Annotated in this window: 52 protein-coding genes (2 of these 52 cut by a window edge); 25 read left to right on the top strand and 27 right to left on the bottom strand. The window is 37.5% G+C overall.

Features of this window, described 5'->3' with window-relative positions; all coding sequences use genetic code 11:
* The 6 genes from L1283_RS09350 to surE form a co-directional block, all read right to left on the bottom strand.
* Positions 1–666, bottom strand: the 5' portion of a protein-coding gene (locus L1283_RS09350; RefSeq protein WP_112375450.1) for a M20 metallopeptidase family protein. 525 nt of this gene lie to the left of the window's left edge; 666 of the gene's 1,191 nt are visible here — the first part of the coding sequence; its start codon is at positions 664–666; its stop codon lies beyond the left edge, outside the window.
* 13 nt (positions 667–679) lie between these two features.
* Positions 680–1,138: an SPOR domain-containing protein gene (locus tag L1283_RS09345; RefSeq protein ID WP_088159759.1), complete on the bottom strand. Its 459-nt coding sequence runs from the start codon at positions 1,136–1,138 to the stop codon at positions 680–682.
* Positions 1,139–1,158: 20 nt separating this feature from the next.
* Positions 1,159–4,446: a preprotein translocase subunit SecA gene (secA, locus tag L1283_RS09340; RefSeq protein WP_112375175.1), complete on the bottom strand. Its 3,288-nt coding sequence runs from the start codon at positions 4,444–4,446 to the stop codon at positions 1,159–1,161.
* 257 nt (positions 4,447–4,703) lie between these two features.
* Positions 4,704–5,573: a 1,4-dihydroxy-6-naphthoate synthase gene (locus tag L1283_RS09335; protein WP_429626065.1), complete on the bottom strand. Its 870-nt coding sequence runs from the start codon at positions 5,571–5,573 to the stop codon at positions 4,704–4,706.
* A 48-nt stretch (positions 5,574–5,621) separates the two neighbouring features.
* Positions 5,622–5,882 carry a hypothetical protein gene (locus L1283_RS09330; RefSeq protein WP_046672577.1) on the bottom strand — a complete coding sequence of 87 codons (261 nt, stop codon included), beginning with the start codon at positions 5,880–5,882 and terminating at the stop codon, positions 5,622–5,624.
* Entirely contained in the window at positions 5,872–6,672 is an 801-nt protein-coding gene (gene surE, locus L1283_RS09325; RefSeq protein ID WP_046672576.1) for a 5'/3'-nucleotidase SurE, read from the bottom strand. The genes L1283_RS09330 and surE overlap by 11 nt, the downstream gene beginning before the upstream one ends.
* Positions 6,673–7,235: 563 nt before the next feature.
* Here surE and kduI point away from each other — a divergent pair.
* The 3 genes from kduI to L1283_RS09310 are packed head-to-tail and all read left to right on the top strand — an operon-like array spanning position 7,236 to position 9,974.
* Entirely contained in the window at positions 7,236–8,081 is an 846-nt protein-coding gene (gene kduI / locus L1283_RS09320; RefSeq protein WP_429626064.1) for a 5-dehydro-4-deoxy-D-glucuronate isomerase, read from the top strand.
* Position 8,082: 1 nt separating this feature from the next.
* Positions 8,083–9,204 (top strand): DUF4861 family protein, encoded by a 1,122-nt coding sequence (locus L1283_RS09315; protein WP_115046087.1) that lies wholly within the window; start codon positions 8,083–8,085, stop codon positions 9,202–9,204.
* Between the two features lie 5 nt (positions 9,205–9,209).
* On the top strand, positions 9,210–9,974 hold the full coding sequence (locus tag L1283_RS09310; protein ID WP_172462444.1) for an SDR family oxidoreductase: 765 nt from the start codon (positions 9,210–9,212) through the stop codon (positions 9,972–9,974).
* Positions 9,975–10,000: 26 nt separating this feature from the next.
* On the opposite strand, the gene L1283_RS09305 is transcribed toward L1283_RS09310, so the two are convergent.
* The 9 genes from L1283_RS09305 to dnaN all read right to left on the bottom strand — a co-directional run bounded on the left by L1283_RS09305 (position 10,001) and on the right by dnaN (position 17,281).
* Positions 10,001–10,840, bottom strand: a complete 840-nt coding sequence (locus tag L1283_RS09305) for an SUMF1/EgtB/PvdO family nonheme iron enzyme (RefSeq protein ID WP_313672463.1) — start codon at positions 10,838–10,840, stop codon at positions 10,001–10,003.
* 60 nt (positions 10,841–10,900) lie between these two features.
* Positions 10,901–11,656, bottom strand: coding sequence for a hypothetical protein (locus L1283_RS09300; RefSeq protein ID WP_429626063.1), 756 nt, complete (start codon positions 11,654–11,656; stop codon positions 10,901–10,903).
* A 301-nt stretch (positions 11,657–11,957) separates the two neighbouring features.
* On the bottom strand, positions 11,958–12,533 hold the full coding sequence (gene nadD / locus L1283_RS09295; RefSeq protein WP_070562618.1) for a nicotinate (nicotinamide) nucleotide adenylyltransferase: 576 nt from the start codon (positions 12,531–12,533) through the stop codon (positions 11,958–11,960).
* 4 nt (positions 12,534–12,537) lie between these two features.
* On the bottom strand, positions 12,538–13,107 hold the full coding sequence (gene gmk, locus L1283_RS09290) for a guanylate kinase (RefSeq protein WP_070562620.1): 570 nt from the start codon (positions 13,105–13,107) through the stop codon (positions 12,538–12,540).
* A 2-nt stretch (positions 13,108–13,109) separates the two neighbouring features.
* Positions 13,110–13,985: a YicC/YloC family endoribonuclease gene (locus L1283_RS09285; protein ID WP_112375171.1), complete on the bottom strand. Its 876-nt coding sequence runs from the start codon at positions 13,983–13,985 to the stop codon at positions 13,110–13,112.
* Positions 13,986–14,068: 83 nt separating this feature from the next.
* The gene (locus L1283_RS09280) at positions 14,069–14,641 is read right to left on the bottom strand and encodes a CAP domain-containing protein (protein ID WP_429626062.1); all 573 of its coding nucleotides are present in this window, start codon (positions 14,639–14,641) and stop codon (positions 14,069–14,071) included.
* A gap of 167 nt (positions 14,642–14,808) precedes the next feature.
* Positions 14,809–15,456 (bottom strand): DedA family protein, encoded by a 648-nt coding sequence (locus L1283_RS09275; RefSeq protein ID WP_070562625.1) that lies wholly within the window; start codon positions 15,454–15,456, stop codon positions 14,809–14,811.
* Between the two features lie 27 nt (positions 15,457–15,483).
* Positions 15,484–16,146 carry a DedA family protein gene (locus L1283_RS09270; RefSeq protein ID WP_083295820.1) on the bottom strand — a complete coding sequence of 221 codons (663 nt, stop codon included), beginning with the start codon at positions 16,144–16,146 and terminating at the stop codon, positions 15,484–15,486.
* Positions 16,147–16,159: 13 nt separating this feature from the next.
* A complete protein-coding gene (gene dnaN, locus L1283_RS09265; RefSeq protein ID WP_046672565.1) occupies positions 16,160–17,281 on the bottom strand; it encodes a DNA polymerase III subunit beta in 1,122 nt (373 codons plus the stop codon).
* Positions 17,282–17,490: 209 nt separating this feature from the next.
* On the opposite strand from dnaN, the gene L1283_RS09260 reads away from it, so the two are divergent.
* The 7 genes from L1283_RS09260 to L1283_RS09230 all read left to right on the top strand — a co-directional run bounded on the left by L1283_RS09260 (position 17,491) and on the right by L1283_RS09230 (position 23,303).
* Positions 17,491–18,633, top strand: a complete 1,143-nt coding sequence (locus L1283_RS09260) for an ATP-binding protein (protein ID WP_070562628.1) — start codon at positions 17,491–17,493, stop codon at positions 18,631–18,633.
* Positions 18,634–18,643: 10 nt separating this feature from the next.
* Positions 18,644–20,017, top strand: a complete 1,374-nt coding sequence (locus L1283_RS09255; RefSeq protein ID WP_172462425.1) for a PSP1 domain-containing protein — start codon at positions 18,644–18,646, stop codon at positions 20,015–20,017.
* A 53-nt stretch (positions 20,018–20,070) separates the two neighbouring features.
* Positions 20,071–20,541: a gliding motility lipoprotein GldH gene (locus L1283_RS09250; RefSeq protein WP_070562634.1), complete on the top strand. Its 471-nt coding sequence runs from the start codon at positions 20,071–20,073 to the stop codon at positions 20,539–20,541.
* Positions 20,538–21,587 (top strand): tetraacyldisaccharide 4'-kinase, encoded by a 1,050-nt coding sequence (lpxK, locus tag L1283_RS09245; protein ID WP_070562637.1) that lies wholly within the window; start codon positions 20,538–20,540, stop codon positions 21,585–21,587. Before L1283_RS09250 ends, lpxK begins: the two co-directional genes overlap by 4 nt.
* A 161-nt stretch (positions 21,588–21,748) precedes the next feature.
* Positions 21,749–22,117: a hypothetical protein gene (locus L1283_RS09240; RefSeq protein ID WP_286803613.1), complete on the top strand. Its 369-nt coding sequence runs from the start codon at positions 21,749–21,751 to the stop codon at positions 22,115–22,117.
* Positions 22,118–22,463: 346 nt separating this feature from the next.
* Complete coding sequence (locus L1283_RS09235) at positions 22,464–22,847, top strand: hypothetical protein (protein WP_112375167.1); 384 nt, start codon at positions 22,464–22,466, stop codon at positions 22,845–22,847.
* 54 nt (positions 22,848–22,901) lie between these two features.
* Positions 22,902–23,303, top strand: coding sequence for a hypothetical protein (locus L1283_RS09230; RefSeq protein WP_070562646.1), 402 nt, complete (start codon positions 22,902–22,904; stop codon positions 23,301–23,303).
* A 149-nt stretch (positions 23,304–23,452) separates the two neighbouring features.
* Here the strand turns inward: L1283_RS09230 and dnaA are convergent, their stop codons facing one another.
* Both dnaA and dxs read right to left on the bottom strand, forming a co-directional pair.
* Positions 23,453–24,877, bottom strand: coding sequence for a chromosomal replication initiator protein DnaA (gene dnaA, locus L1283_RS09225; protein WP_046672557.1), 1,425 nt, complete (start codon positions 24,875–24,877; stop codon positions 23,453–23,455).
* A gap of 549 nt (positions 24,878–25,426) precedes the next feature.
* The gene (gene dxs / locus L1283_RS09220) at positions 25,427–27,355 is read right to left on the bottom strand and encodes a 1-deoxy-D-xylulose-5-phosphate synthase (protein ID WP_159333486.1); all 1,929 of its coding nucleotides are present in this window, start codon (positions 27,353–27,355) and stop codon (positions 25,427–25,429) included.
* A gap of 159 nt (positions 27,356–27,514) precedes the next feature.
* On the opposite strand from dxs, the gene L1283_RS09215 reads away from it, so the two are divergent.
* Positions 27,515–28,303 carry a segregation and condensation protein A gene (locus tag L1283_RS09215; protein ID WP_159333485.1) on the top strand — a complete coding sequence of 263 codons (789 nt, stop codon included), beginning with the start codon at positions 27,515–27,517 and terminating at the stop codon, positions 28,301–28,303.
* A 33-nt stretch (positions 28,304–28,336) separates the two neighbouring features.
* Here L1283_RS09215 and thiL read toward each other — a convergent pair whose 3' ends face one another.
* Together thiL and nadA are read right to left on the bottom strand one after the other, a co-directional pair.
* Entirely contained in the window at positions 28,337–29,389 is a 1,053-nt protein-coding gene (gene thiL, locus L1283_RS09210) for a thiamine-phosphate kinase (protein WP_286831863.1), read from the bottom strand.
* A 227-nt stretch (positions 29,390–29,616) separates the two neighbouring features.
* On the bottom strand, positions 29,617–30,612 hold the full coding sequence (nadA, locus tag L1283_RS09205) for a quinolinate synthase NadA (RefSeq protein ID WP_088163401.1): 996 nt from the start codon (positions 30,610–30,612) through the stop codon (positions 29,617–29,619).
* 3,154 nt (positions 30,613–33,766) lie between these two features.
* On the opposite strand from nadA, the gene nadB reads away from it, so the two are divergent.
* The gene (nadB, locus tag L1283_RS09200; protein ID WP_088163399.1) at positions 33,767–35,359 is read left to right on the top strand and encodes an L-aspartate oxidase; all 1,593 of its coding nucleotides are present in this window, start codon (positions 33,767–33,769) and stop codon (positions 35,357–35,359) included.
* A 5-nt stretch (positions 35,360–35,364) separates the two neighbouring features.
* The gene (locus tag L1283_RS09195; protein ID WP_429626061.1) at positions 35,365–35,871 is read left to right on the top strand and encodes a gamma carbonic anhydrase family protein; all 507 of its coding nucleotides are present in this window, start codon (positions 35,365–35,367) and stop codon (positions 35,869–35,871) included.
* Positions 35,872–35,920: 49 nt separating this feature from the next.
* Here the strand turns inward: L1283_RS09195 and L1283_RS09190 are convergent, their stop codons facing one another.
* The 4 genes from L1283_RS09190 to apaG form a co-directional block, all read right to left on the bottom strand.
* Positions 35,921–37,600 carry an Ig-like domain-containing protein gene (locus L1283_RS09190; protein WP_286848711.1) on the bottom strand — a complete coding sequence of 560 codons (1,680 nt, stop codon included), beginning with the start codon at positions 37,598–37,600 and terminating at the stop codon, positions 35,921–35,923.
* A 78-nt stretch (positions 37,601–37,678) separates the two neighbouring features.
* A complete protein-coding gene (mnmG, locus tag L1283_RS09185) occupies positions 37,679–39,538 on the bottom strand; it encodes a tRNA uridine-5-carboxymethylaminomethyl(34) synthesis enzyme MnmG (RefSeq protein WP_088163396.1) in 1,860 nt (619 codons plus the stop codon).
* Positions 39,539–39,631: 93 nt separating this feature from the next.
* Entirely contained in the window at positions 39,632–41,497 is a 1,866-nt protein-coding gene (locus tag L1283_RS09180) for an ABC-F family ATP-binding cassette domain-containing protein (RefSeq protein ID WP_429626060.1), read from the bottom strand.
* Between the two features lie 349 nt (positions 41,498–41,846).
* Positions 41,847–42,233: a Co2+/Mg2+ efflux protein ApaG gene (gene apaG / locus L1283_RS09175; protein ID WP_046673176.1), complete on the bottom strand. Its 387-nt coding sequence runs from the start codon at positions 42,231–42,233 to the stop codon at positions 41,847–41,849.
* A 149-nt stretch (positions 42,234–42,382) separates the two neighbouring features.
* Here apaG and L1283_RS09170 point away from each other — a divergent pair, with 149 nt between their 5' ends.
* The 10 genes from L1283_RS09170 to L1283_RS09125 all read left to right on the top strand — a co-directional run bounded on the left by L1283_RS09170 (position 42,383) and on the right by L1283_RS09125 (position 52,693).
* Positions 42,383–43,093 (top strand): SAM-dependent methyltransferase, encoded by a 711-nt coding sequence (locus L1283_RS09170; protein ID WP_088163394.1) that lies wholly within the window; start codon positions 42,383–42,385, stop codon positions 43,091–43,093.
* Between the two features lie 203 nt (positions 43,094–43,296).
* A complete protein-coding gene (locus tag L1283_RS09165; protein WP_088163393.1) occupies positions 43,297–44,052 on the top strand; it encodes an alpha/beta hydrolase in 756 nt (251 codons plus the stop codon).
* A gap of 22 nt (positions 44,053–44,074) precedes the next feature.
* Positions 44,075–44,560 (top strand): hypothetical protein, encoded by a 486-nt coding sequence (locus L1283_RS09160; RefSeq protein WP_153847935.1) that lies wholly within the window; start codon positions 44,075–44,077, stop codon positions 44,558–44,560.
* Entirely contained in the window at positions 44,550–45,650 is a 1,101-nt protein-coding gene (locus L1283_RS09155; protein ID WP_088163391.1) for a Nif3-like dinuclear metal center hexameric protein, read from the top strand. Before L1283_RS09160 ends, L1283_RS09155 begins: the two co-directional genes overlap by 11 nt.
* Positions 45,650–46,402, top strand: a complete 753-nt coding sequence (locus L1283_RS09150; protein WP_046673181.1) for a zinc ribbon domain-containing protein — start codon at positions 45,650–45,652, stop codon at positions 46,400–46,402. Before L1283_RS09155 ends, L1283_RS09150 begins: the two co-directional genes overlap by 1 nt.
* Positions 46,403–46,544: 142 nt before the next feature.
* Positions 46,545–49,862, top strand: coding sequence for a S41 family peptidase (locus L1283_RS09145; RefSeq protein WP_429626059.1), 3,318 nt, complete (start codon positions 46,545–46,547; stop codon positions 49,860–49,862).
* 241 nt (positions 49,863–50,103) lie between these two features.
* On the top strand, positions 50,104–51,027 hold the full coding sequence (locus L1283_RS09140) for a CPBP family intramembrane glutamic endopeptidase (RefSeq protein ID WP_145328259.1): 924 nt from the start codon (positions 50,104–50,106) through the stop codon (positions 51,025–51,027).
* A complete protein-coding gene (locus L1283_RS09135) occupies positions 51,002–51,217 on the top strand; it encodes a DUF2007 domain-containing protein (protein ID WP_083663420.1) in 216 nt (71 codons plus the stop codon). Before L1283_RS09140 ends, L1283_RS09135 begins: the two co-directional genes overlap by 26 nt.
* Positions 51,214–52,014 carry a phosphatidate cytidylyltransferase gene (locus L1283_RS09130; protein WP_145328260.1) on the top strand — a complete coding sequence of 267 codons (801 nt, stop codon included), beginning with the start codon at positions 51,214–51,216 and terminating at the stop codon, positions 52,012–52,014. Before L1283_RS09135 ends, L1283_RS09130 begins: the two co-directional genes overlap by 4 nt.
* A 7-nt stretch (positions 52,015–52,021) precedes the next feature.
* Positions 52,022–52,693, top strand: coding sequence for a DUF2461 domain-containing protein (locus L1283_RS09125; RefSeq protein ID WP_145328261.1), 672 nt, complete (start codon positions 52,022–52,024; stop codon positions 52,691–52,693).
* Here the strand turns inward: L1283_RS09125 and L1283_RS09120 are convergent, their stop codons facing one another.
* On the bottom strand, positions 52,694–53,890 hold the full coding sequence (locus tag L1283_RS09120; RefSeq protein WP_429626058.1) for an anhydro-N-acetylmuramic acid kinase: 1,197 nt from the start codon (positions 53,888–53,890) through the stop codon (positions 52,694–52,696).
* A 100-nt stretch (positions 53,891–53,990) separates the two neighbouring features.
* Between L1283_RS09120 and gcvH the strand changes: the two genes are divergently transcribed.
* Positions 53,991–54,371 (top strand): glycine cleavage system protein GcvH, encoded by a 381-nt coding sequence (gene gcvH, locus L1283_RS09115; protein WP_070562707.1) that lies wholly within the window; start codon positions 53,991–53,993, stop codon positions 54,369–54,371.
* A 59-nt stretch (positions 54,372–54,430) separates the two neighbouring features.
* Here the strand turns inward: gcvH and L1283_RS09110 are convergent, their stop codons facing one another.
* The 3 genes from L1283_RS09110 to mqnB all read right to left on the bottom strand — a co-directional run bounded on the left by L1283_RS09110 (position 54,431) and on the right by mqnB (position 57,048).
* Positions 54,431–55,186: a DUF6263 family protein gene (locus L1283_RS09110; RefSeq protein ID WP_070562709.1), complete on the bottom strand. Its 756-nt coding sequence runs from the start codon at positions 55,184–55,186 to the stop codon at positions 54,431–54,433.
* A gap of 110 nt (positions 55,187–55,296) precedes the next feature.
* Entirely contained in the window at positions 55,297–56,283 is a 987-nt protein-coding gene (locus L1283_RS09105; protein WP_046673190.1) for a pyruvate dehydrogenase complex E1 component subunit beta, read from the bottom strand.
* Positions 56,284–56,406: 123 nt separating this feature from the next.
* Positions 56,407–57,048 (bottom strand): futalosine hydrolase, encoded by a 642-nt coding sequence (gene mqnB / locus L1283_RS09100; RefSeq protein ID WP_070562711.1) that lies wholly within the window; start codon positions 57,046–57,048, stop codon positions 56,407–56,409.
* 585 nt (positions 57,049–57,633) lie between these two features.
* Here mqnB and L1283_RS09095 point away from each other — a divergent pair.
* Positions 57,634–57,671, top strand: partial view of a 6-pyruvoyl trahydropterin synthase family protein gene (locus L1283_RS09095; RefSeq protein WP_070562714.1) — the 5' end (the start) only. The gene runs 376 nt beyond the window's last position; the window shows 38 of its 414 coding nt (coding positions 1–38); the start codon lies at positions 57,634–57,636; its stop codon lies off the right edge, out of view.

Below are 57,671 nucleotides of genomic sequence, written 5' to 3'. Positions count from 1 at the left end.
GGTAATGATCTGTGCTGTAATAACAATTGGATCAATATTTTGATGCGGGTGCGCACCATGCCCGCCCCTGCCTTTGACTGTCATAAACAGTTCATCGCAGGAAGCCATATATTTTCCCTCACGGAAACCAACCTTGCCTACCTCAATAAAGGGCATCACATGCTGACCTATTATGGCTGAGGGGGCAGGATTCTGCAAAGCGCCCTCTTTGATCATTAAGGAAGCTCCTCCTGGCAAGCGCTCTTCGCCAGGCTGGAAGATCAATTTGATCGTTCCTCCAAATTCGGCTTTTAGGCTATTCAATATTTTAGCTGTCCCCAAAAGTGAGGAGGTATGTACATCATGGCCACAGGCATGCATCACTCCTGGGGTGTTGGAACCATATGAACGCCCCTCCACTTCTTGAATTGGTAAAGCATCCATATCTGCGCGCAACGCGATAACTTCATCTGAGGGTAGGTCACCTTTGATTAAAGCGACAATCCCCGTATCAGCTTTAGCCTCATAAGGAATTCCCAATTCATCCAATTGCTTTTTTACAAATGCCGAGGTATTGTATTCTTCGAAGGAAAGTTCAGGATTCTGATGAAGATGTCTACGGTTGGAAACCGTATCTTCAAAATATTGATGAGCTAAGGCCAGGACTTTTTCTTTCGTACTTGCCATAAGGTTGATTGATTTATTGATATACAAAAACGTTCTCTGAAAAAACAAAGACGTTGCTAAAATATTGACGTAACTCGCGCATGAAGGCATTTGCTTCAGAGCGACTTCTAAAATCACCTACCTTGACGCGATAATTGGGTTCATCATAGGTGATATAAGTATCAATATCTTTATACATACTTCGGAAACGTGTCTGCTCCGAAAAGGCCTGATTCCGATTCGATCCAGCAAAGATCTGTACACGGAATCCCCTTACTTTGACCCGCGTCGCCGCTGAGCGGACAACGGGTTTAGCAGGAACTACTGTCGCTTTGCTTTCGACAGGATTGATCCCCATAGCTGCCCTGAAATTTTGAAGCTGTGTAATCAATGAATCTTTGGTTACAATTACTCCACCTTTTTCTTGTGCGTTTACCTGAACTAGCGCAAACAACACAAGTGCATGTATGAAAATCAATCCTCTCTTCAGCATAGTTTAACCTTTCTTATCGATTAGTTATTTGCGCCGTGGCAATTTTTATATTTTTTTCCTGAACCACAAGGACATTCGTCATTGCGTCCAACAGTATTCTCGTTACGAACAGGTTCTTTTGGACCTTCATTCACATCCTCCTCACTCACACCTGTAGGCGAAGCCAATTCAGCTTTCGTTTCAATCGTTTTTACTGGAGCCTGCTGTACTTGTCTCGCTTGCATAGAAGTCGGTTCTTGACCAGGGATCTCTCCTTTGAAAATAAAGCTAACGACATCCTTATTCATTGAAGCCAACATCGATTTAAACAAATCAAATGCCTCCATTTTATAAATGATAATCGGATCCTTTTGTTCATAAACAGCATTTTGAACCGATTGTTTCAAATCATCCATTTCACGCAGGTGCTCTTTCCAAGCCTCATCGATTAATGCCAATACGATTCCTTTTTCAAAAGATTTGAAAACTTCTTTACCGTTGCTTTCGATGGCTTTTTTCAAATTCGCCGAAACTTGAATGCCACGGATACCATCCGTAAATGGAATAACGACATTTTCGACGATCTGACCTCTTTCCGCATACACATTATTCAATACAGGAACTGTCAAAGCACCAACGGCCTCAATTTTATGGTGGTAAGCGTTAATTGCATGCTCAAAAAGACGATCAGTCAAGCCTTCAATTTTACCCTGTGCAAATTCTTCTGCTGTAATTTCTGGTGTGATCGCAAAAATACGGATTACTTCGATTTGGAAATCTTCGTAATTACCTTGCTCTTTTGCTTCAACGACAATTTCTTCTGCTACATCAAAAATCATGTTGTTCAAATCCACGTCTAAACGTTCTCCAAACAAAGCATTTTTACGTTTCGAATAAATTACGGTACGTTGGGAGTTCATTACATCATCGTATTCCAATAGACGTTTACGGATACCGAAGTTATTCTCCTCCACTTTACGCTGTGCGCGTTCGATGGATTTGGTCAACATACTATGTTGCATCACCTCGCCCTCTTCAACACCCATTTTCACCATGATGTTAGAGATTCTCTCTGAAGCGAATAAGCGCATCAAGTTATCTTCCAAAGAAACGAAGAATTGCGAAGAACCTGGATCTCCCTGACGACCGGCACGACCACGTAACTGACGGTCAACACGACGAGATTCGTGTCTTTCGGTACCGATAATGGCAAGACCACCAGCTTTTTTAACTTCTTCGGTCAATTTAATATCCGTACCACGACCAGCCATATTCGTCGCGATGGTTACTTGTCCTGGGCGTCCAGCTTCAGCGACGATATCAGCTTCTTTTTGGTGTAACTTCGCATTTAATACGTTATGCTTGATCTTACGTAATTGAAGCATACGGCTCAATAACTCCGAAATTTCAACCGATGTGGTACCGACCAATACTGGCCGTCCCTGCTCTGTCAATCGTTGGATTTCTTCAGCTACAGCATTGTATTTTTCACGGGCCGTACGATAGATCAAATCTTGACGATCATCACGTTGGATTCCACGATTTGTCGGAATTTCTACGACATCCAATTTATAAATTTCCCAAAGCTCACCGGCCTCTGTCGACGCTGTACCCGTCATACCCGAAAGTTTGTGGTACATGCGGAAGTAATTTTGCAATGTAATCGTTGCGTAAGTTTGTGTCGCATCTTCTACTTTCACATTCTCCTTTGCTTCGATCGCCTGGTGCAGACCATCTGAGTAACGACGGCCATCCATGATACGACCTGTTTGCTCATCGACAATTTTCACTTTACCTTCATCAACGATATATTCAACATCATTTTCAAACAAGGTATATGCTTTTAACAACTGGTTGATCGAGTGGATACGCTCTGCTTTAATCGAATAATCGCGCAACATATCTTCTTTCTGAGCTGCCTTTTCTTCCAAAGTCAACGAAGACTTTTCAATTTCGGCAATCTCAGTACCAACATCCGGTAAAATAAAGAATGAAGGATCTTCACCTGTTGCTGTAATCAACTCGATACCTTTTTCTGTCAATTCTACTTGGTTGTTCTTTTCATCAATCACAAAATAAAGTTCTGCATCTACTTTAGGCATATTTTTATTTTGCTCTTGCATATAGTAGTTTTCTACTTTTTGTAAGATCGAACGATTAGCGCCTTCGCTTAAGAACTTGATTAATGCTTTATTTTTAGGCAAACCTCTGTACGCTCTTAATAATGCCAAACCGCCGCCTTCAACGTCAGAATCACCTGCCGCCAGCGCTTTTTTAGCATCATTCAAGACGGTATTGATGTACGCTTTCTGTACATGCACCAAACGCTCGATACGTGGTTTTAATTGGTAGAATTCGTGTTGATCGCCACGAGGAATCGGACCTGAGATAATCAATGGTGTACGGGCATCATCAATCAATACGGAGTCAACCTCATCGACCATGGCAAAGTGTAATTTTCCTTGCACCAATGCGTCCGGAGTCTGAACCATATTATCACGTAGATAATCGAAACCAAACTCGTTATTCGTACCATATACGATATCCGATTGATAAGCTTTACGACGTTGCGGGGAATTCGGCTGATGTTTATCAATACAGTCAACAGATAGCCCATGGAACTCAAATAACGGAGCATTCCACTCCGAGTCACGACGAGCAAGGTAATCATTCACCGTTACAATGTGTACGCCTTGACCAGAAAGAGCATTTAGATAGGTCGGTAATGTTCCTACCAACGTTTTACCCTCACCGGTTGCCATCTCGGCAATTTTACCACTGTGCAATACAATACCACCGATTAATTGGACATCATAGTGTACCATGTTCCAAGTGACCTCAGTACCTGCAGCCATCCATTTGTTTTTCCAAATCGCCTTATCACCATTGATGATAACGTTTGATTTGTAAACAGCCAATTCTCTGTCAAAATCGTTGGCAGTAACTTCTAATTCTTCGTTTTCTGTCAAACGTCTTGAAGTTTCTTTTACCACGGCAAATGCCTCCGGCAAAATATCCTTCAATACCTCTTCCAACTTCTTGTCACGGTCTTTGGACAATTTGTCCACTTGCTCGTAAATAGAAGTTTTCTTTGCCATATCGTCCTCGTCTTGATCCGCTTCTTTTTTAAGCGTGTCAATTTCTTGGTCAATATCGGCTAGGTAATTTTTAATTCTTTCTTTGAAATCAACGGTCTTGGCACGTAACTCGTCATTGGTTAGATTTGAAAGCTTCTCATATTCAGCTTTGATTTGGTCTACCACAGGCTGAATTCCCTTGATATCTCTCTCGGATTTACTTCCAAATAATTTACTTAAAAACTTTAACATAATTTTTTTTCTATCTCAACTTAAGATTTTGTACAATAATGACTCCAAAGTAAAATTGCAGACAATTTGACACTAATCGGGCAAATTTAGTTATTAGATATGATATCTAACAGCTTACATCCATTTTTTTTACGTTATTTTTATTGAAAATGTCAGTTCCTTACAGCCTGCAAGAATCCTCTACCTATTTATCCCCTTTTACGCCATCTTGACGTGAAGTTTTTCTGAGCAATATGAGCTTTAAACCGACAGTCAATTTATGATAAAAACAACTTACGGTCTGAATGCGGAATGAATCCCAGTTCCTGTGCCTTTTCAAACATCTTCGTAATTGCATCACGTCCTTCAAGCCCCAATGCTACTGAATATTTATTGACATAAAGTTCAATATGCTTGTACATCACCTCTTCACTCATTTCCTGTGCATGTGCACGAATGAATTCAAGCCCAGATTTCGGATTGGCAAATGCAAATTCTACACTTTCTTTCAAAATCGTATTCAACGTCTCCTTCACTTCTTGTGGCAGACTACGTTTTACGACAATTCCTCCAAGAGGAATCGGAAATTTTGTCGTCTTCTCCCAATACTCACCCAGATCCACCACCTTATGCAGTCCTTTTTCGGCATAGGTGAACCTATTTTCATGAATAATCAACCCTAAGTCGATGGATCCATCCAGTAAAGCTCCTTCAATATCCGAAAAAACAAGTTCTACTTTATTTTTTAATTCGGCGAATGCCAGGCTTAACAAAAAATTAGCCGTGGTATATTTCCCTGGATACCCTACTTTCAATTGATCAAACCCATCTAAACTTTCGGCCCGATCTAATTTTTGCTGCAGCAATTTTGCTAATTTCGGATCCTTCGTAATCAGCATAGGTCCTACACCAAATCCTAAAGCACTCCCTGCATCGAGCAACTCATAATCTTCAACAGCGTAGGCAAAGGCATGATAGCTCAGCTTGGTAATGTCAAGATCGCCTTGAAAAGCTTTCAGGTTCAAGGTCTCCACATCTTGATATTCCACCTCAAAATCCAGTCCTTTGGTATCTATCTTATGATGAATCAATGCATCAAAAATAAATGTATCGTTTGGACATGGAGAAAATCCTAATGTTAATTTCATGTTGTACAAAATTTTTCCCGTCGGTCAGATGGGGTTTATGAATTTTAATCAAACTGTAATTCTATGCGTGATCAGGTATAGTATCATAGCCAAAAAAGTACTTGCAATAATTCCTTTTCCCAGGTGATCTTTCCCCGATCGATACGCAAAACGTAAAAGCACTAAATTAACCAATACAGCTATAGTGTAGATGGCCATAGGCTTCTCGGGTAAAAAATGAAGTTCAAGATCCGTAAAACGTACTAAAATATAAGCCAATACTGGAGATACAGTACCGATACCCAATCCGATCCAGCTATTATTTTTCACGTTTATCGCCTCCCCTTGTATTTCCCAAATGATCAAAGCTCCATGAATTCAATTCTGGAATGGCGTGATGTGCCGTCATATCGAACTGTGTCGGAACGACAGATACATAACCATTGGCCAATGCAAAACTATCGGTATCTTCTCCTCTGTCCTGCAAGACAAATTTACCCGTTGTCCAATAATAATCACGATTGTGTGGATCAATACGTTCATCAAATTCTTCTACCCAATGTCCTCCTGCCTGTCTGCAAATTTTAATACCTTTAAAACCTGCTGTTTGGGGAAAATTAACATTCAGCAATGTATTTTTAGGGAGACCGTTAGCCAGCACCTGCTCGGCAATAGAAATCACGTAGGGTCTGCAATAGCTAAAATCCGCATCGTGAGAAAAATTATCAAGCGAAAACCCCACAGAAGGAATCCCTTCAATGGCCCCCTCTACCGCAGCAGACATCGTACCGGAATATAAAACATTGATTGAATTGTTGAGCCCATGATTGATCCCCGATACACATATATCGGGCTTTTGCCCTTTAAAAACTTTATTTACAGCAAGTTTTACACAATCTACTGGCGTTCCTGAACACTGGTACATTTCAACCCCTTCATATAAATTGATTTTATCCAAACGTAGTGGCCTACCAAGTGTAATGGCATGCCCCATTCCAGATTGTGCCGAATCAGGAGCAACGACAACTACATTTCCGATTTTCTGCATCTCTTCCAACAGCACCTTAATACCTGGCGCTGTAATACCGTCATCGTTAACAACTAAAATATTGGGTTTCATATGTAAATAATTTGCTTTTTAGATGGTCATAAGGGACCCCCAGTCCTCTCGGTCCGTGTTTATGCGTTTAGAATATGGGAATTTCTTCTTTACCATACACGAAGTTAGTAAATCTGAAACCGAGATGTAAATAATATTGACACAACAGGTAATTATTATCTGCAAAGGCCGCACATTAGGACGCCAAACAGTAAAAGCAACTGTGGAAAACAGCGGTTCAAACGAACACATGGAAGTTGGAAAAGAGCGATGAGATTTGGGTGCATCAAATGAGGATCAGATGATGACCAAATTCAATGTTTTGACAGTGCTTGTTCAGTGCTTGTTCAGTGAACACTGAAGGAATACTGACTGATTACTGTTTAAAAATTGGTTAAAAACTGTTATTAAGTAGAATTTGGTCGAAGTATATTGCAGTCATAATAGCCATGTCGATTATCTTAAAGTTGCTACCGCTTTCGGAAAACCAACCGATCACTACGACATCGTTTGCGTAAGATTGTATCGCAATTGACAAATATTAGCCCTAAATTTAGCATTCAAACAAAAATAATAATTCAGTTATGAGCATTAATTTTGAATCCCGCTATGCAATAGGGCCAAAGGAATACAAAACTTTAGATACACAAGGATTAAGGGAGAATTTTCTAATTGAAACAGTTTTTGAAGCAGACAAAATTAATTTTATCTATACCCACTACGATCGCTATATGGCCGGTGGAGCAATGCCTGTAAGCTCAAAAATCAAATTAGACACCATTCCCGCATTATTAAAAGAACCTTACTTCCTTTCTAGAAGAGAGTTGGGTATTATCAATGTCGGTGGGAACGGTCAAGTCGAAGTTGACGGCATTATTTATGATCTCAATACCAAAGAAGCCCTTTATATCGGTCAAGGTGCTCAGGAAGTTTATTTTTCAAGCCAGGATGCTGCAAAACCAGCAAAATTCTATTTAAACTCTACACCTGCACATTGCAGCTATCCAACTAAAAAGGTAACGAAAGAAGATGCGAATAAACTAGAATTGGGTTCATTGGAAACTGCCAACCACCGTACGATCAACCAGATGTTATTGAACAAAGTGGTACAAACCTGCCAATTACAGATGGGCATGACTGAGTTAAAACCCGGATCTGTATGGAATACAATGCCATCCCACACCCACGATCGTCGTATGGAAGTCTATTTCTACTTTGAATTACCTGAAGGTCAGGCTGTATCACATTTTATGGGACCTATCGATGAAACCCGCCATATTTGGATACACAACGATCAGGCTGTAATTTCACCGCCATGGTCAATTCACTCAGGAGCAGGAACGTCCAATTATACATTTATATGGGGAATGGCAGGTGAAAATTTAGATTATGATGATATGGACAAATGTGCCATCACAGAATTGAAGTAATATGAAAAAAACACTCGTATTGAGTTTAGCGCTAGGGCTTTCAACACTTGCTTTTGCGCAGAACAACAAAACCATTACTGTAAACAACTCTTCCGATAGCGCAAGAACAGAGTTGATCAGTATCCCTTATACTACATTTGAAAAACACTTCGCATTAAAAAACAGTGTATTTACTATTGTGGACAAGGATAAAAAGGAACTGGCCTATCAGCTTGAAAAACTAGGAAAACCGACGGCACAAAATATTTTGATTCAAATAACCGTTGCTCCTAGAAGCTCAACAACCTTTGGGGTTAATGGAAATAAACCCGCAACTGTCACCCCAAAGACTTATGCAAGATACGTCCCTGAACGCAAAGATGACTTTGCATGGGAAAACGATATTGCAGCGTTTAGAGCCTATGGAAAAGCTTTAGAAGGCAGCTCTGAGGATGCGCAAGGTTTTGACTTCTGGGCAAAACGTAGCAATGATCTTATTGTTGACGAATGGTATAAAACTGGGGACTATCATGCCGATCATGGCAAAGGATTAGATTATTATTCCGTCGGACAAACCTTAGGTGTCGGCGATGCAACGCCATTTATTGACGAACAGGTCGTTTACCATAAGCATTATCGTCAATACGAGGTCTTGGACAATGGTCCGCTACGATCCACATTCAAACTTATTTATGAACCGGAAAATGTAAAGGGTCAACAGCTACAAGTCGAAAAAACAGTTTCTTTAGACGCTGGGAGTCAATTGAACAAGATAAGCTATTCCATCAAAAACACAACCGCTGCCGCTACGCCAATTGTTGTGGGGATCGCTAAAAGAAAAGAGGAAAAACCTCAAATTCTAAATGATGTAAAGAATGGCATTTTAGCCTATTGGGAGCCTGCAGAAGGAGATAAAATTACAGGAACAGCCGTTATTTTACCAAAAGTAAAGTATGTGTTCAAAGATAGCCCAAAACAATTTTTACTGGCAACCACCGTCAAAAATGATAAACCCTTAGTTTATTTTGCGGGTGCTGCGTTCAATAAAGCTGGCAAAATAGGGAATTTTGAGCAATGGCAGTCTTATGTAAAAACATTCAAAAACAATTTAGATCAACCATTAACAATAAAATATTCAAAATAATGTCCATACTGCAATCTTTTGACTTAAGTGGGAAAGTAGCCTTGGTAACAGGCTGCAAAAGGGGAATTGGCAAGGCAATTGCCGAAGCATTGGCTGAAGCTGGGGCAGATATTATAGGCGTTTCGGCGTCATTGGAAATTGAAGGCTCCGCAGTAGAAAAATCCGTAAAAGCATTAGGCAGAAATTTCTATGCCTACCAATGTGATTTCGCCAAACGGACAGCGCTTTACGCGTTTATTGAAAAGGTAAAATCAGCGCATCCTGCGATTGATATCCTTTTTAATAATGCCGGAAATATACTTCGAAAACCTGCCGCTGAGCATCCTGATGAATACTGGGATGAAATCATCGAAATCAATCAAAATGCACAGTTTATATTGACGCGCGAGATTGGAAAGGACATGATTTCACGTGGAACTGGAAAAATCGTATTTACAGCATCTTTATTAACTTTCCAAGGTGGCATCAATGTTCCAGGATATGCCGCTTCAAAAGGTGCCGTAGGATCCATGGTAAAGGCTTTTGCAAATGAGTGGGCTTCCAAAGGTGTCAACGTAAACGGGTTTGCTCCGGGGTATATCGCCACGGATAATACCGAGGCTCTGAGAGACGATCCCGAACGCTCAAAGTCCATTTTGGACCGTATACCTGCAGGACGCTGGGGAACTCCAGAAGATTTTAAGGGGCCAGCTGTATTCCTCGCTTCAAAAGCTTCCGATTATGTTCATGGAACCATCCTAACAGTCGATGGTGGCTGGATGGGAAGATAAAAGTCAATCTTTACGATGAGTTTGTTTTAAAAGTCTTTATTCTCAGGAGTAAAGGCTTTTTTTACAATTCTAAATCCCAGATTACTAAAAGATGCATTGGGACTAACTGAACCTATATATACGGTATTAAAAGCGGCACAGCTATTTTTACTACACCACCAGGACCCTCCACGGGCATGTGCAATAGAGCGGTCGCCATCTCTTTCGAGCTTTCCGGTGCAAAATTCAAATACATTACCAAAGATATCATAAAGTCCCCATGGATTGGGTTTGAATTTTCCGACCGGAGAAGTATAGAGATAACCATCGGAATAATCAGCTTTCAAATGATCTCTACCATGCCATACATTTGCATAATCGCCCATATTCTCTTTACTGAAACCTTCAAAATAATAGCCTTCGCTTCCGGCTCTAGCTGCCACCTCCCACTCATCAAAAGATGGCAATCTACAATTTGCCCATGTACAATAGGCCAGCACATCTTTATAAGAGATACAGGTAACTGGGTGATCCATCTTGGCCGCAATTCCGCCACGAATTACACCATTCGGAAAGCGCCAATAGGCCGTACTATCCTGCAACCAGCGAAACTCCGCCAGGCCAGGCTCAAAGACCATGGCATTATGGTAGCGTTCTGCTAATGTCTTGTAACCCGTTGCCTGAACGAATTTTTCAAATTCGGCATTCGTCAGCTCAAATTTCGAGATCCAGAACGATTCGATATGCACTGTTCTTTTGGGATTATCTAAGCTTGCTGTATCGCCCAAATGATAGTCTCCAGCTGGAATTTGGATATAGTTTCCAGCTTGGGCTTCACATTGGAGATGTAAAACAATCAATCCTATCAAATAGAGTAATTTCCTCATTCTCCTTGCCGTTTGTTATAATACAAATTTGACGTTTCGAATACTAAAAATCCAACTTCACTACTTGCTTTTTTTCTCATCGTAATATTTAAGCGCCCGACTAAAGATCAGCGCCTCATTTTCTTTGTTGTAATTTAGATACGAATAATAATTACTGTCCTCTCCATACAACTTTTTAAATGAACTGGATTTTATAAATTCACTGTATTCACCACGTTTCATCAGTAATAACAGCAACGTCAATGCATCTTTATCCTTTGGTGTTTTCTTGGCATAATCAACAATAAAAGGGATCATCTGCCAGCCATTAATCTCCACTATGGCATGCTTATAATTTACCCCCATCCGTTTGCTCCGGACAACAGATTCCTGAATAAGCTTCATCACCGAATCCCTATTTTCCTGCAAAAAATCAGTCTGTCTTTGCGACCAAGAGGATTCATTAAAGCCTTCCAATAATGTAGCAAATATTTTTTTGTCGATCTGTGTCTGGTACTCGGGTATAGCACAATTTTGCGCATATTGCTCGGCATGAATCATGGTATAGGTGAACTTTTCACGCAGCGTTAGCTTTTTAAAATCAACGGCTGAAATCGCATTTATTCCCGCATCTGTTGTTTCCTTATCTTCTTCGGGGATTATTGTTGAAATTAATGCTTTTACTTTGTCCAAACCGTAAGGCGGTATGGTCATTTTGCTCCGCAGCTCAATAGCAGCAGGATCCATAAAAAGACTATTGTCATCCGCACTATCCGTCTGTGCCAAACCGGTCCCCCAATACACGAAACACATAAACAATAAAACGATTTTTCTCATAGCATACGAATTAATATATTTTTCTCTATCATAAACCTCCCCAAAAAGCCCAGAATTAAACTTGAGACTCATACCGCTAACTAAACAAGCCTGATAGGTAAAAAAACAGGTTCTCACGAATGATTGCTTTTATTTCCAGGCTATTTTAATTATTCATTAAAGATCGTCTTATCTGAGCTTAAAAGTGAAATATTATTCCTGCAAAAATTATTCCTTAATATTTTCTTGAGATACCTACAAACAAAAATCCCCGGATTTAATAAAACCCGGGGATATTATGCTTCATTTACTTCCATTTATATCAAGAATATAAACCTTTCTTATCAATAAATTCAATCACCTTTTTAGGTGTAAAGAATTGAATATTCTTGTTTTCCTTGATTGCATTTCGCAAAAAGGTAGAGGATAATTCCATTAGTGGGGTGTCGGTCATCGTGATAGCGGGATGATCTTTAAATTTTTCATTATCGAACCCTGGTCTAGGATAAACATAAATCTGGTAATCACGCAAGATAATATCCGCATTCTTCCACTTTTCCAGCGATTCCAAATTGTCTTGTCCCATAAGTAGCACAAATTCCCGGTTTGGATATTTCTCGCTAAGATGCGTTAAGGTATCGATGGTATACGATGGTATTGGCAAATGGAATTCAATGTCACTTACTTTCAAATGATCACAGTCTTCCAAAGCCAGATTTAGCATTTCCAAACGGTCATAAGGGTCTGCTAAGGTGGACTTCTTTTTAAATGGATTCTGTGGAGAGACCACAAACCAAACTTCGTCAAGTCCAGTAAAATTGGCCATATAGTTAGCTATAATCAAATGCCCTATATGCACCGGATTAAAAGAACCAAAAAACAAACCAATCTTTCGCATGAACTTATTTATTGATAAATCCCATGACAATTTCTTCCGCATCGGCACATGCTGTAGCTAAATCAAAATTGTTCAATATGACATCAAATTTATTGGCATAGGTAAGTTCCAATTCTGCTTTCGCAAAACGCTCTTTCAGCTTTTCTTCCGAATCCGTTCCACGTCCTGTCAAACGCTCCTTAAGCACCTCCAATGATGGCGGTTGTACGAAAATAGAAATTGCCTGTTCTGGGAATTTTGATTTCAAACGTAATCCACCGACAACGTCGATATCAAAAATAACATGTTTACCTTCTTTCCAAATACGCTCAATTTCTGAACGCAAAGTACCATAGAAAGTCCCTGAATATACTTCCTCAAATTCGATAAACTCCTGTTTTGCTACCTTATGCAAAAATTCTTCTTTCGACATAAAATAGTAGTCCTTTCCATTTACCTCCTGCCCTCTTGGATCACGTGTACTTGCTGAAATGGAAAATTCAATCTTATCACCGTGTTTACTTAAAAGATCTCTTACTATTGTCGTTTTTCCAGCTCCCGATGGTGCCGAGAATATAATTAATTTACCGCTCATTCTTATAATACGTTGAGCAATTGCTCTTTTATTTTTTCCAATTCTTCTTTCATTCTGACCACGATCTGTTGAATGCCGGCATGGTTAGCTTTGGAACCTAAGGTATTGATCTCCCGCCCCATTTCTTGTGAAATAAATCCCAATTTTTTCCCGTTTGAATCCGCAGAATCAAATGCCTTTAAAAAGTAATTGCAATGGGCGCGCAACCGGACTTTTTCTTCGGTCACATCCAATTTGTCAATGTAGTAAACCAACTCCTGTTCAAATCGGTTCTGATCCACATTATCTTTACCCACCGTATCATTTAAAAATTGTTCAATACGCTGTCTGATCAAAGGAATACGTTCTACTTCTAAGGCCTCTACTTCTCCAAGGTAAGTTAAAATAAGCTCCGCGCGCTTCTTTAAATCTCCAGCAAGCACATTACCCTCGTCTTCACGAAATGTAGTAAAACGTTTGACCGCATCATAGAAAGCATCCATCAATACTTTGGATTCTTCATCATCAACGGAATCATCATTATTGGTAATTACCTCAGGCATATTTAACGCCAGTTCAAACAGATTGACATTGGTATCGTTAAGTTCCAAAGCGATCTGCTGCAATTGACTGTAATATTTTTTGAGTAAATCAGCATTAATAGAAGATGCCTTCGCCGTTTGATCCGTGTATTCAACAGTTACATTCATGTTCACTTTACCACGCTCAATAAGTTTACTGCTCTCAGTGCGCAGGGTCAATTCTTTGTCCGAAACAACTTTGGGCAAGCGAAGATTTAATTCAAGGAATTTTGAATTTAAGGACTTTATTTCGACACTATATTTAACTTTACCGTTATCAGCGGAAGCCGTGCCATATCCTGTCATGGATTTTATCATATGCAAAGGTATGACTTTTCAGTAAAAATTGAATACCCTGCGTCGATTAATTGCTGATACTCCCCAAATTACCTTTCATTTATCTACCAGTCGTGCTTGGCTATGATAACAACTAAATAACTTTCATAAGGTTTGGCACCTTTACACTCGACGTAACCAATTCCGACATCGTATAGCGAAGCATTCCACTGATCCATGCCCAGTAAATGTGTGCGATGATGATAACCCGGAGCTTCCTTTCCAATAATTAGAGCCTTAATGCCAGCGGTAGCACTAGATCGGTTGGCCGCAATAGACTCAAAATTGTTTGCATTTAGTTTGGACAGCCATGTTGGGTTAAGTTGATATCCGGCTTCGTCAATGAAATAATTTGGTCCATACCCCTCAGGTGAAACATGGTCAAAATAGGAGCGCTTGGCCATATCTTTTGCCCGATAAACTGCAACCTCCGCCAACTCCTTATTCCAATTGAGTTTGGTCCGTTTAATCTTCTGCAAGTTGAAGAGCTTCAGCTCTTTCTTATACCGTTCTGGATTCGTACGGATTTTGTTCAGTAATTCATAGGCCTCGGTCGCCTGATGATGATCGACAACGATACGTTGGGCAAAAATAGACTGTGTAAAAAGCAGGGTAAATGCTAAAACCAAATAGTTCATACGTAAATAATATCTTCTTGAGTGAGCTGACGAGATATCCAAACTATCGTCTCCCCTTCGCTTTTATAGAGTCTAACCTCTTGTTTATAGGCAATGTTTGTACTTTTTGATAGGGATATTTCGTACCAATCCTTTAACCTTAAAAGACTGCATTTAGTATGTAACGTTTAATCTTTTTTTGTTTTTGTCTGCGAAAAAAACTGTATAAGCATGGGTATTAAGCTAATAAAGATAACCGCCAAAATAACAAGGGAAAAATTATGCTTAAAAAATGGTATTTGTCCAAAATAATAGCCAGCCAAAATAAATAATGAAACCCATAATATGCCCCCAAGTATATTATATTTCCCGAAGGTTGTATAGGGCATACGGCCAATGCCTGCCACAAATGGTGCAAAAGTCCTTATAATCGGTACGAATCGGGCATATACAATAGTCCTTGTTCCATGCTTAGCATAGAAATCTTGCGTTTTTTGCAGATAAGCCGGTTTAAATAACCTTGATCCAGGCTTAAAAACCCGAACTCCAAAATATTTGCCAATTTCATAATTCACAAAATCACCGAAGATAGCGGCAAAAATAAGAATGACTATAAATAATGGTAAGGAAAGCTGACAATCCGGACGGGCAATGATTGCTCCCAAGGCAAATAAAACGGAGTCACCAGGGAGGAATGGGGTAACAACAAATCCTGTCTCCGCAAAAATGATTAAAAACAAAATCAGATAAGTCCAATTTTCATAACTATTGATCAGTTGCAATAGATGCTGATCGATATGCAGGATAAAATCAATAAGCTGTGAAATGAATTCCATTTTTTTGATCTATAAAAAAAGGGAATCTTATTGGATTCCCTTTTTAGTTTTTATCTTTTCTTTTACAAGCTCGAAGATTATTGGCAATATGGATATAAAAATAATAATCAATACGACCTTCGAGAAGTTATCTCTTATAATAGGGATATTTCCTAAAAAGTATCCTGCTAGGGTTATACCTCCCACCCACAAGACGGCACCTACGACATTATAGGTAATGAAAGTACCATAATTCATCCTTCCAATACCACCAACAAAAGGCGCCAAGGTCCGTACGATTGGTACAAAGCGAGCGATAACAATTGTTTTACTGCCATATTTCTCATAAAAAGAATGTGTTTTGGCAATTTGCTCGTCTTTGACAACCTGTTTACCAAAGAGCTTAAATCTTGTAAGGCGCATACCAAAATGTTTACCGATAGCATAATTTAAGGAATCTCCAGAAACTGCGGCGATCAATAAAATGAGAATCATCAACCATACGTTAAGATCATTCGGTTGTGCGGCAAGCATACCTGCAGCAAACAACAACGAATCTCCTGGTAAAAAAGGCATTACAACCACTCCAGTTTCTACAAAAATGATGAGAAACAGAATAAGGTATGTCCAAGTCTGATAATCATTGACTATTTCAACCAAATGTTTATCGATATGGAGAATAAAGTCAATAAGATGCGTAACTATTTCCAAAGCGAAAAGACGATTAAGCGTTGTTTAACATAACCGGCATCACCAACATCAAAATATCTTCATGATCTTCAGATACAGCCGGAATCAATAAACCAGCACGATTTGGTGTACTCATCTCCAAAACAACTTCTTCACTTTCCAAGTTATTTAACATCTCGACCAAGAATTTAGCGTTGAAACCAATTTCCATATCATCGCCTTCAAATTGACAGGATAAACGTTCATGCGCTTCATTCGAGAAATCAAGATCTTCTGCAGAGATATGCAATTCACTACCCGAGATCTTTAGGCGAACCTGATGTGTGGTTTTATTAGCGAAAATCACCACCCGTCTCAATGTATTTAAAAACAATAGTCTATCGACAGTCAACTTATTTGGATTGACTTGAGGAATTACAGCAGCATAATCTGGGTAACGCTCATCAATCAACCGACAGATCAAATTGATATTACCAAAGCTAAAGAATGCATTGGTTTGATTATATTCAATAGATACTGTAATATCATCGGATGGCAATGAAGATTTAAGTAAAGAAAGTGCTTTTTTCGGTAAAATAAGGGATGCGGGTTTCTCCGCTCCGATATCCGTTCTTGAATAACGCACTAACTTGTGCGCATCAGTAGAGACAAAAGTCACATTCTTTTCAGCTAATTGGACCAAAACACCAGACATAGCAGGCCTCAACTCATCATTACTGACGGCAAAGATCGTCTTACTGATTGCTTCAGACAGAATAGGCGCTGGCATCTGAATGACTGAACCATTATCTATTGAAGGAATTTTAGGAAAATCGTCAGCATTCTCTCCACTCAATTTATATTTCCCATCACCGGCACTGATCTCAATAGCCAAGGTATTCATGTCTACTGAAAATGCTACTGGTTGATCTGGCAAAGTTTTTAATGTCTCGATCAAAATCTTCGACGGCATGGCTACTCTTCCCTCTTCCTTTGCTTCGATCTGTAAAGAAGTAACCATACTTGTTTGCAGATCCGTAGCAGAAATAGTCAAGTTATTGTCTTTTATTTCAAAAAGAAAGTTTTCCAAGATTGGCAAAACAGTACTTGTACTGGATGCACCATTGATAGCTTGTAACTGCTTTAATAAAATTGATGTTGATACAATGAATCTCATTTCCTGAATACTAATTATTATGTGCAATAATACACAAATTAATCAATATTTTTCAGTTTTATGGGCGCCTTTCTTTCCACATCAGGCGATTTCAATCGTTCAAATAAGCAATTGTATTTCAATTAATAAGCACAGCGCCAAAAGTATAGAAAGCAAATTGGGCCCAATAAATCACAATATTTATTACATTTGTATAATAGCAGTATTGTATGCAGTTTAAAGAGATCATTGGGCACAAAGACATCAAGGAACATTTAGTTCGCACAGTTCAAGAAAACCGTGTGAGTCACGCGCAATTATTTCTTGGTCCTGAGGGTTCAGGCAGCCTTGCTCTTGCTTATGCTTATGCGCAGTTTTTGAATTGCGAAAACCGGCAATTGACAGACAGTTGTGGCGAATGTCCATCGTGTCGAAAATATAGCAAACTGATCCACCCTGATCTTCACATGTCGTATCCTTTTATAGCCAAGCATAAGGAAGATACAGCAACAGATTATGCGGACAGCTGGCGAAAATCTTTTCTATCCAATCCCTACATGGGACTGGAATATTGGCGCAATCAGTTGGATGCGGACAATAAACAGGTGAATATCAATATTGCAGAGGCGCATGGTATCATCAAAAAATTAAGCCTAAAGTCCTTTGAAGCGGAATATAAAGTTTTAATTATGTGGTTGCCCGAATACTTGGACACACAAGGCAATGCGCTGTTAAAGTTAATCGAAGAACCACCCGAAAAAACGCTCTTTATTCTAGTTGCAGAAAATCAGGACAAAATATTAAATACGATCATATCACGTACGCAATTGGTCAAAATAAAGAAGTTGGATCACATGGAGGTCGCACAACATCTCAAGAGCGTATATCATCTTTCGGATCAGGAATCAGCTGAAATTGCGTTTATAGCGGATGGAAACCTGCAAGAAGCCATGAATCAAATTCAATCGCAAACAAATAATCATTTTGGCATTTTAGTCAATTGGTTGCGTTTCATTGTTTCAGATGCTGGAACCAATATGATCTCGTTAGTGGAAGAAGAACTCTCAAAAATGGGGCGAGAAAACCAAAAAAGCTTTCTTTTTTATGCAATTAATATGATGCGTCAAATTATATTAATCAAAGAAGGGCTTTCCAGTTTAGTGTTCTTACCGGCCAAAGAATTGGATTTTGTTCAGAAATTTGCAGTACACTATACCGTTGAGCAAATTGAAGCAACAATAAATCTATTTGAGGAAACACATTATTTTGTAGAAAGAAATGCAAATCCCAAAATATTATTTTTAGATTTATCTTTGCAGTTAACATTAATATACAAGTACAAAACGTTTCCGAAAGGAACTCAATATATATAAATAGAAAACTATGGGATGTGGCAGTTGCTCATCCGGCGGAGGTTGCGGTACTACCACGACAAATGGTACACCAGCAGGATGTCAGAACAATGGCTCTTGCATGACTAGCGGATGTAATAAATTAGATGTATATGACTGGCTTTCCGATATGGATATGCCTTCAAACTATAAACCATTTAATATCGTCGAAGTACGATTCAAGGGATCACGAAAAGATTTCTTTATTAATGTAGACAATACCTACCTAGAAATGGGGGAAATGGTGGTCGTAGAACCTTCTACCGGTGGCTATGATGTCGGACATGTCTCCTTAACAGGTGAATTGGTCAGACTACAATTAAAAAAGAACAATGTTACCCCAGAAATGGTAACTAAAAAAATCTATCGGAAGCCCAATGAAATGGATGTAGAGAAGTATAACGCAGCAAAAGATCTCGAATGGGAAACGATGCACAAAGCCCGTAAACTGGCTTTGGACCTGGGTTTGTCCATGAAGATTTCTGATGTTGACTACCAGGGTGATAAAACCAAGGCTACCTTCTACTACACAGCTGAGGGCCGCGTGGATTTCCGTGAGCTTATCAAAAAAATGGCCGAATCTTTCAGGATACGCATAGAAATGCGCCAGATAGGTATGCGACAAGAAGCTAGCCGCCTCGGTGGCATCGGCTCCTGTGGTCGCGAACTTTGCTGTTCAACCTGGTTAACGGATTTCAAAACGGTTTCTACATCGGCAGCACGTTATCAAAATCTTTCGTTGAATACGTTAAAATTAGCGGGCCAATGCGGAAAATTAAAATGCTGTCTCAATTATGAATTGGATAGCTACATGGATGCTTTAAAAGACATCCCAAATAATATCGACCGCATCGAAACACAAAAAGGAGTTGCTTATCTTCAAAAGACCGATATCTTCAAGAAAATGATGTGGTTCTCTTTTCCTGGAGCTGAAAATTGGATTGCCATCCCCGTTCAACAAGTCAAAGAGCTTGTCGAAATGAATAAGCAGGGAATCAAACCGGAAGCTATTTCGAGTGCAGTAGATAACGATGAAGTCAGAGAAGAGAAAAATATCAACTACGATTATGAAAATGTGGTCGGCCAAGATAGCTTAACGCGACTTGATGATCGGAATAAAAGAAAGAAAAAAAGAAAATCAAAAAGCAACACAGTCAAACCGGAAAATAAGGCTGGACAAAAGACTGAAAAGTCGGACCCAAATCCACCCAAACAAGGGGGAAAACCTCAGGTAGCGAACGATTCTACAGCACCTACGGTGAATAAAGACAATAAAGAAGGTGGGAATAGACCAAAGAAACGTTTTAACCGCCATCGGAATAAAAACAAAGGTAATAACAACAATGCTGCTCCAAAAGCAGAATAAAAAAAAATATGCCTAATTTTAACCCATTAGGCATATTCTTTTTATAAATAAACATGAGACTCAAACGCACACCATTTCTTATTGGTATATTATGTATTTGCATAGGGGGTTCTTGTGAACAGACTTCCATTATAAATGATAACAAACCCATTGATAATAAAGCTTGGTTGAATACATCACCGTCTAGCTTTCAATTTCATATTAGCGATAAAGCCAAACGATATGATGTATTAATGGATGTCCGTCATACACCGGAATATGCCTTTTCGAACCTTTTTATCCTGATCTACCAACGTGGTCCAGATAAGAAGCAATCTATTTTCCGCAAAGAAATAAAAATGGCTCGATCCGATGGAAAATGGCTCGGAAAATCCTCAGGGAGCTTATATAATAACCAATCCATAATCCATAAAGATTACCTATTTCCGGATACAGGTATGTATACTATTTCCATCATGCAGAATATGAAAGAAAATCCGTTGAAAGAAATCACCGACGTCGGACTAACGGTTATTCCAAAATGATTGCTTTTTTACGTTATCTATTATTCCCCTTTTCGATCCTATACGGCTTAATCGTATGGCTAAGAAATAGACTATACGATTTCAAGCTGCTCAGCTCAAAGTCATTTGAAATTCCCACGATTGTAATCGGTAACCTTTCTGTCGGAGGTACAGGAAAAAGCCCAATGACTGAATTTGTTGTTTCGAGCCTCAAAGATCAGTATAAAACAGCAATACTTAGTCGAGGCTATGGGCGGGTGACTAGCGGATTTCATTTGGTAAAGACCGATTCGCTAGCAAACAATGTTGGCGATGAACCCTTACAATTCAAAAATAAATTTCCATCGGTTACCGTTGCGGTTTGTGAAGACCGCTGTACGGGAATAGAAAAACTTCAATCAGATCATCAACTGATTATTCTGGATGATGCCTATCAGCATCGAAAATTATCGCCGCTTTTTAATATTCTATTGTTTGATTTTTTATCATTTGGTAGTCCCATGTTTGTTTTTCCTACAGGAAACTTTAGGGACTTACTGATTGAAGCCAAACGGGCGCAGATTATAACAATTACCAAATGTCCAATAGATCTCTCGAACCCTGATAAAAAGCGTATAGAACATAAAATCAGACGCTATAATAAGAACGCATTAATTACTTTTAGCCATATAAATTACTTTCAAGCCATTGACAGCGTCGGAAATACGATCGATTTCAACGACAGCGATGTTATTTTGGTTACAGGCATTGCCAAACCGCAACCGCTCGTGGATTATATCAAAAAGAAGGCAAATTTGGTCAAACACCTATCTTTTGGGGATCATCATACTTTTAGTGAATCAGATATTGAACAAATTACAAAATCCTACCGAAGCCTAGCTAGTAGTAACAAAATGCTGTTGACTACCGAAAAAGACTTTCAGCGGTTAAAACCATTTCAACAACAATTGGCGGCTATTGATTTGGCCTATCTTCCAATAGGCCTACAATTTCATGATCCTATCCATAAAGAACTATTCCTTAAAACAATCCATAATGCAGTAGCTCAAAGTGTTAATCAACCTTAAATTTTGTTAAGATAAATTGCTATACTAGACTTTTTCCTCAAATTTATATTCAATAGGTAAACGAAACTATTTAAAAGTCTTTTCGGTCCATAGGGATGGACAATAAACAAATAGAGTGCACAATTACAATGATTGGCATTCATGATATAAACTATACAAAGATGAAAAAGAAAATTTTAATGGCAGTAGCCTGTTTATTATTAAGCGCTACAGGAGTTTTTGCGCAACAACGTCAACAACGCAGTCCTGAGGAACAAGCTAAAATGCGTGTAGAGCATCTTGACAAATTACTTAGCCTCAATCAAACACAAAAGGATTCGATCTATAACCTTACATTGACCCAAGCGCAACAACGGGCTGCTCTTCGAAACGATGGCAGAGATCGCAAGGCAAATATGGAAAAATTCAAACAGCTTCAGGAAATACAAACAGCTAAGATCAAATCTTGGCTTAGTCCCGAACAAGGTAAGTTATTTGACGAACAACAAGAAAAAATGAAGGAAAGAATGTCTAAACGTTCCGATAATTAATGATTAAAATTCTTTTAAAGAAAGGCTCTTGTTTTATGTACAGGGGCCTTTTTTATTGCTTGTATCTATTTTGTGTATACCATTATTTACCCATACAAGTCTTAGTCAATGCAGTATATTTTAATCATCACGAGGTGATCGCGCCGAACAAGATATCCGGCATCGGATAAATCATCGTTACCTTGTTTTGTTTATCCTAAACAAAACCAACGTATTGTTTTACAATCTATTAACACATTATCCTGTGTTAAAAATTTGTTAAAGTAACAACTTTAATACAATATAAATACCAATTCAAAGTTTTATAGTAAAACAGTTTAATTGTAACTTTTTAAATACAATAGATATGAAAAAGCTAATTTTAACAGGAATCGGATTCTTTTTGGCCCTCAGCCTAACATTTGCCCAACAGGGTACTCCGGAGGAAACTGCGGCAAAAGCAACAACTGAACTTGTTCAGAAACTGAATCTGAATGATGAGCAAAAGACTGCAGTATCAACTATATTATTGGATCAGGCAAAAACCGAGCAAACGATAACAAAAGACAGTAGCTCCTCTGCTGAAGTAAAAAATGAAGCACTAAATAAGCTTCAAAGCGAGGTAGACACCAAAGTCAGCCAGCTGCTAACCGAGGATCAAAAAGCACTTTACCAAAAAATAATTGCTGAGAGACCGGCGAAATCAGCCCCTGGGACAAAACAACCAGTAACAACTGACCCCACGCGTTAATAGTGAAAAAAATAGAGAATAAACATTGAATAATTTCATCTAAAATTAAACATCATGAAAAAGCTATTTTTAACAGGTATAGGTTTCTTTCTAGCAATGAGCCTAACATTTGCACAACAAACAACCCCAGAAGAGAATGCAACCAAAGTGGTGACCGAATTAGTGACAAAGCTAACATTAAACGAAGAGCAAAAAACAGCTGTGTCAACCATCGTATTAAACCAAGAAAAGGCTATTGCAGCCGTTATCCAGGACGCGACAGCTACAGCTGATGCCAAAAAGGAAAGCATAACCAAAATTCAAGGTGAATCCGATACTAAGATAGCACAACTGCTCACCGATGAACAAAAGACAGCTTATCAGAAATATGTCACAGAGAGACCCCCAGTAAGTATTCCTGCGACTCAAGAAAAAACTGAACAAAACGAATCCGGCAACGGACAGAGCAATCAATAACAACAATCGTTCTATTAAGAATGAAAAACCTCTAGACTAGATTATGTCCAGAGGTTTTTTAATACCTTACAAGAGCTTAAATGCATTAAAAAAGGGCTATCCAATCATCTTGGACAGCCCCTTTTGTTTACTGCTTACGGTAATTGACATTAAGATTTCAATTTTTTCATAATGTCACTTACATAAGTCTTAAATTTCTTGTCAGTTTCAATTAAATCCTCTACGGTTTGACATGCATAAATGACTGTCGAGTGGTCTCTTCCTCCGAAGAAAGCTCCGATCGATTTTAGTGAAGATTTGGTATGAGCTTTTGCTAAATACATCGAAATTTGCCTGGCCTGCACGATTTCACGCTTCCTAACTTTCGACTTTACCATATCTACAGGAACTTCAAAATATTCACAAACTAATTTCTGAATAAAATCCATTGAAATTTCCTTATGGGTATTCTTCACAAAGTTCTTCAACATCGATTTTGCTAAACCCAAATCGATCTCTTTCTTGTTCAATGTAGATTGAGCCAATAATGAAACCATAGCTCCTTCCAATTCACGAACACTGTTATCGATTTGTGTTGCGACATATTCCACTACATTTTCAGGTAAGTCAATACCGTCAGAATACATCTTCTTCTTCAAAATTGCCATTCTCGTCTCAAGATCAGGAATCTGAATATCTGCAGATAACCCCCATTTAAAACGACTAAGCAAACGTTCCTCCAAACCAGCTAAATCCTTAGGTGCCTTGTCTGAAGTTAAAATAATCTGCTTTCCAGATTGATGCAAATGATTAAAAATATGGAAGAAAATATCCTGTGTTTTTTCTTTACCAGCAAAATTATGCACATCATCCATAATGATGACATCCATTGCTTGATAAAAGTTAACGAAGTCATTGATTGTGTTATTTTTCAATGAATCCACAAACTGTTGACAGAATTTTTCACAAGACACATAAATGACCAGTTTATCGGGAAGATTTCTCTTGATTTCATTTCCGATTGCTTGGGCAAGGTGTGTCTTTCCTAAACCAACATCACCATAAATCATCAAAGGGTTGAATGAAGTACCACCCGGTTTATTCGCCACAGCATATCCTGCAGAACGAGCAAGACGGTTACACTCACCTTCGATAAAATTTTCGAATGTATAGTTTTGATTCAATTGCGGATCAACCTGCAATTTTTTCAATCCAGGAATAACAAACGGATTTTTGATATCCCTATTTAAAGATACCGGCACAGGGATAGATTGCCTTTTCCCTTCTGCTCCATTGCCATTCGATGGAAGATTAGTCGTATAAGGATGAGAAGCTGAAGACTTCTCCACTACAATATTGTATTCCAATCTACCTTGTTCTCCTAGGAATTTCTTTACGGTCTTGCGAAGAATTCCTACATAGTGTTCTTCCAACCACTCATAAAAAAATAAGCTAGGCACTTGAATAGTCAAAACGTCACCCTCCAAACGGACTGCTTTCACAGGTTCAAACCAGGTCTTGAAACTTTGTGCTGGTATATTATCTTTGATAATCGAAAGACAATTATTCCAGACACTTGAATACGTTTTTTCCATTCTAAAATTGTTAATAAGTTGATTTACAATACGCGACAAAAAATATGTTGATAACTTTCTCTGAGAACGAAGATGACAAAAAAAAATCAGCTAAAAAACTAAAATATAAAATAATTGATAATACATTATATATCAGTATTTTACCGTGTAAAATTGTGGAAAACTAGCGCTAAAATTGATCTCTAAAAATAATTATTAACATTCCAAATTTATTTCAAAAAAAAGAACAAAAAAAGTAGCAAACTTACTACCTATCAGTCCTTAAGGTCTAAATCTAAATTAACCAAAATAATAGCTAATTACAATCTTTAGTTCATATATTTTTAATATTAAATTTATAAGAATTTAAAGCCAACTTAACATCATTGTCAGAGGACTATTAAAGTTATTTACGCACAACCTTAAAACAAAAATCAATGCGGATTATAGGACAGAAAAAAACAAATTGTAACAGATGAGATGAGTTCTAAATTCAAACATCCCTACCCTTGAAAAATGAAAAAGGAGATCAAAATTGATCTCCTTTTTCATTTTTCAAATGTATAGCTCTTATCCGACCATTGAGCTGGTCAATTTTCCATTGCAAAGTTTTTTGGCTTCTGATACGATAGCATCAGCATCGTAGTGTGCATGCTTCCACTGTGCATTTTGTTCAGCATGCTCAATGATCTTATCCGGAATACCCAAACGAACAACCTGGCTATGATATCCGTGATCGGCCATAAACTCCAATACAGCCGAACCTATGCCCCCCTGTAAACTTCCATCTTCAACCGTGATAATTTTATCAAATTTCTGAAAGACCTGATGAAGCAAAGCTTCATCCAATGGTTTAGCAAATCGAAGATCATAATGCGCTGGATGTATTCCCAGTTCATTTAACTGCTGTACCGCTTTAACAGCTTCATTTCCTATCGCTCCAAAACTTAAGATAGCAAGCTCCTCACCTGCTGATATAAGACGCCCCTTTCCTATTTCTATTTCTGTAAATGGGCGACGCCAGTCTGGCATAACACCATTTCCTCTAGGATATCTAATAACAAACGGACCTTTATTGGGTAACTGCGCTGTATACATTAAATTTCGTAACTCTTCCTCATTCATCGGCGCAGAAACCGTCATATTTGGAACACAGCGCATAAAAGCGATATCATAAGCGCCATGATGTGTCGCACCATCCGCACCGACCACTCCCGCACGATCCAAACAGAAAACAACATTCAGATTTTGTAATGCAACATCATGGATGACTTGATCATAAGCGCGTTGCATAAACGACGAATAGATATTACAGAATGGTAATAATCCCTGTGTTGCGAGTCCCGCACTGAATGTAACTGCATGCTGCTCAGCAATACCAACGTCAAATGCACGGCCAGGCATAGCTTTCATCATAATGTTCATGGAAGAACCAGAAGGCATTGCAGGCGTGATCCCCACAATCTTATCATTTTCTTCCGCAAGCTCAACTAAAGTATGTCCAAAAACATCTTGAAATTTAGGTGCTACCGGTTTATCATTCAAAGACTTCTTGATCTCACCCGTAATTTTATCGAATAGACCTGGAGCATGCCATTTCGTCTGATCTTTTTCAGCTAGCGCAAAACCTTTTCCTTTGATGGTGACGGCATGCAATAATTTAGGCCCCGGTATATGCTTAAGGTCTTCAAGGGTCTTAGCCAATTTCTTGACATCATGCCCATCAACCGGTCCAAAATATCTAAAATTTAAAGATTCAAAGAGATTGGCATTTTTTAATAAAGTTCCCTTTATGCTTTTTTCCAATTTTTTGGCAATACCAAGTGCATTTGGACCAACTTCCGAAATCTTGGTCAATACAGCTGCGATATCGTCTCTAAAACGATTATAGCGCTTGGAGGTTGTTATACTTGTCAAATACTCCTTCAATGCGCCTACATTAGGGTCAATGGACATGCAGTTGTCATTCAGAATAACCAAAAGGTTTGATTTCGAAATACCGGCATGATTAAGTGCTTCAAATGCCATTCCACCAGTCAAGGCACCATCACCGATAACCGCGATATGCTGACGATCCTTTTCACCCTTTATTTGGGAAGCGACTGCCATGCCTAATGCTGCAGAAATAGATGTTGACGAGTGTCCAACACCAAATGCATCGTATTGAGATTCAAAACGGTTAGGAAAACCCGAAATTCCGTTCTCAATTCGATTTGTATGAAATATATCGCGACGCCCCGTTAGGATTTTATGCCCATAAGCCTGATGACCTACATCCCAAATCAATTGATCGTATGGGGTATTCATTACGTAATGTAACGCCACCGTTAACTCGACGACTCCCAAACTTGCTGCAAAGTGACCACCATTAACCGAAACCTGATCAATAATAAATTGACGTAATTCCTGACTTAACTGTTCTAATTGGTCTTCCTTTAGCTTTTTAAGATCAGAGGGATCGTTTATTTTACTTAATAGTTCTCCAGCCTCAAACTGCATAGTACTGCTATTTACATGATATGTTCGTACAAAGTAACGACAATTTTATTTAATCTTTAAAATAAATCGCATTTACATATTGATGAACAACAAATAAAATAATGAATAGTTTGTATCGAAGTTATTCCAAAAGATTTTATATGTAAATTTGTATAAGATATGCAAGTAGAAGAAGGCTACGAAATCAAGCTTCCTCAATTTGAGGGACCTTTTGATTTATTATTATTTTTTATCGAACGGGATGAACTAAATATCCACGATATACCGATTTCAAAGATTACAGATGATTTTTTATCGTATGTGAGCCAAATGCAAGCGCTCAATATGGAAATGGCAAGCGAGTTTATCTTTGTTGCTTCTACACTGATGCGTATCAAAGCTAAAATGCTATTACCTCGTCTGGATCTGGACGACAATGAAAATGAAATCGATCTAAGAGAAGATCTTGTTCAAAAACTTATTCTCTATAAGCAATTTAAAGAGACCTGTGAAGAATTGAGAGTCTTGGAAGAAAATCGTCTCAAACTATACAGCCGAGGCAACATACGCTATGATATCCATCAAAGACTAAAATTAGATTCTACCGGAGAAAATTTGGATAGCTTCGACCTCTATGGTCTAATGATGATTTACGAGCAAATGATGTATCAATTCCGTAATCGTCCCCCTGAAGTAACCCATACAGTTGTCAAATATCCATACACCATTGAACAACAGAAGAAAGCAATTGCCGAACTGATTGAAATCAATAAAAAATTAGATTTTCAAGAAATTCTTAAAAACTCAGAAAATAAAATACAGTTCGTCTATAACTTTTTAGCGATTCTCGAAATGCTCCAGCAGCGATTATTACAGATCGAAGTGGGCTTAGGCTATAACAATTTCAATGTAGGTGAAAGAGATCCAAATGAGACGGAGGAACTCCTGTTTGAGGAAGAAGAAGCATAAAAAAAGACCTGTTTTGAACAGGTCTTTTTCGTATTAATCTTTTTTCTTAAATGCATTCCAGCCTTGTGCCGTTATCGGATAAAGATTCCCAGATTTGGAAATCATCTCACAACCTCCCGATCTTGGCGTCATATAACCAATAATACTAATATCAGGTAAATTCTTAATTTTATCGTGATCCGATTGCGCTATTGTAAACAATAACTCATAGTCCTCACCACCATTAAGTGCAGCTACGGTTGGATCAATGCCAAATTCCCGCCCCGTATCATAAGTCATCTGATCCAATGGAATTTTTTCCTCATATAATCGGCATCCTTTATCTGATTGTCGGCAAATATGAAGAATTTCAGATGCAAGCCCGTCCGAAATATCCATCATCGCTGTGGGCTTGATCCCTAGCTTGGCAAATAATTCAACAATGTCTTTCCGGGCTTCAGGTTTCAATTGGCGTTCAACGATATAATCCTTTCCTTCCAAATCAGGTTGTACATTCGGATTTTCTAAATAAATCTCTTTCTCACGTTCCAAGAGTTGTAAGCCCATATAAGCTGCACCGAGGTCACCGGACACACACAATAGATCTCCTTCCTGTGCTCCACTACGATAAACGATCTGATCTGCATCAGCATAGCCTATACTTGTCACAGAAATAACCAGCCCCTGTGTTGAAGCCGAAGTGTCACCCCCGATTAAATCGACATTATACTTCTTACAGGCAATCAAAGCTCCTTGATAAATTTCCTCTACGGCTTCTAATGGAAATTTAGAGGACATACCGATTGAAAAGGTAATTTGAGAAGCTATTCCATTCATCGCATAAATATCGCTCAAATTGACTTGAACAGCTTTATAACCTAAATGTTTTAATGGTACATACCTAAGATCAAAATGAATCCCTTCCAACAATAGATCAGTCGATACCAAAGTCTTCTTACCTTCGAAATCTAAAACAGCCGCATCATCCCCAATCCCCTTCACAGTGGATTTCTCTGTCAATTCAACAGCCTTACTTATATAATCAATCAGTCCAAACTCGCCCATTTCCTCTAGATTGGTCCGCTCGGTATTATCAAAATCAAACATGCTAAAAAGTTTAAAAGTTTAATATAGGTAATGCCTGCTGATAATCATCTCCCAGAGAGATATCCGGATGGCATTACAAAATAAGTTTTACTATAAGACCAATGCCCCCCTGCTTATACATTGGACTCTTTTCGTTGAACTGCATATAAACAGCTCAACGAAATCATTATTGACCATTGAAAACCAATCAGTTATTATCTTGGTATGATCAAAAATTATGCAGATTTCTATAAGCCTAAACTTGCCGATATTTCCAACATACGTTCAATAGGACGCTGGGCTCGGAGAATAACATCCTCGGGAAGAAGGATTTCAGGCGATTCATACTTCAGACAGTTATATAGCTTCTCAAGCGTATTAAGCTTCATATGCGGGCAATCATTACATGCACAGGCATTATTAGGAGGTGCAGGGATAAAAGTCTTATGTGGACTTGCTTTTTGCATTTGGTAGAGAATACCTGATTCTGTAGCAACAATATAAGCCTGGGCCGTATCTGTCTGGGTAAATTTAAGCATGCCGGCAGTCGATCCCACATAATCGGCTATCGCCAGTATATGATCTTCACACTCCGGATGGGCAATAAACTTAGCATCAGGGTGCTCGCTTTTCAAACGATCAATTTTATCTTGAGAAAAAATTTCATGGACCATACATGCACCATTCCAAAGCACAAGATCTCGTCCAGTTTTCTTTTTAACGTATGCTCCGAGATTACGATCCGGCCCAAAAATGATTTTCTGATCCGCTGGCAGGCTCTCTACGATCTGAACAGCGTTACTAGAGGTACATACGATATCGGAAAGCGCTTTCAATTCCGCTGTACAGTTTACATAAGTGATGACCAAATGATCAGGATATTGTTCCTTAAATTTAGCGAAAAGATGCGGTGGGCAAGAATCTGATAGCGAACAACCTGCTTTGGCATCTGGCAGAAGAACCTTTTTCGTCGGTGAAAGTATTTTAGCCGTCTCAGCCATGAAATGTACTCCAGCAAAAACAATTACATCTGCATCAGTTTTCGCAGCTTCCTGGGATAAACCAAGGCTATCTCCTATATAATCCGCTATATCTTGAATTTCAGACTCTTGATAATAGTGAGCCAAGATGACAGCGTTCTTTTCTTTCTTTAACCGTTGGATCTCTTTAATCAAATCCAGTGAGGGATCAATCGGAGCATCGATATAACCTTTTGCTTGAAGCTCATAATTTACAATTTCCATGCGAGTAGTTTCAACTTTTATGAACAGCAAAAATAAGCATTGTTAGATATATAAAAGTCAATTAAAAGCAAATTAATCAGGTCGTGGTAATATACCGCTCGCTTGAATGTGATGCATTATTAGATAATAACAGATAAAACACTGATATAAAACCTCTTATTAATCAATAATAGATTACAACGGATCTACCGAGTCTAGCTTATTGGATAATGTCAGTTTTCAAATTTGATCGAACAGCTACAACTGTTGCCCAATTACATGATCTTGCAGAACTGACAGTGAAATACCTATTTAAAAAATACAAATTAAACATTTACAAATATTAATAGTTAAATTAATTTATATAAAGTTTAATTACGCAATATTACGTCCATATAAACTCTTTTAGACTTGAATATTTAGGAAACTATTCAAATTCTTCATTTATACCAAAAGCTGAAAGGGTTTATTTCACATTATTTCGATCTTCGAAAATCAGTTTCATCCGCATCAAACCTTCATAGCCTAAGGAACGTTTTTAGGCATATTACAAAACAATGAAAAATATAGCACAAAAGGAAGCTTTATTTATTAACATTTCAGATTAAAAAACGTTTTTGAGCTCTTATAGGAGAGATTAATGGATTCTGGATTGATCAATAATTTTATATCAAATTCTCAGCGGGTTTATTTTGTAAATTTGGAGTAAACTGTATATGCCTGCAGCATTGAAAGCGTACGAAATAGCTTCGAAAGCAAAATAAACGCTCTCAGAATCGTCTATAGGATATTGTATCATCATCTTCCCTAGATATGCCATTCTAATCGCAAATATTTGAAGTTTATATATTTTTCGTTTACCAACCACATACAGCAACGGAGGCCAGAATTGGGCGAAAATCAATTTTCATCAATAAAAATAGGTCAGAGACAATCAATACAAAACAATAATCTCTGGAATAAGTGCTTTTACATTTGCATATAAAGATACTAGCAGCTTATAGAAATGAATATAGGAATGTAGCGATGTAAATTTATGCCAATTCAGGGTCGATAGCGTTGAATGAAATAGTTCAAATAAACCCTATAAGAATTGGATATTTATAAAAAAATCTAAAAGAGTCGAGTAGAAGCGAATCTAGAAGAGAGTAATTCGCAGAAATTGAAATAAAAGACTAAATGACTCCTACAGCATCCAAAATAAAGCGGATAAGAATTAAATATTAGCGACTTATAACCTAAGAGAGCACATTTATTTAATTCTAAGAGGGTTTAATAAAGTATTCACAATTTAATTTTACAAAATTTAAGAATCAATGATGAATTCTGCCAAAATAAAATCAATTATACCTAGTATGCCGATAAGAATCCAGTAAATAGCTTCTCTCAAAAGCTCAATATAACAGAATCCGAGCGTATATCCGGCTAGACCAAGCATCTGGCGATAATTATGGTACAAACCACAAAAAATTCAACAAATACAACTTAAAAGATACTAATAAGTATAATAACGAAATATAAATTTGTTGAAAAATATAAATTTTCACATTTATATTAAATTTAGTGAATTAAACCGCTTGATAGTCAAATATATAGATAATATTACAAGATAACACTAAATATGCGACTGACAACGCATTTTCAAAGCAACTTAGTCGCTTAGAATTAAATATTCGAAACAAATAGCGAATCAAGTCAATATATTCAATCCATAAGGGCTTTATTTTAGAAAAATACGCTCTGAGAATGATATAAAAAGATACTCCATAACAATAATCCACAATATTCGAATCTCACTGATCTAAATTTGGACAATTCCTCCATCTAATGGATGTTGGGCTGCAAATATAGTAAGATTGTTTGTTCTACAATAAATTATTTGAAGAAATTATTTGCAATCCAAAATTATAAACAAGCTAATTTTAAAATTTCACTTAGATCGCAAAAAATTCACTATTTAAACGCATAGAATGCAATAAAAAGCACTGAAAACAGATTTTGTAAAAATATCCAATTTTAACCGGGTTTATTTTTAAACAATAACTTTGAGATTCTGTTTAAAATTCAATTACGCCAGAACCAAACGGATATTATAGCCAATCCGAATACAATAACGCGATCCAGGAATAAAAAATTTCAATAACCATTAAGGTTCAATTTTCATTTTGAAAAATTTGCTGATAAAATTATAAAGATTTCGTACTCCAATTTAAACTCGTTGAGAAGGCAATATTCTAATATTTCTAAAAAAAATAAGCAAATAAGCAATCCTAAAACGACTTAAAATCAAAATAATAAAATCAAGTAAATTACCTTTTTAAAGAAATTCTCAAAGCAAAGATTAGTAGCTATTAGAATTCAATAAAAGAATTTATCTGGTTGAAAACCAAAAATATTGAAATCTCATAGCACCAAAATGAGAATTAAACCATTCCTTCATCAATTTCTATCAGTTACAATTCAATAAAATTGAAATAAGATCCAATAAGGGAAAATATCCAAGTATAAAACGGTTTAAAACTAAATTTTTCCTGAAAAAAATATAAATAACGCGCTGAAACTACTTTAAATCCATATACAAAAAAAAATAAAATAAATATCCAATCCTAAAGCGCTTCAAAAGCCAATAGGAAATTAAAAAAATAATATAAACTCAATTAGAATTAAATATTTCAATAGGGGACTTTATAATTCCCAGATATCGAAATCTAACCGCCTCTAATCGAACTTGACAAAACTAAACAAAGATTTTCGAACGTATTCCACAATCTTTTTTTTCAATAAATACTAATTATTTAAAATAGAAAATCTCTTATTGTTTATTATGGTGTGGAAAAGTGGTATAAATTAGGTTATTTCAATTTTGATTTTAGGTTTTTAATGAGTTTTCAACAATTTTTCAACAGGATTTATCTATTAAAGAGCTGATTTTTAAAATTCTAATTTATCTTATTTTTTATTTTCCATATATTTTTGTTGAATAGTTTTTGTTTAGAAAATGTGGAAATCTATGGATTTTTGTGCGGAAAAATTTTAGAAATAAGGCTTCGAAATAGGGGATTTGTGAATTGTTAAATACTTTTCATTTTTATTTAACCTTTTATTTACACGTTTTCCACATTTTTCGTTAATTTGAATCGTCACTTTTGGGGATAGTTTGTGAATTTTAATTTATATGGCAGATAGAAAGGTAGATTTTTTGGTCATTGGATCAGGTATTGCTGGATTGAGCTTTGCTTTAAAGGCATCTAAATTCGGTAAAGTATTGATAGTCACTAAGTCCAATGAGGATGAGTCTAATACAAAATATGCGCAAGGGGGAGTGGCTGCCGTTGTGGATAAGTCAGATAGCTTTGAAAAGCATATCATTGATACTCAGATTGCTGGGGATGGTTTATGCGATGTTGAAATTGTGGAAAACGTAGTAAGAGAAGCACCGGAACGGATAGCAGAACTTATTTCATATGGGACATCATTTGACAAGGAGGAATCGGGCTTGTATGACCTGGCAAAAGAGGGGGGACATTCAGCTCATCGTATTTTACATTATAAAGATATAACTGGTTACGAAATAGAGCGTGCATTATTGGCTCAAGCACATAGTGATCCCAATATTGAAATTGTAACACATTACTTTGCCATTGATTTGATTACACAGCATCATCTGGGTGAGTACGTGGATAAAAATAGGGAAGACATTACCTGTTATGGAATTTACGCTTTTAATACCTCATCACATTTAGTAGATCAGATTTTGAGTAAGGTCACCGTGATGGCCTCTGGCGGAGCCGGTCATGTTTATTCAAGTACAACAAATCCAACTATCGCGACTGGAGATGGTATAGCGATGGTGTATCGGGCAAAAGGTAAGGTACGTAATATGGAGTTTATGCAATTTCACCCTACTTCTTTATATAATCCAAAGGATTCGCCTGCATTTTTGGTATCCGAAGCTGTACGTGGATTTGGGGGAATTTTAAGGAGGATCAATGGTGAATCTTTTATGGAGGAGTACGATGAACGTGCTTCCTTGGCACCAAGAGACATCGTTGCTAGAGCTATTGATGCCGAGATGAAGAAATCAGGTATAGATTATGTTTACCTCGATATTACGCATCGGGATAAACAGGATATTATCAAGCATTTTCCAAACATTTATGAAAAGTGCCTTTCGATCGGGCTGGATATGGCGAAGGATTTTATACCAGTTACGCCGGCGGCGCATTACCTCTGCGGGGGTATCTATGTCGATGATTTTGGACGCAGTAGCCTTGTTAATTTATATGCTTGCGGTGAATGTTCTTCTACTGGACTACATGGTGCAAACAGATTGGCTTCTAATTCGCTTCTTGAAGCACTTGTTTATGCGCATCGTATTTTCTTAGACGCCACAAAGTCGATAGGATTGATTAACCATATTGTTGACGTTCCGGAATGGGATGATTCTAAAACTTCACTTTCAAATGAGGATATTTTAGTAAGTCATAATTTGCGCGAATGCCAAAAGATTATGAGTGACTATGTTGGTATTGTTCGTTCCGATTTTAGGCTGGAAAGAGCCCTTAAACGATTACATCTGTTATATGAGGAGACTGAAGAATTTTATCGAAATACCAGGCTTTCTGTTAAATTGTGTGAATTGCGTAATGTTATCCAAGTAGCTTATATTGTGACAAAATCAGCTATGTTGAGGAAAGAAAGTAGGGGATTGCATTATACAACTGACTACCCTAAACATTCGGAAGTACTACAGGACACAATTTTTTAAGGAATATGGCACTTATTTTACCTGTTTTGGATAAATCTCCATTGATAGCCGAAGAATGCTTCTTAGCACCTAATTCAACGATTGTAGGCGATGTAGAGATTGGGCATCACTGTTCGGTATGGTTTAACGCTGTAATACGTGGAGATGTCAATTATATTCGTATTGGTAATTATACGAATATTCAAGATGGTGCTGTTATACATTGTACCTATAAGAAATGCGGTACAACGATTGGAAATTATGTAAGTATAGGCCACCAGGCTATGGTACATGGATGTATTTTGGAAGACCATGTACTCATTGGTATGGGAGCTATCGTTATGGATAATGCTATTGTTGAATCGAATGTTATTGTAGCAGCTGGAGCAGTGGTGTTAGAAAACACCCGCTGTGAATCGGGATTTCTATATGCTGGGTTACCTGCGAAAAAGATAAAGGCACTTACTGAAGAGCAGAAAGATCTATTGCAGCAGCTACCACATAATTATGTTCTATACAGTTCTTGGTTTTAGCTTAATCGAATTAGCAGTGTTTTAAATTATTATTTTAGAATGGCCTCAGTTATTCTTTTTTGAGGCCATTCAATGAAAAACTATCTTTTTGTTCCCAATTAGCACGTATCGTAAATACTTTATTTAGATATATAACAGGTTCCGGAAAGGTTTTCTTTTCGACATCTCCGGTATCCCAGATTCCATTATCATTGTCGTCGCGAATTACACGTATGCTATACTTTCCTCCTGGATACTGTTTGTATGCGACGGTCGGATTGTTCATGTTTATTTTGTCGACGCGGTAGACTTTATCTTTTTTCTCATTGATTAACTCTACCAGATATGTTATATTGCTATCTAGATCTGTAAAATCAAATGTCAGATCCCCATAGTTTTCACTATCGTCATAAGTCAAATCCAGCTTTTTCTCTTTATTCTGCTCGCCAAAATAGCCTGTTATGGCGCCTTCTGTAAACTCAATTTGGTACTTTTTATCTTTTCTCCAATTATATCGAATATGGTAGATATTGCTATTCGCTGTATCAACGGCAAGTTGGTAATTGGTTCGGACCAATGAGTCTTCTTTGAATTTCAACTTGGTTTTATCTATATTCTTGATCGGTGTGAATGCAGATACCTGAAGGTGTGTAATCCGATCTACTCGCCCATTATTCGGGGTAAAAATAGGATCAATTGTCTGCTCTATTTTTACATTCCCTTTTCTAATTAGAATGGTGTCCAATGGCCTTTCATTTTCTGTCAGAACCAGCTTTAGGGAGTCTATTTTTAAATTTGGAATAAACAAAGTAGCGGAGTCTGATGTATTTGAAAAGCGTACTATTTTATCCTTGTTGTTTACTTCATCATTTAGGATATTGAGTTTGGGTTTGTCCACTCGCCTGTTAAAAATAAGAAGTATACTTCCATTTTTTTCAAATTTCTTCTCTTGCGTTCTAAACTTTTTTGGGGTTCCTTTGAATATCTCCAAATTGATATTGTTTAAGTCTCGCGCTAGCACGATAGAGTCTTTTAGGAAACCTATTTCTTCATCAGCGCCATTATAGATCCTATCATTGTTCTTTTCTTGAAGTGCGTAAATGCGATAGGTTCCTTCTCTCAAATTGTTTAGTTTGTAATTGCCTGCAGTGTCTGTTGTCGTAAATATATTCGCTTTCTTCTTCCCGAAAATGGAATCTTGGCTAGTGGGGATCAATAAGACTTTAACATCTTTTTGGACCTCTTTGGTCACTGCGCTTTTTACATTACCGGATATACTGAGCGAATCTATTTTGTCTCCTGTTGCGAATACATAAGCATAATTGACCAGTGCATTTCCTGCGTTATAATCGACTAGTCCTTTACCGAAATATATGCTGTAAGTTGTATTTTTTTCGAGAGAATCAGGTAAGGTAATTTCTAGATTTTTTTTCTTGACCTTGAATTCTGGGTTACTCCCCATGTCTGGCGTAATACTGAATTCTTTTTGCTGATTTGCCAGTTTGATATACTCGTCGAAAGTGATAACTATTTTTTTTGCTGTAAAATTCTTCGAAAAATTCGTAGGACTTTCCAGTAGTATTTTCGGGGGAATGGAATCTTTTGGCCCCCCCGTAGGCTGTTGTATGCTCGCACATTGTATGGACAAGCCAATAAGCATAATAAACATGCTTAAAATAAGTAATCTTGTTTTTAAGCTACTTTTTAGCCTTTTTGAACCACTTTTATTTTCTTTTAAAGAAGTTGTCATAAAAAATAGAATATTGTCTTAAATCGCTTATTTTAAGCTATGTAATATTTTATATATAAGTATTTGTATATCAGTTATTTAACTCATATGTACCATCAATACAGTGATATCGGAAGGTGAAACACCCGAGATTCTTGAGGCTTGTCCCAGTGTACGTGGTTTTACCTTTGATAGCTTTTGTCTTGCCTCAATGGATAATGACGTTAGCAAGCTGTAGTCGAAATCAGGGTTTATTTCTCTATCTTCCATCTTCTTCATACGATTAACTATTTCCATTTCTTTATCGAAATAGCTTTCATATTTGAGATTGATCTCTGCTTGTTCGATGGTGTCGTTATCAAATTGGGATACATAATTTGCAAAGCCTTCATCTCCTTTCAGAATATCGTGGATACCAACTTGTGGTCTCGCAAGTACATTACTCAACCTTGTTTTCTGAGGAAGAGCGCTCGAGCCAACTTCTGCTAATACTGCATTCATCTTTTCGACATTGGTTGAATTTTGTTTTAGATACTCAATTATTTTAGTTGAGTTATCAATTTTGTCTTGCACTTTTTTGAGTCTTTCTTCTCCTACTAATCCCAATTTATAAGCTAATGGGGTTAGGCGAATATCAGCATTGTCCTGGCGCAAAAGTAGACGATGTTCTGCTCTTGATGTAAACATACGGTATGGCTCTTCAGTTCCTTTTGTTACGAGATCATCGACCAATACACCTATATAAGATTCGGATCGTTTTAGAATAAGTTCCTTATCATCGTTGATGCGTTGATGCGCATTTATCCCGGCTAGGAAACCTTGAGCGGCGGCCTCTTCATAACCAGTAGTCCCATTGATTTGTCCTGCAAAAAATAGATGTTTCACCAATTGGGTTTCTAGGGTTAGATCCAATTGCATTGGTGGAAAGTAGTCGTATTCTATGGCATAACCTGGTCGGTACATCTTTGCATTTTCAAAACCAGGGATTAATTGCAAAGCTTTTAATTGTACATCTTCCGGCAATGAAGTCGAGAATCCATTGACATAGATTTCTACTGTTTTAAAACCTTCGGGCTCCACGAATATCTGATGTCTTTCACGCTCGGCAAAGCGATTTATTTTATCTTCTATAGAAGGGCAATAACGCGGACCCAATCCTTTGATGCGTCCCGTAAACATGGGTGATTTTTCAAACCCAGTACGAAGCATTTCGTGAACTTTATCGTTTGTGTAGGTAATCCAACAACAGCGTTGCTCAGTAGGTATTTCTACATCTGTATAAGAAAACCGCCCTCTTTTTTCGTCGCCCCACTGTTCTTCCATTAATGCATAGTTGAGGCTTCTCCCATCTATGCGTGGTGGAGTTCCTGTCTTCATTCTTCCTGATTCGAAACCAAGGGAAACAAGTTGTTCGGTTAAACCTGTGGCTGCCTTCTCTCCTGTTCTACCGCCTCCAAATTTCTTATCGCCAATGTGAATTACACCATTTAGAAAAGTTCCATTGGTCAGTACCACAGCGTCCGATTCTATTTCTATGCCCATCGAAGTGATGACACCGCAAGCTTTTCCATTTTTGACGATAACTTCTTTTACGGTATCTTGCCACATATCTAAATTTGGAAGAGACTCCAATTGTAACCTCCATTCTTCAGCAAAACGCATTCGGTCATTTTGTGTACGTGGACTCCACATAGCTGGACCTTTCGAAAGATTGAGCATTCGGAATTGAATGGTTGATTTATCTGCTACGATACCAGTATATCCGCCCATAGCATCAATTTCTCTTACAATTTGTCCTTTTGCTACACCACCGATAGCGGGGTTACAACTCATTTGGGCTATTACTCCCATATTCATTGTGATGAGTAAAGTGGACGAACCTAAGTTAGCTGCTGCCGCCGCTGCCTCACATCCGGCATGCCCCGCACCAACGACAATTACATTATATTTTTTAAACATTTTTCTATTCTTGTTCCACGTGAAACGTGGTATTTTTATTTCTTTGTAAATTTACGTTTTCTTTGTGTTCCACGTGAAACCTCTGGTGAAATTTTACATAAAATCAGCAAGATATAACCATCTTTCGGATTTATCGTCTATCTGTTTTTGGATAGATTGAATTTCTTCCGCTAAGGAAGAAAGTTTTAGATGATCTGTTACCTGGTTTAGTTCCTCCGTTTTTAATGCTACTTGTGTTTCCAGTTTCTCGATTTCTTCTTCTAGTTTGTTATATTCCAATTGTTCCTTGTACGAGAGTTTTTTCTTTTCCTCTTTTACAATTGGCTTTACCTGTTCTTGGCTTATCCTTTTTTGTTTTTCCTTTTCTAATTTTTGAATTTCTTCCTGTTCAAGTTTAAAGTCGGCATAATTTCCATTGTATATCTGCACGATCCCCTTTCCTTCAAAAATGAAAAGTTGATCCGTCAATTTATCTAATAGATACCTGTCGTGTGATACTAATATGAGTACTCCTTTGTAGTTGTCAAGAAAATCTTCCAGCACGTTTAATGTATCAATGTCCAAATCATTGGATGGTTCATCCAGGATTAAGAAATTTGGATTCTTCATTAAAACACGCATTAATTGAAGTCTTTTTTTCTCCCCTCCACTTAATTTGTAAACGAAACCAAATTGTTTTTCAGGAGGAAATAAAAAGTGGGTTAGCAGCTGTGAAGCTGTGATTACTTCCCCATTTGCCATTTCAATATAGTCTGCTATATTTTTTACAACATCTAATACTCGATCGTTTTCATTTACTTCCAAACCTCCCTGTTTATAGTAGCCATATACTGTGGTTTCCCCTACTGCTATAGACCCTGTATCAGGTTTTTCTTCTCCCGTGATTAAATTAAGAAAGGTTGATTTTCCAGTACCATTTTTTCCAGCTAGACCAATACGATCACCTTTTTTAAAGGTGTATGAAAAATCATGTATGATTTCCTTTGCTCCATAACGTTTGGCAACATGTTCTAGTTCGAGTATTTTTGAACCCTGTCTGCTTACTTTTACACTGAGTTGTACCGAGTCGTTTCCTTTAATTGCTTTAGATTTTTCTTCCAAGTCATAGTATGCTTCAATACGTGATTTGGATTTGGTACCACGTGCCTGTGGTTGACGACGCATCCACTCCAATTCACGGCGAAGTAGATTTCTGCTTTTCTCAACCATAACCGCATCAATAGTTTCGCGTTCGGACTTCTTTTCTAGAAAATAAGAATAGTTACCTTTATAGGTAAAGAGATTGCCCCTATCCAGCTCTCGAATCTCAGTACAGATATTATCCAAGAAGTAGCGATCGTGCGTTACTAAAAGAACGGTTTTGCTACCTGTTGTTAGTAGTTTTTCTAGCCATTCAATAGTCTCTATATCCAAATGGTTGGTGGGTTCATCTAATATATAAATATCCGGATCGTCTATCAAAAGCTTGGCTAGCGCAAGGCGTTTTCGTTGGCCTCCTGATAAACTTTTGATATCTTGATGGAAATCCATAATGTTTAAACGATTAAGAATCGTCTTAATATTATGTTCATACTCCCAGGCATTCAATGAACTTATTTTTTCTGTAAGATCTTCTAATTTTTTCTGATCGATATCAGTTTCCAATAACAGCTCCTCGTACTCACGGATAAGACGTTGTTGATCGTTGTCTGTACTATAAATAAAATCGTTGATTGATTTTAATCCTGTGAAATCAGGATCCTGTTCTAAGAAACCAATTTTTATACCTTTTTCTTTTACAACTTTTCCTGAGGTTGGTAAGATTCGCTCTGCTAAAATAGCGAGTAAGGTTGATTTACCTGTGCCATTGATTCCGACCAAGGCCACACGTTCTCCCTTCTGGAGACCGAAATGTAAATCTTTAAAAAGCCATCGATCATGGAAGGAATGGCTTACTTGTTCTGTAGCTAAAATACTCACGTTATATCACCCTAAATTATATTCAGTCAATTTACACGCCAAAACACTACCAGGAGGTTTCTTCTCTAGGTAGTTTATATCGTGTTGATAATCAATACTTTATTTATATATCTATTGATTATCAGTTATTTATATATTGAATCAATAATCGTTTTGATTGTTGACTAATTTAATCTATCGGGTGGCATACGATCAAATGCTAGCATTTACCATCGGGTAAAATTAGTATATCCCGAGGTTGGCATGTTCATTTGGAATGCTCGCAAAAATAAAGAAATAGTTTCTTATTCGATGCGAAAAAAGCTTCGTTATTTGATTAATTGGCAATAATGATACTGCCTTGATAAAATTAATTCAATGCGTAATCAGCTATCAGATTGAAACGTGGTATTTCAACTTGAAAGCTGCCGTTGTCCAGTGTTCGGATCATATTGTAATATCCTTCCATGAATCCGAATTCGCTATTGAGATTGCAACCTGAGGTATACTGATGAGTCTGGCCAGGTTCTATAATAGGTTGTTCGCCTACTACCCCTTCTCCAGATACCTCCCTATAGTCTCCTTTTGCGTCAAAGATTTTCCAATAGCGACTTATCAATTGAACCGTGTAATCGCTGAGATTTTCTATGCTGATATGATAAGCAAACATGAAATGTTCACGGTCCGGATTCGAATACTCTGATTGATAGATGGTTTCAACCGAGATTTTTACGCCTTCTGTAATTTGTGTGATCATTTGAATGATGTTTATTGTTGCAATGAATATTTACGCTAAAATACTAATAATGAGTTTAAAAATCGAAATTATAATCATTTTAAAAGGTTAAATAATGCTAAGTTTAAAATTAGTATAGCCAAATGGACCTTAATTAGTAGGTTTGTATTATGGCAAATGGTATCTTATATTTAATTCCTGTTCCATTGAGTGATGACGCAGCTTTCCAATCGTTTACTGCATATTTAGTGGAAACAATCAATTCATTGGACGAGTATATTGTAGAAAATGAAAAAACGGCTCGTAAGTTTTTAAAACTTGCAGGTTTAAAGATTCCGCAGAGCGAACTAAAAATTCATGATTATGGAAAACATGCGCGGGATAAGGGAAATATAAACGACTTTTTGGGAGGCTTGAAACAGGGCAAAAATGTTGGTTTAATGTCTGAGGCAGGATGTCCTGGTGTTGCTGACCCTGGAGCTTCTATTGTAGCACGGGCACATCAATTGGGTATTAAAGTAGTTCCTCTTGTTGGACCAAGCTCTATTTTACTAGCGCTTATGGCTTCTGGATTTAGCGGTCAGAAATTTGCTTTTCATGGGTATTTACCTATCGATAAAATTGATCGAGCTAAGGAAATTAAAAATCTCGAACAACAATCAGCACGCGAAAAGCAGACTCAGATTTTTATTGAAACTCCATTTAGAAATAATCAGCTTTTGGCTGATCTACTAAAAATATGTAAACCTTCCAGCTTACTCTGTGTTGCGTCAAATGTGACTGCGGCCGATGAAAATATCCAAAGTTTGACGATTGGTGAGTGGAGAAAACGATCGTATGATTATCATAAAAAGCCTACTATTTTTTTACTTTATGCATGATGTTTTTATAGCTCCCCCCTACCCTATCTTCCTTGATGAAGTTTAGTTGAGAAGCTAAAAGCTGTTTTTATTCGATTGAATCATGTTTTATTAAAGTAAGTGAGTGGTCACATTTAGTTTTTAATAAAAATGTAAACTGGCTTATCTATACAGTTTCTGAACAGATTTTGTGAAGTGTAGAGTATGTTTTAATATATAACACAATGAATTACTGTAAATTACTGTTTATTATATTTTTCTTTTCATTAGTTGGATTCGGTAAAGATGTTTCTGCGCAGTCTTCTACGTATGTGATCGTCCATGGAGCTTGGGGTGGTGCTTGGCAGTTTAAAAATACTGCAGTTGAGTTAGCGAAGAAAGGAAATGAGGTTTACCGCCCTACACTAACAGGCTTGGGCGAGCGTTATCATTTAGCAGATACCTCTATTCGATTGCAAACTCATGTCAATGATGTTGTAAATACGATTCTGTTTGAAGATCTTCATGATATTATACTGGTGGGACATAGTTATGGTGGTATGGTAATTACGGCTGTGGCCGATAGTCTTCCGGATAGAATACGTAAATTGGTTTACTTGGATGCTATACTTCCAGAGGATCAGCAATCCGTAATAAACTTAATGGGGAAATCTACTGCAGCAAATGGGCTGTTAAAATTAGAAAAGGATGGTTATATTTTTCCTTTCTGGGTGAAGGACGTTAAGAAGCTTCCTAGAGATGTCCCCCACCCGCTAAAAACAATGACAGATAAGATTAATTTAAAAAATCCGAAACGACTTATGATCCCAAGTACATACATTTTGACTTATACGGATGGTACAGCAATTGAGGAGGACGATTTTTACCCGTTTTATAAGAAAGCTAAAACCATGGGTTTTAAAACAATCGAATTTGTTGGAGATCATAATCCACAAATAAAAAGGTTGAAAGAATTAGTAGATTTGTTGGAACAGGAATAATAAATAAGCAATAAATAGTTCAATGACGCAAGAGGAATTAATAAAAGAGTTAAGTAAGCCTGAAGTAATTTATACCGCTATGGGTATTGTGGCTATACGTATTATTGTATGGCTTTTATTTGCAAATACAATTCGAAAGACCTTAAAATTGGTCGCCAAAGAAAATAGATTAATGACGCCTAACCAATCCTGGTTAGCTGCCATTCCGCTGGTTAATATTTATTGGAATTTTCAGGTTGCTTCGCGTCTAAGGGATTCTTTGATTAATGAATTTTATGATCGGAAAATAGCTGTGGAAGAAAACCCTACGTTTAGGAAAGGATCGCTATATGCATGGATTTACTTGGCCACAAATATTCCACTCCCACTTTCCATTTCCGGTGTACTGATCATTATGCATTTTGTGACATTGGCTAATTATTGGTTTGAAATTAACGCGAATAGAAGAATTTTGGAAGAACATAATAAATTTAGAGAAAAGGAGGTAATTGTAGACCATGAAAATTAAAGAAGTCATTGATTATTTGGAGCAATTGGCTCCTTTAGATTTGCAGGAGTCTTATGATAATGCTGGGCTTATTGTGGGCGATGCCAATAGAGAGATTACAAAAGTGCTCATTTCTTTGGACTGCACAGAAGCTGTTGTAAAAGAGGCCATTGATAAAGGATGTAATTTAATTATTTCGCATCATCCTATTGTTTTCAAGGGCCTAAAAAAATTTAATGGAAAAAATTATGTGGAGCGTACGGTTATTAAAGCAATTGAACATAAAGTTGCATTATATGCCATTCATACAAATCTCGACAATGTTACCGGTGGAGTGAACACGAAAATTGCCGATAAATTGGGATTAGAAAATCAGGCTATACTGGAATCTAAAACAGATGTATTGCGAAAAATGGTCGTTTTTGTACCAAGGAGTCATGTTGAAGATGTCCGACAGGCATTGTTTGATGCGGGTGCAGGTAAAATCGGAAAACACTATGATCAATGTAGTTTTAATACGGCAGGTTATGGTAGTTTTAGACCTTTAAAAGGGGCCGATCCTACCATTGGAGAGATTGATGTTCAAGAGCGTGTAGAGGAAACACGAATTGAGGTTATCTACCTGAAATCTAATGAAAGGAAGTTACTTTTAGCACTCTATGAAGCTCATCCCTATGAGGAAGTAGCTTATGATTTGTTTGATATTCAAAATACGGCCACTGAAATTGGTGCTGGAATGATTGGAAATTTGGCTGAACCAATGGCTGAATTGGAATTTTTAGCTTATCTTAAGGACAAACTGAGGTTGAATGTCATTCGTCATACAGCCTTATTAGATAAAAAAGTTAGTCGTGTAGCTGTCTGTGGTGGCTCGGGTGGATTTTTACTTGGTGCAGCCAAACGTTCTGGCGCTGATTTTTTTGTTACAGCAGACTATAAATATCATGAATTTTTTGATGCTGAAGGTGAAATAGTGATTGCAGATACGGGACATTTTGAGAGCGAACAATTTACGCAAGAATTATTGTACGACATTATTACGAAAAAATTTCCTAACTTTGCAACCTTAACAACAGAAATAGATACAAATCCTATAAAATACTACAGTTGATGGAACAAACCGTAGAACAAAAATTGAAAGCATTATGGCTTTTACAAGCCATACATACTAAAATAGACAAAATTCGCCAAGTTCGTGGTGAATTGCCTATGGAAGTTGCAGATCTTGAAGATGAGATTGCGGGTTTAGAAACTCGTATTGAGAAGATCAGAATAGACTTAGACGATTTAGAAGATTCGATCGTTAAGCGTAAAAACATGATTAAGGATGCCCAAGCTGCTATCAAAAAATATGAGTCGCAGTTAAATGAGGTAAAAAATAATCGTGAATACGACGCTATTTCGAAAGAAATCGAAATTCAAGGTCTTGAGATTCAGGTTTGTGAAAAAAGAATTAAAGAAGCAGAATTCGAAATTCGCAACAAGACAGAAAACTACGATACTACTGTAGGTAATCTTGAGTATAGCAAAAACGAGCTTGAGGGAAAAAAGAAAGAATTGGAAACAATTACTTCTGAAACTCAAAAGGAAGAAGATGCATTATTGGCTAAAGCTGCTGAGGCCGAGGCTAATATCGAAGAACGTTTGGTAAAGGTATATTACCGTTTACGTAACTCGTTCAAAAACGGACTTGCTGTTGTTTCGATTGATCGCGATAGCTGTTCAGGATGTCATAATAAGATTCCTGCTCAAATGCAATCAGAAATACGTCAACGTAAGAAAATCATCATTTGTGAGCACTGTGGTCGCGTTTTGGTCGATGAAGGAATTGTGTTAGAAATCGAACAAGAATACGGTTTCTAATCTTCAATAGCTAAAGAAAAGTCCTGCTGAAAGCGGGACTTTTTTTTTGTCATATTTTTTATGCAACTTTGTGGATATACTAACTAGGTCCACTTTACAAAAGTGTAGTTTTGTGTGTGGTAAATTTAACCTTTAAACGTTTATGAATAAAACTCATTTCAAGTTATTTGCTGCCTTTTTGCTCGGGACATCCTTTCTGCAAACAAAAGCGCAAGAAACCCTATTACTTCGAAACCCAAGTATCAGCGCCAATAATATCGCTTTTGTCTATGGTGGAGACATTTGGATTGCCGACAAAAACGGAGCAAATCCGAGACGCCTTACAACAAATCCAGGGGTGGAACAGAATCCAATGTTTTCTCCAGACGGCAAGAAAGTAGCATTCACAGGCAATTATGATGGAAATACAGACGTATATGTAATCCCTGTAACGGGTGGAGAGCCAAAACGTATCACTTATCATCCCTCGTCCGATGTATTGCGCGGATGGCTCAATAATGATGAAGTATATTATACTACATCTCGTGATTTCACCTATGCTTTAAGTCCACGATTATACAGTTCCAATATTCAAATGTCGGGAATGGACAAGGCGCTCATTATGCCTGAGGCTACTCAAGGAAGCCCTTCTGCCGATGGTCGTTATTGGGCTTACATCAAGAATACTGATCCTACTGAAAGAGATCGAGTAGCCTTTAAGCGTTACCGGGGTGGTGGTATGCCAACCATTTGGATCTTTGACACCAAAACAAAAGAAATCGAGACTATTCCGAATGTTAAAAGTAATGATGTTAAGCCATTATGGTTGGGAACGAAGGTTTATTTCCTATCTGACCGCGATAAAATTGTCAATATTTTTAGCTACGACACCAAAACTAAAAAGGTTGAAAAACTAACAGATTTCAAAGATTATGATGTACGTTCCTTGAATGGGAATGGTAACGACTTGATTTTTGAATATGCTGGAGTATTGAATACACTGAATCTAAACGGAAATAAAATTACTCCTTTGCACATCACTGTGAATACAGATGTTATGTACAAAAGACCTTATTATAAAGATATCAAGGACGATATACGTTATGCTACATTATCTCCTACGGGGCAGCGAGCGTTATTTGAAGCACGTGGGGAGATCTTTACGGTACCAAAGGAAAAAGGAGAAGCTCGAAATTTATCTAATTCACCAGGTTCACATGAACGTTTTCCAGATTGGTCTCCTAACGGTAAATGGGTCTCCTATATTTCAGATAAAAATGGATCTTATCAGTTGGTATTGATGGATCAGTTCGGAAAAGATCAGCCCTTATACTTTAATTTAGGGGAAACCAATTTCTATTTTGAACCCACTTGGTCGCCAGATTCAAAGAAGCTTTTTTACAATGATGCGCATCTTAATCTGTATTATATTGATATTGCTTCCAAGGCTGTTGTCAAAGTTGCCGATGACAAATTAAGTGGTCAGACCGGGCGTGTATCCAATCATTTCCAACCAAGTTGGTCTCCAGATTCAAAATGGATATCCTTTATACGTACACTGGAAAACGGGGCGCCTGCTGTGTTCATGTATAACTTAGATACAAAGAAAACTCAGCAAATTACGGATGGTATGAGTTCTGCCCGCAGTACTGCATTTTCGCAAGATGGTAAATATTTATTTTTCACGGCGAGTACAAATACAGGTTTAACAAATTCTGGTTTACATATGTCCGCTGTACAGCGTAATGTAGATTATGCAGTCTATGCTTTTATCCTGTCGAGCAAAACACCATCATTCTTTAAAAACGATAGTGATGATGAGCAAATCCGTGAAGATAAACCTGATAAAAAGGAAGAGGGAGAGAATAATAAAAAGGAACGTGTAAAAGAGAATGATAAAAAAGCTCCTAAAAAGGATAAAAAGGAAGAGTCAGTTGCAAGCAAGCCGGTTGACAAATCTATTCAGGTAGACTTCGATCGTATAGAGAATCGAATTGTTGCCCTCCCTTTGCCAGCCGGTCCTTACTGGAATTTAAATGGTTTGGTTCCAAATCAATTGACTTATCAACGTGGTGGAACAATCGGTGCCTATGATTTTAAGGATCTTGAAAATAAAACTTTAGTGGAGAATGCACGTAGTTTTGTTATTAGTGCCGATGGTAAAAAGATGTTATATCAAACGGGAAATGGCTTCAATATTGTAACAGCTGGGCAAAAAGTAGCCTCTCCTACTGCTGGCGAAGTTAAGCTAGGTGGAATTCAGCAATTGGTGGATCCCGCAGCCGAATGGAAACAAGTATTCAATGAAGTTTGGTCGATGCAAAAAGACTATTTCTATGTAGAAAATATGCATGGTGCTGACTGGAAAGCGATGAAAACCAAATATGAAAAATTCTTACCTTTTGTAAACCATCGTTCTGATCTTGGTTATTTATTGAACGAAATGATGGGAGAAATGGTCGTGGGACACAATTATATCTATCCAGGAGATCAACCTTCCACGCCATCCGTTTCAGTTGGTGTGCTGGGAGCAGATTATACGCTAAAGAATGGTTATTATCAGATCGTCAAATTATTTACGCGTCTTGAATGGAATCCATCGTTCAAAGCCCCATTGGCTGAACCGGGATTAAACATAAAAGAAGGAGACTATATTGTTGCTGTTAATGGTACTGAACTGACTGAGGATAAGGATATCTATAGTTTATTTGACAATACTGTTGGTAAACAAGTGACGTTGAAGGTCAATTCAAAACCTTCTTTGGTTGGCGCACGTGAAGTAATCGTTAAACCGATCTCGTTTAGTGATGAAATGAACTTGCGTAACATGGAATGGGTCGAAAGGAACCGTAAAAAAGTAAATGAATTGAGCAATGGGCAAATAGCTTATGTGTACATGCCGAATACCGGTCCTGAAGGGTATACCTATTTCAATCGGTATTACTTCGCTCAGATGGATAAAAAGGCTCTTCTAATGGACGAAAGGAACAACGGTGGTGGTTGGGTTGCCGATTACGTGATTGATCTCTTATCTCGCGAGTTAATCGCTGGCTGGGGAATTCGTGATGGAAAAGGATTTACGACTCCAGGAAATGGCATTTATGGACCAAAAGCCATGATTATTAATGAAAATGCAGGCTCAGGTGGGGATATGATGCCTTATATGTTCCGTTTTAAAGGACTTGGCAAATTGGTGGGTCGTACAACAATGGGGATTTTGGTTGGCATAAGCGGTTACCCTCCTTTGTTGGATGGAGGCCGTATTACTTCACCAAACTTCGGTGTTTATGACCTAAAAGGAAATTGGATTATCGAAAATGAAGGGGTCGCTCCTGATGTATTTATCGAACAATTACCAAAAGATCTTTTGGAAGGCCGAGATCCACAGCTTGAAAGAACGGTGAAAATATTGTTGGAAGAAATGAAAACATATCCGTATAAAAATCTGCAGAAACCTGCAGACCCAATTCGAGTGAATTAGGATAATCTATATTAAAAAAAGGCTTTGGATTTTTCCAAAGCCTTTTTTTTGATCATATATGCTGTGTCAAATGTATTCATATTCGGGATGATCGAATACCTCTGTTGGAGTTTTTACTGTATTTGGATGATATCGCCTTTTGCCATTCGGCTAGTACAAACGATACGGCAGAATTTAAATGAATGCGACAATTTTAATAAATCTTGCTTTTATTGCTATCTTTAACTGATATTTAATAGCTATGTTTCCTGAACAAACACCCCATCCGTTTCAATCTTTGTTACGATTGATCTTAATGGTTATCGGTTTTACCATTCTTTCGCAGATTATTGCTATTCTGATTATTGCAAGCTATTATACATACACCAGGCAGGTCTTCTCGTTGGAGTTATTAATGAATGGATCGGCCAATGAGATGCGCTTTATGTTGTTAATGAGCAGTTTGGGATCTTTTGTTGTGCCGGCGTATCTGATGAATACACGCGAAGGACATGGCGTTACTTATTTTAAACTGAAAAAATGGCCTAGTGGAATGCAGTTTGGTTATATATTTTTGGCAATGCTTTCTTTTATGCCTTTGATGAGTATTATCGGTCACTGGAATGAATCCTTACAATTGCCCGACAGTATGCAATCGTTGCAGCATTGGATGGAGCGCAGTGAAAAGGAATCGGGTGATTTAATTAAGGGCATCATTATGGAGTCGAGTATAGCCGGCTTTTTGTACAATATTGTTGTACTAGCTTTGATTCCGGCCATAGGTGAAGAATTGTTATTTCGTGGTATTTTGCAAAAAATAATAGGCAGATGGTTGAGCAATCAGCATGTGGTTATATGGCTCGTTGCTATTATCTTCAGTGCGATACACCTGCAATTTTTTGGTTTTGTTCCCCGCATGTTATTGGGGGCTTTTTTTGGCTATCTTTATGTATGGAGCAAGAACATCATATTGCCCATCTTTGGGCACTTTGTCAATAATGCCGGAGCCACAATTGGAGCATTTTATTACGTAAGACAGGGAAAGAGTTATGATGAACTCAATGCATTTGAGTTACAATCTTGGTGGATATATCTTGTAGCCTTCATTTTTACTCTTATTTTTGTATTCTTATTTTATCGATCAACGCAAAAAGAAAACAATGGAGAACGATTGGAAAAAAATTAAAACATATACAAATGCCATTCAAGCCGAGATAGTCAAACAAATGTTGGAAGAGAATGGAATTCCCGCTGTCGCGTTGAATAAACAAGATTCTTCTTATCTGTTTGGGAAAATTGAACTTTATGTCAGCGAAGGATCTATCGAAGCAGCCGAAAGGTTAATTGAGGAATCGGAAGGGGATTTTAGTTTATGAAAACAAGAGCAATAACCGGAGTAATCTTTGTGGCTGTTATGATAGCGGCTACTCTTTTGGGAGCTTATGTTTATTCCATCTTTTTTACCTTGCTAAGTACATGGTGTCTTTATGAATTCTATGGAATAGTTTCATCCGAAGAACGCGCTCCAAATAAAGTGATTGGTATCGCCCTGGCCTTGGTACTGTTTGTTTTGGGATCCTTAATTTCGATGGATCTGCTTGCGGTAAAATTTTTAGCACTGATTATTCCGTTTATAAGTGCGACTTATATTATTTCACTTTTTCAGAAGAGAGCTTTTCCTTTTAATGATATTGCCTATACTTTTTTGGGAATAGCTTATGTTACATTACCTTTTTTCCTATTTTCCAAATTAGGGTTTATGCAAGGTACTTTTAACCATGTGCTGCCCTTAGGTTTTTTGATCTTATTGTGGACAAACGATACAGGGGCATATCTCGCTGGACGAAGCTTCGGGAAACGTAAACTATTCGAACGAATCTCACCAAAGAAAACATGGGAAGGTTTTTTCGGTGGATTGATTTTGGCAATTGTTGCTGCAGTGAATCTAGAGAAGTATTTTGGTTATCTACCGCTCTGGCAATGGGTAAGTATAGCGGCTATTATCAGTATTGTTGGAACATTGGGAGACTTAGTTGAGTCGATGTTAAAGCGTAGCTTGCACGTAAAAGATTCCGGAAATATATTGCCCGGACATGGTGGTTTTTTAGATAGATTTGATGGGTTGTTATTAGCGGCACCTATGGTCTATGTTTTCTTAATTTTAATCAATTGATTGTATTATGAGTCACATTCAAAAATCTACATTTGATTTTTTAACGGAATTGAAAGCCAATAATTCTCGGGAATGGTTTGCCGATAACAGAGCTAAATATGAAGCGGCATTGGCTGATGTGAGAAGTTTTTTGACAGATTTAATTGCCGCTTTGAGCGAGTTTGACCCTAAGATCAATACTTCCATACAGGCAAGTAAATGTTTGTTTCGGATTTACCGTGATACACGCTTTTCAAATGATAAAACACCTTATAAAAGTTGGTTTGGGGCAGGAATTTCAGTTGATGGAAGAAAGTTGCAGGGACCAGAGTACTATATTCATATTGGAGCAGAAAATTCATTTATTGCCTGTGGGTATTGGCGTCCAGAAAAGCAACATTTAGAGGCAATAAGACAAGAAATTGATTACAGCGGTAATAAATTGGATGAAATTTTAAAAACAGTATTGACAGGCGGTAATATTGCACTTTTCAAAGAAGATTTACTGAAGCGTGCCCCTGCGGGCTATAGTGAGGATAATCCTTTTATTGACTTTATCAAATTGAAAAGTTTTGTGTTGGATAGATCTTTAACTATTAAGGATTTATCTGCAAAAAATGCGTTAGATAATATCGTGGCTTCCTATAAAAGTATGCTTCCTTTTAAAGAGTTTTTACAAGAAGCCATCGATACGGACTAATTATTCCGGTAAGCTGATTTTGCCCATGCAGACAGCGGGCGAATCTTTAATTTGCGCTACATTGGATTTGTTGCCTACCAAAGTTTCATTTGCTAACAAAGCAAATAGGACGGCCTCTTTTGCATCTGGATTGATACCTAATGTTGCAAAGCTTTCAACTTTACAGGTAGGTAAGCTCCTTTTGATGTAATCAAACAGCAATGGATTGTGCAGTCCACCACCACTTATATATACAGCCACATCAGATAGCCCTTTTGACTGCTTGCGAATGCCATTGACCATCGCATGAGCAGCAAAGCGATTGAGGGTCGCCATAACATCCTCATGTGGAATATGGCTTGTTTTCGAACAATCCTGTGCCCTTGCGAGATAAGCGAGATTAAATAGTTCTGGCCCGGTGGTTTTTGGAAAGGGCAGTGTTAGAAATTCTTCGGTTAATAATTGATTCAATAGCGCATCATTTACTTGTCCCTTTTTGGCCATATAGGCATCTCTATCCATCTCCTGATTAAAATTAGCCTTCATGTATTGGTTCATCATTGTATTGCCTGGACCGAGATCTGTTGCATAGGCTTTCAATTTTGTTTGATGGCTTGGGATAAATGTGAAATTAGAAATACCGCCAATATTCAGTAAGAATCGATTCTCTGTTGCATGCGAGAAAAGTAGATAGTCGCCATACGCCGCCAAAGGTGCCCCTTCCCCTCCCGCAGCAACATGTTTCTGTCTAAAGTCAGAGAGGGTTATGATGCCGGTATTTACGGCAATATGATCTCCATCGCCGATCTGTAAGGTACTATTGGGCCAATTACGGTCTTTGGTCAATGATTGGGGAGCATGGTATACGGTTTGCCCATGGCTGGCTATACAATCAATCTCGCTGCTTGGTATATTCCACTGTTGTAATGCTGTATTGATTAATTTGGCATGTGTGACTCCAATATAAGCATTGAGTCCCGAAAATAATTGTTGGTCGATATTTCGTTTTGCAAAGACTTCACGGACTCGTGCTCTAAAATCATCCTCATAATCCATTGTAGCAAAATTCTCTAGCTGTATTTTTGTTGTTTTACCTGCATTTTCTATGCGGCATACTGCGATATCAAGACCATCCAGGGACGTTCCGGACATCAGGCCAATAATACGACGTTCTTTCTTTTGTGAAATTTGGTAAAGTCTTTCGATTTGAGGATTCATAGCTTAAAAATAAACACAAAAATGTTATGATGAATATCATTTTTGACAATTAAAGATATTTTGTAACTTCACGGCATTAAAAATCAAAAAATTAAATACAATGAATTTTCCAGCAGAATTGAAATACACCAAAGATCACGAATGGATTCGTGTTGAAGGTGATGAAGCAGTTGTAGGGATTACCGATTTCGCTCAACGTGAATTGGGTGACATCGTTTTTGTTGACATAAACACTGTAGGTGAGGAAGTTGCCGCTAATGAAGTTTTCGGTACAATTGAAGCCGTAAAAACAGTTTCTGATTTGTTTTTACCTGTAGCAGCTACGATTTTATCGGTGAATGAAGCTATTGATGCATCTCCTGAATTGGTCAATTCTGATCCTTATGGTGAAGGCTGGATTGTTCGTATTAAATTGAACAACGCTGCTGATGTTGACGCTTTGTTATCTGCTGATCTGTACAAAGAAGAGATCAACGCATAAATTTGATATATAAAAAAATAAAATAGGGGCCTTTTGGCCCCTATTTTATTTTTCGTCGTTTATTGGGTTTTTAAGGTGGTCTTTATTTTTGCTTCAGGCATATCCACGGCACTTGTCATTTCTGTACTCGTGGTAAGACAGGTCTTTTTATCCAAGACATAGAAGCCCTGTACGTTGCCTACCTGATTTGCATCCGGACCGAACATTTTTCCTTCAACATTTACTTTATAGCCTAGCTCATTTGCTTCTATTAAAGTCATTTTGTTTTCTACTGAAATGCCTGAATCATCTGATTCAGTTTTGGATGTCCAAGAATCACCTATTTTAATCGGCTGTTCAGGCAATACTGTAGTTATATTTTCGAACATACTTTTATCAAATGGCATGTTAATGCCCTCAGGCAACTTGATATCGGAAGATTTGCCAAGTTGATCAACATTAAAGCTAATGCTATTTTCGAGCAACTTGCCTAAGGTCGCATGCATCTGTTTAGAAAATTCATTGGCCTCGGGGTTTTTAGAGTCGTAAGTCATATCCATTCCTGCCATATTCATTTTCATGTTGATTCCGGTATATTTAAGATCGAACGCAAATATGTTGTCTTTTTTCGTCGTATTGGTGATATCAAAGCCCATATTAAGGTCTGTCACCATTTTTTGGCCAGCAGCGTCAATATCCATGGTCATCACAAGATTTTGTGATATTTTTTTCCCTGAATCGGGATTTACGCGTAATGTGTATTTCTTTTGTGCGGAAGCAGATATCACGAGAAATGCAAATACAGCCATTAAAGAGGCAATTCTTAATTTTTTCATATATGGAATTTTAATTTTTTTAGTAAGCAACAATTGGCCAGTTTAAATATAAAAAAAATCCCTTTCACACAGTAAAAGGGATTTTAATTTTTTTAAGGATGTAATTCGTATTACTTCTTGATATAAGATACTTCTTTCACAGCTTTAACAACTTTCTCAACGCTAGGTAAAGCAGCTTCGATCAATGTTGGAGCATAAGGAAGAGGTACATCTGCACAATTTACGCGGATAACTGGGGCATCTAAGTAATCAAATGCATTACGTTGTACATTGAATGCTAAGTCGGTAGAAATAGACGCTAGTGGCCATGCTTCTTCCACGATTACCAAACGGTTTGTTTTCTTAACAGACGCGATGATTGTAGGGTAATCGATAGGACGTACCGAACGCAAGTCAATCAATTCAACGCTGATACCTTCTTTTTTCAATTCTTCAACTGCAGGAATGACAACGCGAGGAAGCATTTTACCAAAAGACACAACAGTTACATCTGTACCTTCTTGGATAATATTAGCTTTTCCGATTTCTAAGTAATATTCTTCTTCAGGAACTTGTCCTTTATCACCATACATGACCTCAGATTCCATGAAGATAACAGGATCTGGATCGATAATAGCTGATTTCAATAAACCTTTAGCTTCATATGGGTTCGAAGGAACCACAACTTTTAAACCTGGTGTATTTGCAAACCAGTTCTCAAAGTTTTGAGAGTGTTGTGCTGCAAGCTGACCCGCATTTCCTGTAGGACCACGGAAGACCATCGGAATAGAGAACTGTCCACCACTCATCGAGTGAATTTTAGCTGCCGCATTGATTACTTGGTCAATTGCAACAAGTGAGAAGTTGAATGTCATGAATTCAACAATTGGCTTCAAACCATTCATTGCAGCACCAACAGCAATACCAGCAAAACCAAGTTCCGCAATAGGTGTATCAATGATACGCTTTGCACCGAATTCATCAAGCATACCCTGACTTACTTTGTAAGCTCCGTTATACTCAGCAACTTCTTCTCCTAATAAAAATATTTTGTCGTCTTTACGCATTTCTTCGTTCATTGCTTCACGAAGTGCTTCTCTGAATTGTATTTCTCTCATCAGTTGTAAAATAGTGTCAATTTTTAGATTACAAATCTACTATTTAAAATTGATATTTTGAAGATTTGAACCTGCTAATTCTATAGTTTTATGTCATTTTTTAATAAGTAAATGACTTTTGTATTAAATTTTTGAATAGAAGTTGTTCAGATAGTCCAATGTCTTTATAAGTGCCTTATTACTATTCATTATCGCCAATGGAATGTTCCACGTGGCCCGGTTCCTTTTCTCCACGTAATTCGAAATTCCACGAATCTCGATTACGGGAACAGTCATTTTGTCGGCAGCATAGAAAACAGCGGCTCCCTCCATACTTTCAATAAGGCTATCAGGATGCAGTTTTTGAACTTTTTCAATACTTTCTGTACTACCATGGACTTTGTTTACGGTAATTCCTTCCCCCTGCTTTAAAAAAGGAAGCCTAAGTTCCTTGTCATTCAGGAAACACGAAGTAAATTTAGACTTTCCATAGCCCAATTGATCTATTGGAATAAAATTATGACCGTCTTCCGCGCCCAGTTCAACAAATGATTCCGAAACGACTTGAACAACTGAGCCTATTTTAATATGTCGGTCCAAACATCCCCCTATCCCGATATTAATGAGGAGATCATATTTTTTTTCATGTAGCACTCTTCCTAGCTCAAAGGCTGTGGCCACCATGCCCACACCAGTGATTAGGGTATCGCATTGACTGTAATTTGGCACCACTTCCAGAAAAGGCTGCAATTCAAATGAAGTAGCCGCAATCACTAATATTTGCATGATAAATTCGTTTTTGATGGAAAATTACAAATTATATTGCAGGCATACCTTTTTTTAGCATAAAAATAGCGAGCTAGGAATTCGTCCTGCTTACAAATTTGAGCTTGATTATAATAATAAGGTTAACTGATTAGTTGCTACGAAATCATTTTTGATCATCGAGTCCGAACGGTGCCATTTTTAGCCTATTGAAATCAGAAACAGCTATGACCTTCTTATATATTAGTTTAGCTTTTATATACCTTTAGTTTAGAATTTAGTTAGGTTTAATTTAGGTCAAACCTATACTAAACCTAAACAAAACCTAACTAAAACCTAAGTAAAACCTAATTAAAACACAAAGAATATCATGCTAAAGTATCCGCATTATCCGGCAACACTTTTGTCAACAGGGTGCATACAAAAACTCACTGCGAAGTCTTAGCAAATTAATTCCCGAAATCATGTTACAGCTAAGAATAAGGAGCTTTTTATCCCTGTGTGATGACAAAAGGCGGAAGGCACTCCATTATATTACTATATTCTGACTTCATTCCTTAAATTGAGATGTTTTAATTGCTCTTAATGCCTTATCTTTGTATCATTATGGTATTTATAACTCGTCGCGAACGTTTCTGTGCTGC

This window comes from Sphingobacterium sp. HSC-15S19, assembly GCF_050433745.1.
GTDB lineage: Bacteria > Bacteroidota > Bacteroidia > Sphingobacteriales > Sphingobacteriaceae > Sphingobacterium > Sphingobacterium siyangense.
This window is presented reverse-complemented; position numbering and strand designations above follow the sequence as displayed.

Bases quoted from the DNA above. Each gene is read 5' to 3' on its own strand.
- apaG (WP_046673176.1), bottom strand. From the start codon at position 42,233: ATGATCACACAAATTACAGAAGGCGTAAAAATCTCGGTTGAAACCATC.
- L1283_RS09260 (WP_070562628.1), top strand. From the start codon at position 17,491: ATGCAGTTTAAAGAGATCATTGGGCACAAAGACATCAAGGAACATTTA.
- L1283_RS09345 (WP_088159759.1), bottom strand. From the start codon at position 1,138: ATGCTGAAGAGAGGATTGATTTTCATACATGCACTTGTGTTGTTTGCG.
- gcvH (WP_070562707.1), top strand. From the start codon at position 53,991: ATGAATTTTCCAGCAGAATTGAAATACACCAAAGATCACGAATGGATT.
- L1283_RS09110 (WP_070562709.1), bottom strand. From the start codon at position 55,186: ATGAAAAAATTAAGAATTGCCTCTTTAATGGCTGTATTTGCATTTCTC.
- L1283_RS09275 (WP_070562625.1), bottom strand. From the start codon at position 15,456: ATGGAATTCATTTCACAGCTTATTGATTTTATCCTGCATATCGATCAG.
- L1283_RS09105 (WP_046673190.1), bottom strand. From the start codon at position 56,283: ATGAGAGAAATACAATTCAGAGAAGCACTTCGTGAAGCAATGAACGAA.
- lpxK (WP_070562637.1), top strand. From the start codon at position 20,538: ATGATTGCTTTTTTACGTTATCTATTATTCCCCTTTTCGATCCTATAC.
- nadD (WP_070562618.1), bottom strand. From the start codon at position 12,533: ATGCGAAAGATTGGTTTGTTTTTTGGTTCTTTTAATCCGGTGCATATA.
- L1283_RS09335 (WP_429626065.1), bottom strand. From the start codon at position 5,573: ATGAAATTAACATTAGGATTTTCTCCATGTCCAAACGATACATTTATT.
- L1283_RS09285 (WP_112375171.1), bottom strand. From the start codon at position 13,985: ATGATAAAATCCATGACAGGATATGGCACGGCTTCCGCTGATAACGGT.
- L1283_RS09120 (WP_429626058.1), bottom strand. From the start codon at position 53,890: ATGAATCCTCAAATCGAAAGACTTTACCAAATTTCACAAAAGAAAGAA.
- L1283_RS09145 (WP_429626059.1), top strand. From the start codon at position 46,545: ATGAATAAAACTCATTTCAAGTTATTTGCTGCCTTTTTGCTCGGGACA.
- L1283_RS09300 (WP_429626063.1), bottom strand. From the start codon at position 11,656: ATGAGAAAAATCGTTTTATTGTTTATGTGTTTCGTGTATTGGGGGACC.
- L1283_RS09125 (WP_145328261.1), top strand. From the start codon at position 52,022: ATGAGTCACATTCAAAAATCTACATTTGATTTTTTAACGGAATTGAAA.
- L1283_RS09165 (WP_088163393.1), top strand. From the start codon at position 43,297: ATGAATTACTGTAAATTACTGTTTATTATATTTTTCTTTTCATTAGTT.
- surE (WP_046672576.1), bottom strand. From the start codon at position 6,672: ATGAAACCCAATATTTTAGTTGTTAACGATGACGGTATTACAGCGCCA.
- L1283_RS09305 (WP_313672463.1), bottom strand. From the start codon at position 10,840: ATGAGGAAATTACTCTATTTGATAGGATTGATTGTTTTACATCTCCAA.
- L1283_RS09150 (WP_046673181.1), top strand. From the start codon at position 45,650: ATGGAACAAACCGTAGAACAAAAATTGAAAGCATTATGGCTTTTACAA.
- L1283_RS09170 (WP_088163394.1), top strand. From the start codon at position 42,383: ATGGCAAATGGTATCTTATATTTAATTCCTGTTCCATTGAGTGATGAC.
- L1283_RS09215 (WP_159333485.1), top strand. From the start codon at position 27,515: ATGCAAGTAGAAGAAGGCTACGAAATCAAGCTTCCTCAATTTGAGGGA.
- L1283_RS09280 (WP_429626062.1), bottom strand. From the start codon at position 14,641: ATGAACTATTTGGTTTTAGCATTTACCCTGCTTTTTACACAGTCTATT.
- L1283_RS09190 (WP_286848711.1), bottom strand. From the start codon at position 37,600: ATGACAACTTCTTTAAAAGAAAATAAAAGTGGTTCAAAAAGGCTAAAA.
- kduI (WP_429626064.1), top strand. From the start codon at position 7,236: ATGAGCATTAATTTTGAATCCCGCTATGCAATAGGGCCAAAGGAATAC.
- secA (WP_112375175.1), bottom strand. From the start codon at position 4,446: ATGTTAAAGTTTTTAAGTAAATTATTTGGAAGTAAATCCGAGAGAGAT.
- L1283_RS09255 (WP_172462425.1), top strand. From the start codon at position 18,644: ATGGGATGTGGCAGTTGCTCATCCGGCGGAGGTTGCGGTACTACCACG.
- dxs (WP_159333486.1), bottom strand. From the start codon at position 27,355: ATGCAGTTTGAGGCTGGAGAACTATTAAGTAAAATAAACGATCCCTCT.
- L1283_RS09155 (WP_088163391.1), top strand. From the start codon at position 44,550: ATGAAAATTAAAGAAGTCATTGATTATTTGGAGCAATTGGCTCCTTTA.
- dnaN (WP_046672565.1), bottom strand. From the start codon at position 17,281: ATGAGATTCATTGTATCAACATCAATTTTATTAAAGCAGTTACAAGCT.
- L1283_RS09315 (WP_115046087.1), top strand. From the start codon at position 8,083: ATGAAAAAAACACTCGTATTGAGTTTAGCGCTAGGGCTTTCAACACTT.
- mnmG (WP_088163396.1), bottom strand. From the start codon at position 39,538: ATGTTTAAAAAATATAATGTAATTGTCGTTGGTGCGGGGCATGCCGGA.
- L1283_RS09230 (WP_070562646.1), top strand. From the start codon at position 22,902: ATGAAAAAGCTATTTTTAACAGGTATAGGTTTCTTTCTAGCAATGAGC.
- nadB (WP_088163399.1), top strand. From the start codon at position 33,767: ATGGCAGATAGAAAGGTAGATTTTTTGGTCATTGGATCAGGTATTGCT.
- dnaA (WP_046672557.1), bottom strand. From the start codon at position 24,877: ATGGAAAAAACGTATTCAAGTGTCTGGAATAATTGTCTTTCGATTATC.
- L1283_RS09195 (WP_429626061.1), top strand. From the start codon at position 35,365: ATGGCACTTATTTTACCTGTTTTGGATAAATCTCCATTGATAGCCGAA.
- L1283_RS09240 (WP_286803613.1), top strand. From the start codon at position 21,749: ATGAAAAAGAAAATTTTAATGGCAGTAGCCTGTTTATTATTAAGCGCT.
- mqnB (WP_070562711.1), bottom strand. From the start codon at position 57,048: ATGCAAATATTAGTGATTGCGGCTACTTCATTTGAATTGCAGCCTTTT.
- L1283_RS09160 (WP_153847935.1), top strand. From the start codon at position 44,075: ATGACGCAAGAGGAATTAATAAAAGAGTTAAGTAAGCCTGAAGTAATT.
- gmk (WP_070562620.1), bottom strand. From the start codon at position 13,107: ATGAGCGGTAAATTAATTATATTCTCGGCACCATCGGGAGCTGGAAAA.
- L1283_RS09250 (WP_070562634.1), top strand. From the start codon at position 20,071: ATGAGACTCAAACGCACACCATTTCTTATTGGTATATTATGTATTTGC.
- L1283_RS09135 (WP_083663420.1), top strand. From the start codon at position 51,002: ATGGAGAACGATTGGAAAAAAATTAAAACATATACAAATGCCATTCAA.
- L1283_RS09140 (WP_145328259.1), top strand. From the start codon at position 50,104: ATGTTTCCTGAACAAACACCCCATCCGTTTCAATCTTTGTTACGATTG.
- L1283_RS09235 (WP_112375167.1), top strand. From the start codon at position 22,464: ATGAAAAAGCTAATTTTAACAGGAATCGGATTCTTTTTGGCCCTCAGC.
- thiL (WP_286831863.1), bottom strand. From the start codon at position 29,389: ATGTTTGATTTTGATAATACCGAGCGGACCAATCTAGAGGAAATGGGC.
- nadA (WP_088163401.1), bottom strand. From the start codon at position 30,612: ATGGAAATTGTAAATTATGAGCTTCAAGCAAAAGGTTATATCGATGCT.
- L1283_RS09130 (WP_145328260.1), top strand. From the start codon at position 51,214: ATGAAAACAAGAGCAATAACCGGAGTAATCTTTGTGGCTGTTATGATA.